The 57170-nt window shown below is 71.4% G+C and carries 53 protein-coding genes and 2 tRNA genes (1 of these 55 cut by a window edge); 24 read left to right on the top strand and 31 right to left on the bottom strand.

The genetic code is table 11. The annotated features are described in order from the left end of the window. From ACN26Z_RS07695 to ACN26Z_RS07685, 3 genes are all read left to right on the top strand, one after another. Positions 1 to 484 carry the 3' portion of an Ig-like domain-containing protein gene (locus ACN26Z_RS07695; RefSeq protein WP_421460456.1) on the top strand. Its footprint begins 785 nt before the window's first position, so the window shows 484 of its 1269 coding nt (coding positions 786–1269); the start codon falls outside the window, past its left edge; it ends in the stop codon at positions 482 to 484. Positions 485 to 803: 319 nt separating this feature from the next. Continuing rightward, entirely contained in the window at positions 804 to 1037 is a 234-nt protein-coding gene (locus ACN26Z_RS07690; protein WP_421460454.1) for a hypothetical protein, read from the top strand. A gap of 144 nt (positions 1038 to 1181) precedes the next feature. Next, positions 1182 to 2525 (top strand): hypothetical protein, encoded by a 1344-nt coding sequence (locus ACN26Z_RS07685; RefSeq protein WP_282239805.1) that lies wholly within the window; start codon positions 1182 to 1184, stop codon positions 2523 to 2525. Between the two features lie 251 nt (positions 2526 to 2776). On the opposite strand, the gene ACN26Z_RS07680 is transcribed toward ACN26Z_RS07685, so the two are convergent. Both ACN26Z_RS07680 and orn read right to left on the bottom strand, forming a co-directional pair. Continuing rightward, positions 2777 to 2852 (bottom strand) — tRNA-His (locus ACN26Z_RS07680). 125 nt (positions 2853 to 2977) lie between these two features. Next, complete coding sequence (orn, locus tag ACN26Z_RS07675) at positions 2978 to 3568, bottom strand: oligoribonuclease (RefSeq protein WP_282239806.1); 591 nt, start codon at positions 3566 to 3568, stop codon at positions 2978 to 2980. Between the two features lie 73 nt (positions 3569 to 3641). Between orn and ACN26Z_RS07670 the strand changes: the two genes are divergently transcribed. After that, positions 3642 to 4937 (top strand): glycosyltransferase 87 family protein, encoded by a 1296-nt coding sequence (locus tag ACN26Z_RS07670; protein WP_421460452.1) that lies wholly within the window; start codon positions 3642 to 3644, stop codon positions 4935 to 4937. A 257-nt stretch (positions 4938 to 5194) separates the two neighbouring features. Here the strand turns inward: ACN26Z_RS07670 and ACN26Z_RS07665 are convergent, their stop codons facing one another. From ACN26Z_RS07665 to ACN26Z_RS07655, 3 genes are all read right to left on the bottom strand, one after another. Next, positions 5195 to 6121, bottom strand: a complete 927-nt coding sequence (locus ACN26Z_RS07665; protein ID WP_421460450.1) for a hypothetical protein — start codon at positions 6119 to 6121, stop codon at positions 5195 to 5197. 141 nt (positions 6122 to 6262) lie between these two features. Then, positions 6263 to 7030, bottom strand: coding sequence for a YcnI family protein (locus ACN26Z_RS07660; RefSeq protein ID WP_421460447.1), 768 nt, complete (start codon positions 7028 to 7030; stop codon positions 6263 to 6265). Positions 7031 to 7043: 13 nt separating this feature from the next. Beyond that, a complete protein-coding gene (locus ACN26Z_RS07655) occupies positions 7044 to 8699 on the bottom strand; it encodes a copper resistance CopC/CopD family protein (RefSeq protein WP_421460445.1) in 1656 nt (551 codons plus the stop codon). 362 nt (positions 8700 to 9061) lie between these two features. Between ACN26Z_RS07655 and ACN26Z_RS07650 the strand changes: the two genes are divergently transcribed. From ACN26Z_RS07650 to ACN26Z_RS07635, 4 genes are read left to right on the top strand one after another with little or no spacing between them, the layout of a single operon-like run. Then, entirely contained in the window at positions 9062 to 9565 is a 504-nt protein-coding gene (locus ACN26Z_RS07650; protein WP_232511059.1) for a sigma-70 family RNA polymerase sigma factor, read from the top strand. Further along, entirely contained in the window at positions 9562 to 10059 is a 498-nt protein-coding gene (locus ACN26Z_RS07645; protein WP_093401881.1) for a MauE/DoxX family redox-associated membrane protein, read from the top strand. Before ACN26Z_RS07650 ends, ACN26Z_RS07645 begins: the two co-directional genes overlap by 4 nt. After that, entirely contained in the window at positions 10052 to 10768 is a 717-nt protein-coding gene (locus ACN26Z_RS07640) for a DsbA family protein (protein WP_093401882.1), read from the top strand. The genes ACN26Z_RS07645 and ACN26Z_RS07640 overlap by 8 nt, the downstream gene beginning before the upstream one ends. After that, positions 10765 to 11880 carry a hypothetical protein gene (locus tag ACN26Z_RS07635; RefSeq protein WP_421460442.1) on the top strand — a complete coding sequence of 372 codons (1116 nt, stop codon included), beginning with the start codon at positions 10765 to 10767 and terminating at the stop codon, positions 11878 to 11880. Before ACN26Z_RS07640 ends, ACN26Z_RS07635 begins: the two co-directional genes overlap by 4 nt. Here the strand turns inward: ACN26Z_RS07635 and ACN26Z_RS07630 are convergent. The 4 genes from ACN26Z_RS07630 to ACN26Z_RS07615 are packed head-to-tail and all read right to left on the bottom strand — an operon-like array spanning position 11870 to position 14523. After that, positions 11870 to 12640: an energy-coupling factor ABC transporter ATP-binding protein gene (locus ACN26Z_RS07630; protein WP_421460440.1), complete on the bottom strand. Its 771-nt coding sequence runs from the start codon at positions 12638 to 12640 to the stop codon at positions 11870 to 11872. The two genes, ACN26Z_RS07635 and ACN26Z_RS07630, sit on opposite strands and share 11 nt — an antisense overlap. 7 nt (positions 12641 to 12647) lie before the next feature. Next, entirely contained in the window at positions 12648 to 13418 is a 771-nt protein-coding gene (gene cbiQ, locus ACN26Z_RS07625; protein ID WP_282239812.1) for a cobalt ECF transporter T component CbiQ, read from the bottom strand. A gap of 5 nt (positions 13419 to 13423) precedes the next feature. Further along, entirely contained in the window at positions 13424 to 13810 is a 387-nt protein-coding gene (locus ACN26Z_RS07620; RefSeq protein WP_093401885.1) for a PDGLE domain-containing protein, read from the bottom strand. Further along, positions 13807 to 14523 carry an energy-coupling factor ABC transporter permease gene (locus tag ACN26Z_RS07615; RefSeq protein WP_421460437.1) on the bottom strand — a complete coding sequence of 239 codons (717 nt, stop codon included), beginning with the start codon at positions 14521 to 14523 and terminating at the stop codon, positions 13807 to 13809. The genes ACN26Z_RS07620 and ACN26Z_RS07615 overlap by 4 nt, the downstream gene beginning before the upstream one ends. Before the next feature lie 153 nt (positions 14524 to 14676). Here ACN26Z_RS07615 and bcp point away from each other — a divergent pair, with 153 nt between their 5' ends. From bcp to ACN26Z_RS07600, 3 genes are all read left to right on the top strand, one after another. Continuing rightward, the gene (gene bcp / locus ACN26Z_RS07610; RefSeq protein ID WP_093401887.1) at positions 14677 to 15153 is read left to right on the top strand and encodes a thioredoxin-dependent thiol peroxidase; all 477 of its coding nucleotides are present in this window, start codon (positions 14677 to 14679) and stop codon (positions 15151 to 15153) included. 109 nt (positions 15154 to 15262) lie between these two features. Continuing rightward, positions 15263 to 15349, top strand: a tRNA-Leu gene (locus ACN26Z_RS07605). 94 nt (positions 15350 to 15443) lie between these two features. Continuing rightward, positions 15444 to 15992 (top strand): GNAT family N-acetyltransferase, encoded by a 549-nt coding sequence (locus tag ACN26Z_RS07600; protein WP_421460434.1) that lies wholly within the window; start codon positions 15444 to 15446, stop codon positions 15990 to 15992. 42 nt (positions 15993 to 16034) lie between these two features. Here ACN26Z_RS07600 and ACN26Z_RS07595 read toward each other — a convergent pair whose 3' ends face one another. Continuing rightward, a complete protein-coding gene (locus ACN26Z_RS07595) occupies positions 16035 to 17030 on the bottom strand; it encodes an expansin EXLX1 family cellulose-binding protein (protein ID WP_421460432.1) in 996 nt (331 codons plus the stop codon). 444 nt (positions 17031 to 17474) lie between these two features. Here ACN26Z_RS07595 and ACN26Z_RS07590 point away from each other — a divergent pair, with 444 nt between their 5' ends. Further along, positions 17475 to 19199 carry a CocE/NonD family hydrolase gene (locus ACN26Z_RS07590; RefSeq protein WP_421460430.1) on the top strand — a complete coding sequence of 575 codons (1725 nt, stop codon included), beginning with the start codon at positions 17475 to 17477 and terminating at the stop codon, positions 19197 to 19199. Between the two features lie 256 nt (positions 19200 to 19455). Here ACN26Z_RS07590 and ACN26Z_RS07585 read toward each other — a convergent pair whose 3' ends face one another. From ACN26Z_RS07585 to ACN26Z_RS07575, 3 genes are all read right to left on the bottom strand, one after another. Next, positions 19456 to 19761 (bottom strand): hypothetical protein, encoded by a 306-nt coding sequence (locus ACN26Z_RS07585; RefSeq protein WP_421460428.1) that lies wholly within the window; start codon positions 19759 to 19761, stop codon positions 19456 to 19458. Positions 19762 to 19862: 101 nt separating this feature from the next. Further along, the gene (locus ACN26Z_RS07580; protein WP_421460426.1) at positions 19863 to 20681 is read right to left on the bottom strand and encodes an MOSC domain-containing protein; all 819 of its coding nucleotides are present in this window, start codon (positions 20679 to 20681) and stop codon (positions 19863 to 19865) included. Positions 20682 to 20685: 4 nt separating this feature from the next. Next, complete coding sequence (locus tag ACN26Z_RS07575) at positions 20686 to 21519, bottom strand: O-methyltransferase (RefSeq protein WP_282239818.1); 834 nt, start codon at positions 21517 to 21519, stop codon at positions 20686 to 20688. A 105-nt stretch (positions 21520 to 21624) separates the two neighbouring features. Between ACN26Z_RS07575 and ACN26Z_RS07570 the strand changes: the two genes are divergently transcribed. Continuing rightward, on the top strand, positions 21625 to 22698 hold the full coding sequence (locus tag ACN26Z_RS07570) for an LCP family protein (protein WP_421460423.1): 1074 nt from the start codon (positions 21625 to 21627) through the stop codon (positions 22696 to 22698). Positions 22699 to 22779: 81 nt separating this feature from the next. Here ACN26Z_RS07570 and ACN26Z_RS07565 read toward each other — a convergent pair whose 3' ends face one another. The 6 genes from ACN26Z_RS07565 to ACN26Z_RS07540 form a co-directional block, all read right to left on the bottom strand. Beyond that, the gene (locus ACN26Z_RS07565; protein WP_093402050.1) at positions 22780 to 24261 is read right to left on the bottom strand and encodes a sugar transferase; all 1482 of its coding nucleotides are present in this window, start codon (positions 24259 to 24261) and stop codon (positions 22780 to 22782) included. 151 nt (positions 24262 to 24412) lie between these two features. Then, positions 24413 to 25513, bottom strand: coding sequence for an endo-1,4-beta-xylanase (locus ACN26Z_RS07560; RefSeq protein ID WP_421464564.1), 1101 nt, complete (start codon positions 25511 to 25513; stop codon positions 24413 to 24415). A gap of 113 nt (positions 25514 to 25626) precedes the next feature. After that, positions 25627 to 26793: a polysaccharide pyruvyl transferase family protein gene (locus tag ACN26Z_RS07555; RefSeq protein WP_421460421.1), complete on the bottom strand. Its 1167-nt coding sequence runs from the start codon at positions 26791 to 26793 to the stop codon at positions 25627 to 25629. Further along, complete coding sequence (locus ACN26Z_RS07550; RefSeq protein ID WP_421460418.1) at positions 26783 to 28075, bottom strand: lipopolysaccharide biosynthesis protein; 1293 nt, start codon at positions 28073 to 28075, stop codon at positions 26783 to 26785. Before ACN26Z_RS07550 ends, ACN26Z_RS07555 begins: the two co-directional genes overlap by 11 nt. A 73-nt stretch (positions 28076 to 28148) precedes the next feature. Further along, positions 28149 to 29045, bottom strand: a complete 897-nt coding sequence (locus tag ACN26Z_RS07545; RefSeq protein ID WP_421460416.1) for a glycosyltransferase family 2 protein — start codon at positions 29043 to 29045, stop codon at positions 28149 to 28151. Further along, entirely contained in the window at positions 29042 to 30406 is a 1365-nt protein-coding gene (locus ACN26Z_RS07540; RefSeq protein WP_421460413.1) for a hypothetical protein, read from the bottom strand. Before ACN26Z_RS07540 ends, ACN26Z_RS07545 begins: the two co-directional genes overlap by 4 nt. Before the next feature lie 455 nt (positions 30407 to 30861). On the opposite strand from ACN26Z_RS07540, the gene ACN26Z_RS07535 reads away from it, so the two are divergent. Next, entirely contained in the window at positions 30862 to 31704 is an 843-nt protein-coding gene (locus tag ACN26Z_RS07535; protein ID WP_307871128.1) for a glycosyltransferase family 2 protein, read from the top strand. A gap of 23 nt (positions 31705 to 31727) precedes the next feature. Here ACN26Z_RS07535 and ACN26Z_RS07530 read toward each other — a convergent pair whose 3' ends face one another. Continuing rightward, entirely contained in the window at positions 31728 to 33728 is a 2001-nt protein-coding gene (locus ACN26Z_RS07530) for a trypsin-like peptidase domain-containing protein (protein ID WP_421460411.1), read from the bottom strand. 192 nt (positions 33729 to 33920) lie between these two features. On the opposite strand from ACN26Z_RS07530, the gene ACN26Z_RS07525 reads away from it, so the two are divergent. The 6 genes from ACN26Z_RS07525 to hutH are packed head-to-tail and all read left to right on the top strand — an operon-like array spanning position 33921 to position 41729. Continuing rightward, entirely contained in the window at positions 33921 to 34751 is an 831-nt protein-coding gene (locus tag ACN26Z_RS07525) for a MurR/RpiR family transcriptional regulator (RefSeq protein WP_210941389.1), read from the top strand. A gap of 12 nt (positions 34752 to 34763) precedes the next feature. Continuing rightward, positions 34764 to 36431 (top strand): urocanate hydratase, encoded by a 1668-nt coding sequence (gene hutU, locus ACN26Z_RS07520; protein ID WP_421460409.1) that lies wholly within the window; start codon positions 34764 to 34766, stop codon positions 36429 to 36431. A gap of 9 nt (positions 36432 to 36440) precedes the next feature. After that, a complete protein-coding gene (locus tag ACN26Z_RS07515) occupies positions 36441 to 37658 on the top strand; it encodes an allantoate amidohydrolase (protein WP_421460407.1) in 1218 nt (405 codons plus the stop codon). After that, positions 37655 to 39016, top strand: a complete 1362-nt coding sequence (locus ACN26Z_RS07510) for a formimidoylglutamate deiminase (RefSeq protein ID WP_421460405.1) — start codon at positions 37655 to 37657, stop codon at positions 39014 to 39016. The genes ACN26Z_RS07515 and ACN26Z_RS07510 overlap by 4 nt, the downstream gene beginning before the upstream one ends. Next, on the top strand, positions 39013 to 40197 hold the full coding sequence (hutI, locus tag ACN26Z_RS07505; protein WP_282239830.1) for an imidazolonepropionase: 1185 nt from the start codon (positions 39013 to 39015) through the stop codon (positions 40195 to 40197). Before ACN26Z_RS07510 ends, hutI begins: the two co-directional genes overlap by 4 nt. After that, positions 40194 to 41729 carry a histidine ammonia-lyase gene (gene hutH / locus ACN26Z_RS07500; RefSeq protein WP_421460402.1) on the top strand — a complete coding sequence of 512 codons (1536 nt, stop codon included), beginning with the start codon at positions 40194 to 40196 and terminating at the stop codon, positions 41727 to 41729. The genes hutI and hutH overlap by 4 nt, the downstream gene beginning before the upstream one ends. A 28-nt stretch (positions 41730 to 41757) precedes the next feature. On the opposite strand, the gene rdgB is transcribed toward hutH, so the two are convergent. The 11 genes from rdgB to ACN26Z_RS07445 form a co-directional block, all read right to left on the bottom strand. Next, positions 41758 to 42375 (bottom strand): RdgB/HAM1 family non-canonical purine NTP pyrophosphatase, encoded by a 618-nt coding sequence (gene rdgB, locus ACN26Z_RS07495; protein ID WP_093401912.1) that lies wholly within the window; start codon positions 42373 to 42375, stop codon positions 41758 to 41760. After that, complete coding sequence (gene rph, locus ACN26Z_RS07490) at positions 42372 to 43100, bottom strand: ribonuclease PH (protein WP_093401913.1); 729 nt, start codon at positions 43098 to 43100, stop codon at positions 42372 to 42374. The genes rdgB and rph overlap by 4 nt, the downstream gene beginning before the upstream one ends. A gap of 72 nt (positions 43101 to 43172) precedes the next feature. Next, positions 43173 to 44288 carry a glycosyltransferase gene (locus ACN26Z_RS07485; protein WP_421464561.1) on the bottom strand — a complete coding sequence of 372 codons (1116 nt, stop codon included), beginning with the start codon at positions 44286 to 44288 and terminating at the stop codon, positions 43173 to 43175. A gap of 77 nt (positions 44289 to 44365) precedes the next feature. Further along, positions 44366 to 45511 carry a glycosyltransferase family 4 protein gene (locus ACN26Z_RS07480; protein ID WP_421460399.1) on the bottom strand — a complete coding sequence of 382 codons (1146 nt, stop codon included), beginning with the start codon at positions 45509 to 45511 and terminating at the stop codon, positions 44366 to 44368. Between the two features lie 89 nt (positions 45512 to 45600). Continuing rightward, positions 45601 to 46347, bottom strand: a complete 747-nt coding sequence (locus ACN26Z_RS07475) for an MBL fold metallo-hydrolase (protein ID WP_093401915.1) — start codon at positions 46345 to 46347, stop codon at positions 45601 to 45603. 269 nt (positions 46348 to 46616) lie between these two features. Further along, positions 46617 to 47582 (bottom strand): PLP-dependent cysteine synthase family protein, encoded by a 966-nt coding sequence (locus tag ACN26Z_RS07470; protein ID WP_093401916.1) that lies wholly within the window; start codon positions 47580 to 47582, stop codon positions 46617 to 46619. Between the two features lie 10 nt (positions 47583 to 47592). Beyond that, positions 47593 to 47952 (bottom strand): MoaD/ThiS family protein, encoded by a 360-nt coding sequence (locus ACN26Z_RS07465; RefSeq protein ID WP_421460395.1) that lies wholly within the window; start codon positions 47950 to 47952, stop codon positions 47593 to 47595. 70 nt (positions 47953 to 48022) lie between these two features. Next, complete coding sequence (locus tag ACN26Z_RS07460; RefSeq protein WP_093401918.1) at positions 48023 to 48511, bottom strand: Mov34/MPN/PAD-1 family protein; 489 nt, start codon at positions 48509 to 48511, stop codon at positions 48023 to 48025. A 54-nt stretch (positions 48512 to 48565) separates the two neighbouring features. After that, positions 48566 to 49060, bottom strand: a complete 495-nt coding sequence (locus ACN26Z_RS07455; protein ID WP_210940216.1) for a DUF2017 domain-containing protein — start codon at positions 49058 to 49060, stop codon at positions 48566 to 48568. 2 nt (positions 49061 to 49062) lie between these two features. Then, positions 49063 to 49353, bottom strand: a complete 291-nt coding sequence (clpS, locus tag ACN26Z_RS07450) for an ATP-dependent Clp protease adapter ClpS (protein ID WP_093401920.1) — start codon at positions 49351 to 49353, stop codon at positions 49063 to 49065. Between the two features lie 157 nt (positions 49354 to 49510). Then, positions 49511 to 50941 carry a hypothetical protein gene (locus tag ACN26Z_RS07445; protein WP_282239835.1) on the bottom strand — a complete coding sequence of 477 codons (1431 nt, stop codon included), beginning with the start codon at positions 50939 to 50941 and terminating at the stop codon, positions 49511 to 49513. A gap of 286 nt (positions 50942 to 51227) precedes the next feature. On the opposite strand from ACN26Z_RS07445, the gene ACN26Z_RS07440 reads away from it, so the two are divergent. The 4 genes from ACN26Z_RS07440 to ACN26Z_RS07425 all read left to right on the top strand — a co-directional run bounded on the left by ACN26Z_RS07440 (position 51228) and on the right by ACN26Z_RS07425 (position 57106). Continuing rightward, positions 51228 to 53903 (top strand): LuxR C-terminal-related transcriptional regulator, encoded by a 2676-nt coding sequence (locus tag ACN26Z_RS07440; RefSeq protein ID WP_421460390.1) that lies wholly within the window; start codon positions 51228 to 51230, stop codon positions 53901 to 53903. A 16-nt stretch (positions 53904 to 53919) separates the two neighbouring features. Next, entirely contained in the window at positions 53920 to 55206 is a 1287-nt protein-coding gene (locus tag ACN26Z_RS07435; protein WP_421460387.1) for a nicotinate phosphoribosyltransferase, read from the top strand. A 14-nt stretch (positions 55207 to 55220) separates the two neighbouring features. Further along, positions 55221 to 55802: an isochorismatase family protein gene (locus ACN26Z_RS07430; RefSeq protein WP_093402052.1), complete on the top strand. Its 582-nt coding sequence runs from the start codon at positions 55221 to 55223 to the stop codon at positions 55800 to 55802. 71 nt (positions 55803 to 55873) lie between these two features. Beyond that, positions 55874 to 57106 (top strand): MFS transporter, encoded by a 1233-nt coding sequence (locus ACN26Z_RS07425; RefSeq protein ID WP_421464559.1) that lies wholly within the window; start codon positions 55874 to 55876, stop codon positions 57104 to 57106. Positions 57107 to 57170: the final 64 nt, after the last annotated feature.

Genomic DNA, 57170 nt, shown 5'->3' with positions numbered 1-57170 from the left:
CGTCACCAAGAACGGCGAGAAGATCAAGACGATCCCGGTGAGCCTGGGAAAGAAGAGCACCCCGTCCTCCAGCGGCACGATGGTGGTGATGGAGAAGCTGCGCAAGACGGTCTTCGACACGTACGACGAGCTGGGCCCCGAGGACGGGTACCGGACGAAGATCGATTACGCGCAACGGCTCACCTGGGGCGGCGAGTTCATCCACGCGGCACCGTGGTCGGAGGGGCAGCAGGGCACGACGAACGTCTCGCACGGCTGCGTGAACGTCTCGATGGCCAACGGCGCCTGGCTGTTCAACAACACACGGGTCGGTGACCCGATCGTCGTCAAGGGCACCGAACGCAAGCTCCAGATCGGCAACGGCTGGACAGACTGGAACGTCAGCTGGGAGGAGTACGTCAAGGGCAGCGCCCTGCCGTACGAGCCGGCCGCCAACGACGAGACCGACCCGGACGTCTCGTCAAGCGAAGCACCCACCGCCTGACCCCACGCCGGCACCGGCGCCACGACGTGCCGCAACCTGCGGCCTCCGCCGGCAGGCGTACCGCGTCATGCCGCAACCTGCGGGCCTCCGCCGACAGGCGTACCGCGACATGCCGCAACCTGCGGGCCTCCGCCGACAGGCGTACCGCGACATGCCGCAACCTGCGGGCCTCCGCCGGCGGGCACACCGCGACATGCGGCAACCTGCGGCCTCCGCCGGGAGATCGCCTACAGCGGCACGTTCGGCGAGATCAGCCGCCGCCTGGGTGTGCCGCAAATCGTGGATACGCAGCCCGGACAGCCCGGCCGTCTCCACTGACGTGAGCCAGCCCCGGCGGAAGTTCCTGGCACGCACCGGCTCGCCGTTGGGGGTGGCGAAGACGAATTCATCGCGGCTCTTGCCGACGACCAGTGCGCTGAGCGCCTCGGCGACCTTCGGCGTGAACGTGACGGTACGGCACCCCCGGGCCGTCTTCGGCGTACCGAAGATCAGCGACCGGATGCCGGCCTCGTTGGGTTCCAGGTCCTCGTCACGGGCGGCCGGTCCGGGCTGAGGTGCTCCAGCAGCAAGGAGCGGACCGCGAGCAGGTTGGCGGCGAACGCGTCTCGGGGCCATCTCCTTGATCGACTGATGGTGAGCGGCGATACACTCCTGACCCGCACCCGGACAGGGGACGACAACGCAAGGGAGCACTGCATTGAGGCGCTGGCTACCGCTACTCGTGGCGCTCGCCTGGGTGGGGCTCTGGGTGGTGGCGCTTCGCCCCGCCGTCGGACCCGCCAACGACGCCTACCGCTACGCGAGCGCCACCCTTGAGCTGCTCGGCGAGACACCCGCCGACGCGCAACAGGCCGCCCTCGCGGCCTACTGCCGCGACCAGGCCCGGTCGGACGCCCGGCGGGCAGCCGTCAACCCGCTCACCATCGACAAACCGCCCCGCATGGCCCAGCGCGTCCGTGACTGCATCGCCAAGTATCCCGACGGCCTGACACCGAACAAGCCCCGCTACGAAGCGATCTTCGGCGACCGGCCCGGCTATCCGATCCTGGCCGCCCCGCTCGTCGCAGTCCTCGGCGTCAACGCCGGCCTGTCCGTGACCTCCGTGCTGTGCACCGCCATCGGCGGGCTGCTCGTCGCCAGGCTGCTACGCGAGCTCGGCGCGCCGGTGCACCTGGCGGTAGCCGGGCAGGTGGCCTACTACGGGTCACCGATCGGCTGGTGGGGCTCCTACCCGCTCACCGAAGGGCCGGTCATGGCGCTCACCGTTGCCGCGCTACTTGGCGCGTGGTGGCTGACGCGCCGCCGTATCATGGCCGGCACGGTGCTGCTTGTCGGCGCGGTCGCGGTAGGGGCCACGATGCGCCACTCCACGTTCCTTCTGGTCGCGGCGGGGCTGACCGCTGCCGCTTTCCTTGCCGCCGCGACCAGCCGGCAGCACCGGCACGCCGGCACGTTCCTCCTCGCCGGTGTGGGTGCCGCCGCGGCGACGGGTATCGCCGTGACCGCCAAGGTGCTCAACCTGGCGGGTGCCGGGGAGACGTTGCAGGACAAGTTCACCGACCACTTCACCCGGCCCGACGTCGCCGACCCGTGGCGTCGACTGGTCGACCTGAATCTCAACTTTTGGCCGCAGTGGTTGCAGCAGGAGCTGCGGGCACCGTGGCTGCTCGCTGGTCTGGCCTTGGGCGCGTGGGCGCTGATGCGCCGCGACCGTGCTTTGGCGTGGGTGACGTTGGCTGTGGCCGGCACTGGGTTGGCCACGCAGGTCGCCCACCCGGTGACAGGTCAGGGTGATCGGCTCTACATTGCGATGTGGCTGGTGCCGGTCGTGGGTGTTCCGCTGCTGCTGGCGTCGCGGCGTGACGCTCCTACTACCGGTGGATCATCGTCTTGGGCCGCGGATTCGACCCACCCCATCGATCTTGACAAAGATGCTGCGGACCGAGTGGTAGCCGATCGCGAACGAGTGCGGCGGATGCCACGCGTTGTAGACCCGGCAGGCGTTACGCACCCGCACCCTGATCGTCCCGTCCGTCGGTGAACCCACACCTCATCGACCTGTGACAGCCAGCTGTCCGACCAGTAGGCCGGCCGGATCCACCGGCGGCGGTCCGGTCACCGCACCGGGTACTCCATCCCCAGCTGCCGCACCGCCTCGCCCGCCGCCAGGTGGTCGGGGTTGTCGTCGAGCAGACCTACGCCGAGGGGTACGCAGACGGGGCACATGACCTGACTTCCCCTACCAGTCCCCTATGACGCGTCAGGCCCCCTCCGTGGAGGGGGCCTGACCGCTGGGGTGACTGATGGGAATTGAACCCACGACAACCGGGACCACAACCCGGTGCTCTGCCAACTGAGCTACAGCCACCATGCCGCCGCGCCCGGTCGATTGCCCGGGGCGGGTGCGGTGAAATCATACCCCCACCGCGGCCGACCACGTCCAGCGGGTTGCCGCCAGGCCGCGACAGGCAAGCCGCGGCAGCCTGGGGGCGGTCAGAGTTCGCCGGCGATGGCCTTGGCGCTCTCCACGTCGGGCCCGGGCAGGGGCACGAAGATGGTGCGCCGGTAGTACTCCAACTCCCGGATGCTCTCCCGGATGTCGGCCAGGGCCCGGTGCGCGAGACCCTTCTGCGGCTGACCGAAGTACACGCGGGGGTACCAGCGGCGGCACAGTTCCTTGATCGAGGAAACGTCGATCATGCGGTAGTGCAGGTGGGCGTCGAGGCGGGGCATGTCCCGGGCGATGAAGCCACGGTCGGTCGCGATCGAGTTGCCGCAGAGCGGGGCGGTGCGCGGATCCTTGACGTGGCGGGTGACGTAGTCGAGCACCCGCTCCTCCGCCTCGGCCAGGGTGACGGCGGAGCGGCGTACCTCGTCGGTAAGCCCCGACTTGCCGTGCATCGTCCGGACGATCTCGGGCATCGCGTCCAGCGCGGCGTCGTCAGCGTGAATCACCACGTCGACGCCGTCACCGAGCACGTTGAGGTCGGGATCGGTGACCAGCGCGGCGACCTCGATCAGCTTGTCGCCACCGAGGTCCAGCCCGGTCATCTCACAGTCGATCCAAACGAGAAGATCAGCCACCGGGACAGCCTACGCGCAGGCCAAGTCTCGTGGCTCCGCGCCGCCACGGTCACCGACCGCTAAGGTCTTCCCCGTGTCCGCCGAACCCGCCACACCACCCTGCGTCGACCTGGACGACCCGGGCAGCCGTACGGCCCGCCGGGTCGTGGGAGCGCTGGCGTTGGCGGCGGCGCTTCCCGCCCTCTACCTGCCGGGACGCACCCACGACTACTTCGACCTGAAGATCTACATGGCGGCCATGGACTGGTGGGCCGCCGGCAACCCGCTGTACGACTACGTGCAGCCGGACCGGGTGCAGGGCGAGTTGTACTTCACCTATCCGCCGTTCGCCGCTCTGGTCCTGCTGCCGTTCTCCTGGCTGAAGTTGGGCGCCACGGTGGCGATCTTCACCGGGCTGACCCTGCTCGGCGTGGTGGTCACCACGAAGTGGCTGCTCGACCCGGTGATCCGTCGCCACCACCTGCCCCACCTGTTCACCCTCGTGGTCGGCGTGCTGATCGTGCTCGGCGTGGAGAGCACCCGGGAGACGATCACCTTCGGGCAGATCAACATGCTGCTGGTGGTGCTGATCCTGGCCGACCTGCTGTTCGCCGTACCCCGCGACAGCCGCTGGGCCGGGGTGGGCGTCGGGTTGGCGGCGGCGCTCAAGCTGTTCCCGGCCATTTTCGTGATCTACCTGCTGGCCACCCGGCGGTGGCGGGCGGCGGTGGTGGCCGGGGCGACCGCGGCCGGGGCGACCCTGCTCGCCGCGGCGGTCGCGCCGGCTGATTCGTGGCGGTTCTGGACGCACGAGCTGTGGGCCACCGACCGGGTCGGCCGCACCGACTACACCGGCAACCAGTCGCTGTTCGGGCTGCTGAGCCGGCTCATCGCTCCGGAGGAGCCGAGCCGGCTGCTCTGGCTGCTGCTGGTCGCGCTGGTCAGCGGTTACGGGCTGTGGCGGGCGGTGCGGGCGTCGCAGGCCGGGGACGCGCTGACCGGCCTGACGCTCACCGGACTGGTGGCGGCGCTGATCAGCCCGATCACCTGGACACACCACATCTACTGGTTCATCCCGGCGGTGGTGATCCTGGCGGACGCGGCGTTGGGCACCGATCCGCGCTCTGTGGCGGGGGCACGCCGACGCCGCCGGCTGCTGATTCTCGCCGTCGCCGTCACCGCGATCATCGTGTACGGGGTGGTGTCCTTCTACGACTGGGGAATCACGCCGACGCCGACCGGCAGCCCGTTGGAGTTCCTGCTCCGCAACGCGTACGTGTGGCTCTGCCTCGTGCTGCTGGTCGTCCTGCCGGTGCGTCCCGGCACCCGGGTCCAGCGCCGACAGCACGCAAAGTCGGACACTCTTCCCGAGACCCCCATTCGTCGGTAATCTGGTCCCAGGGTTACCAAAACCCCACGGACACCGATATCCCCCGGTGAAGGGCGGCCCTCCGCGTCGGCAGCACGGAGGGCCGCCCACCCCCGCCTCCCCCACCAATCCCCACCCCACCCACCCCGCCCCACCTCGTCGATCTTGCAGTTGTGGTCGCCAATACGCCACCTTTGCACCCTTTGCCGGGACCAGAAGTGCAAGATCGCGGGCGAGGTGAGCGGGCGAGACGCCGGGGCGGGGGGGGGGGGGGTGGGTCAGGTGGGTGGGGCGGGTGGGCGGAGGGGGCGATGAGGGGTGGCGGGCGTGGGAAGCTCGGCGAGGGTGGCGGGACGCGGGACGGGGCCGATCGCGGGGCGGCTCGTGGTGGCCGGCACCGTGGCGGCGACCGGGACGAGTTGACGCTCGGGCAGCCTGCGGGGGCCGGGCGGCACCGGCGCCCCCAGGCCGGTGAGCGAGCTGATCCCGAGTCGTCCGGCGAGGACCGGCACCTGATCCGGCTCGACCACGATGACCACCTCGCGCGGGCGGACCGGCCGCAGCAGCACCAACGCGGCGAGGATCACCAGCAGCGTCCCGCCGGTGAGTGAGCCCCAGGTGGCCGGGGCGATCCAGCCGGCCCGCAGTTCCGCCCTCAGGTCGAGGGTCACCCCCGCCCCACCGTCGGGTCGCATCAGCACCAGACTCAACCGCTGCCCGGCCAGGTCGCCGGGGTCCCATTCGAGTACGCCGTAGCCCGCGCGTACCCAGAAGGTCTGTGCGGCGGGTGCGGCCGGGACGGTGGGCGGCGTCCCCGCCACCGGGGTCACCTGTTCCAGCCGGACCGGCAGCGGCCCCCGGGCCAGCGACATCCGGAGCACCGCGGCGTGCGGCGCGCCGGCCAGCCACCGTTGTGCCTCCTCGGCCGGGGCCAGGCCGACGAAGGCCGGCCCGTCGGGGGTACGCGCGTCCAGCCGCAGCCGGGCCTGCCCGCCACGGGCGAACGGCACCTCCTGCCGGACCAGCGCGTCGAGGTCGGTCACCACCACCGCGTGCCCCGGAGTCTGCACGGTCTCGAACCGGGCGGTGAACGCCCCGTCGGGGCCGGCGTGACCGGTCAGCAGTCCGAGCGCGGCCGCACCGATCAGCGCGGCGGTGCCGACGGTCAGCAGCAGCATTCCGGTAAGCGTCCACACGAAACGCATGCGCCCTGTTCCCCTCTGTAGCCAGACACCCGGCCGACCTTACCTACGCCGACCCGCCAATCAGCGGATATCCACGGCACGGACGCCGAAAGCGGGCAAGCCCGCCGGGATCACCCGGCGGGCCTGCCACTGCGGTGACGCTCAGGAGGTCGGAGTGGTCGCCTCGTCGCCCGGGGCCCCGCCACTGGGACGCCGGGTACGGGCGAAGGCCAGCCCACCGAGCACCAGCCCACCGAGGCCGGCGATCAGCCCGGCGACGCCGAGGCCCACCGCCACACCGTTGCCGTCCTCGTCGTCGCTGTCGTCGGGCGACGCCGCAGCGGGCGCGTCGGTCGGTGCCGTCGTCGGCGTGTCGGCGCCGGCAGCGGTGAGGGTGAGCACCGGGGCCGGGGCGGCCGGCTCCTCGCCACCGGGCTGCGGCTCGTCGATCCAGCGCACCACGGCACCGTCAGAGTAGGTCTGCAACGCCTTGAAGACCATCTGGTCGATCTCAGGCAGCGGACCCATGGAGACCGGGAACTCCTGGAAGGTGCCGGGGGTGATGGCGGCTCCCTCGCCGGCCGTCCAGGTGATCTTCGAGACCACCTCGGTGATCTCGCTGCCGTGCACCTGCACCGGCGGGTCGACCTGCCGCTTCTCCACGGCCACCGTCCAGCCCGGCACCGGCATGGTCGACACCGAGCCGAGCGGCGCGTTCTCCGGCAGGAAGATCTCCAGCTTGGTGGTCGACGCGGTGTCGCTCTCGTTCGGTACCCGGAACGCGAGCCGGCCGTAGCCGCCCTGGGTCGCCTCACGCGGATTGACCGTGACGTGCGCGGAGGCCGGCGCCACGAAACCGAACACGGCTGTGGCGACGGCGCCGAGCGTCAGAGCGGCGGCGGTGGCGGCGAAACGCCGGTGACGGAGCATCGATGGAACCTCTCTATCGGACGGGCACGGTGGCGGTCACCGTGGCCTGGTCGATCTCGGTGGTACGGGCGGTGACCCGCAACTCCCACTCGCCCGCCGCGGGCAGACTGATCTCGCCGGTGGCGTGGTTGTCGGTGAGCGGCAGCAGGGGCACCTGGATCGGCTCGATCCCGGCCGCCGGCAGGGCCACGGTGACCTGCCACTCGACGACCGGCAGCGGCTGGTTGTCCAGCGTGTACGCGTACAGGTGCACCGAGTTGTTGCCCCGGCGGGCCGGGGACACCTCGATCTGCATGGAGTAGAGCGAGCTGGTCGCCGTGGTGCTGAAGTACCCGCTGTCGGCGGCGGACACGTCCGTGGAGACGCTGCGGGCGGGTGTCGTCTGGACCAGGGTGGCCGACACCCCGAGCACGATCGCGGTGATCGTCAGCTCCGCCCAGATCGCCCGGCGTACCGGGGCCGGTCGGCTGGCCGCGACCCGGGTGCGTACCAGGTGACGGGAGTAGGCGGCCACCGCGATGACAAGCACGAAGAGCCCGATCTTCGCCAGCACCAGTCGCCCGTACGTGGTGTTCACAAGTGCCGCCGGGGTGGCCACCTCGATAAGCGCCTGGACGGTGCCGGCGAGCAGCAGCGCGGAGACCGCCAGGGCCGCCCAGCGTGACCAGATCGGCAGGATCGCCCCCAGTTCCCGCTCGTCGGCCCGGGGCAGCAGGAACACGGCGAGCATCACCAACCCGCCCAGCCAGACGGCCATGCCGCCCAGGTGGACCGTGTCCACGAGCACCGACACCGCCGGGGCGGGCGAGGCGGCCGGGTGCCCGGCCATCGGCCAGGTGAGCAGCGCGCCTACGGCGAGCACACCGAGGATCACCAGGTCCGTCCGGCCCACCGGACCGGCCAGCAACGGCCGGAGCAGCAACGCCACCGCGGCCAGCAGTCCGAGCCGGACCAGGTGAGCGGCGCCGAAGGCGCTGCCGAGCACCAGGCTCAGCCCTTCGCCGGTGATGTCGAACAGTCCGCCGCCGTTGGTGTAGGGCACCTGGAGCAGGACCGCCGCCACCGTGGCCAGCGTCACCAGCCCGAGGCCGGTCCAGGCCAGCCGGGCCGGCCCGCGTCGGGACAGCCGGCGCGGCCAGAGCAGGGCGAGCACCAGCGCCGGCCCGATCACCAGCAGCAGTCCGGCGTAGCCGACGAACTTGGCGACCTTGACCGCGGTGCCGACCACCGGGTTCGCCTGGCCGTCGTCGCCGCTGTCCACCGGCGGCTCGGAGGGTGCCCCGACGGAGTAGGTGAACGCGCCGGAGACCGGATGGCTGTCGGCGGAGATCACCCGGTAGGTGACCAGGTAGGTGCCGTTACCGCGACCGGTGTCGACGGGAATGTTGACCACACTGCCGGCGAAGGTGGGCTCGCCCTGATCCGCGCGCGATCCGTCCGGGGCGATCACCCGGATCCGGTCCGGCACCTTGCGTACCGACTCGCTGAAGGTGAGCACCACCTCGGCCGGCGCGGCGGGTACCACGGCCGAGGCAGCCGGGCTGCTGCTGGACAGCACGGCGTGGGCACTGGCCGGGCTGGCGGGGACGAGCAGCAGCGCCACGACGGCGACCAACAGGCCGGCGGTCGCGGCCAGCCGGGCGAACCGGCGGCGATGGGCGGCAGTCATGACGCCCATGGTCGCCGACGACACCCGTTCCAGGCGAGCCACACCCATCGATTGATCCCGATTTCCCAAGATCGGGCGCGGGCGCGCGGAAACCGGACCGGACGTCATACGCGGATAGTCGGTCACCGGGCCGGCAAAGTTCCCGGAGTGGCGCATTCCATGGAAGGGCCGAAGGACCCTGCTGCTCACCGTGCCGCCGCGTAACCTGGATTGTCGTGATCCCCGCCCCGCGCGACATCCCCGCCACCGCCGACAGCGGCATCGTCGGCGCGGAGCGCGCCGACGGCCCACCCCGGTCACCTGCCCGATCGGCGCAGCAGGCAGAGCCGGACCCGACCGTCGACCCGACCACCCGGTGGGCGCTGGCCGCACGGGACGGCGACCCGGTGGCCCAGGCCGCGTTCGTGCGCGCCACCCAGGCCGAGGTGTGGCGATTCGCCGCAGCGCTTGTCGATCCGGACAGCGCCGACGATCTCACCCAGGAGACGTACCTACGGGCCTTCCGCGCGCTGCCCGCCTTCGCCGGCCGGTCCAGCGCGCGCACCTGGTTGCTCGGCATCGCCCGCCGGACCTGCGCCGACCACCTGCGCACCGTGGTACGGCGGCGCCGACTCGATCAACGGCTCACCGCGCACGCGCACACCGACGTGCCGCACCCCGACCCGGCCGGTCAGCTCGGCGCGAGCGACCTGGTCCGCCGGCTGGCCGCCGAACGGCGCGGGGCATTCGTGCTGACCCAGCTGCTCGGCCTGTCGTACGCCGAGGCCGCCGCGGTGGAGGGGGTGCCGGTCGGCACCATCCGCTCCCGGGTGGCGCGAGCCCGGGCCGAACTTGTCGACGCGGTCGGTGAGGCGTTGGCCGGATGAACAGCAATCTGCGCACCTGGCGCCCCTGGCTCGGTCTCGCCGTCCGGCTCGGCCTGGCCGTCGTCTGGCTGTGGGCCGGCTGGTCGAAGGTCGGTGACCTGGCTGGCTCCGGTCGCGCGGTGAACGCCTACCAGGTGCTGCCGTACGACGTGGCGATGGTGGTCGGTGCGGCGCTGCCCTTCGTCGAGCTGGCGTTGGCCCTGCTGCTGCTGCTCGGGCTGGCCACCAGGCTGGCCGCCGGAGTCTCCGCGGCCCTGCTGCTGGTCTTCATCGCGGGCATCGCCTCGGCCTGGTCGCGGGGGCTGGCCATCGACTGCGGCTGCTTCGGGGTGGGCGGCGAACTGCCGGCCGGGGAGACCCCCAGCTATCTCCCGGAGATTCTCCGGGACATCGGCTTCCTGGCACTGGCCGGGTTCCTGCTGATCTGGCCCCGCACCGCCGTCTCTGCCGACGGCGCGCTGGCGGGCGAACCGGTGGAGGACGACAATGAGTAGTCGCAAGGGACGCAAAGACGCGGCCCGGGTGGTCCGGGAGCAGATGGCCCAGGAGCGACGCCGCAAGCGCACTCTGTGGATCTCCCTGAGCGCGGTGCTGGTGCTGGTCATCGCCGGCCTGATCGGCTGGAGCGTCTGGTCGAGCCAGAAGTCCGACGAGTTCACCGCGCCGCCGGGCGCGAACGAGGCAGGCACCGGCGTCGTGGTCGGATCCGGGCCGGTGACCATCGACATCTACGAGGACTACCTCTGCCCGGCCTGTAAGCAGTTCGAGCAGACCAGCGGTGCCACCATCGAGCAGTTGATCGCCGACGGCAGGGTGCGGGTGGTGTATCACCCGGTGGCCTACCTCAACCGTTACTCCAGCACCGAGTACTCGACCCGGTCCTCGGCCGCTTCCGGCTGCGCCGCTGAGGGCGGCAAGTTCACCGAGTTCAGCAAGGCGCTGTTCGAGCGGCAGCCCCCGGAGGGCGGTGCCGGCCTCAGTAACGACGAGCTGATCGACATCGGGGTCGGGGTGGGGCTGGACCGCGACGCGTTCGGCAGCTGCGTCCGGGACGGCAAGTACCAGCCGTGGACGGAGCACGTCACCGCCGAGGCGAGCCGCGCCAACGTCACCGGCACGCCGACCATCCTGGTCGACGGGGAGCCGGTGCGGGAGTGGACTCCGGAGAACATCACCGCAGCGGTGGAGGCGGCCGGCCGGTGACCCTGCTCGCCCGGGCCGGGCTGCTGCTCGCCGCCACCGTCACCGCGATCCTCGCGACCGCCGCCCCGGCCCTCGCCCACGGCGCTGACGCGCCGAACGGGACGGACTACCGGGTGACCGTCACCGACGCCGGTCGCCCCGACCTGCGGGTGCGGATCATCGAGGCGGGTGCCCGGCTGGAACTTACGAACACCGGCGACACGCCGGTCGAGGTGATCGGCTACTCGGGAGAGCCGTACCTGCGGATCGGTCCGGACGGCGTCCACGAGAACTCCCGCTCACCCGCGACGTATCTCAACCGCACCATCGCGGGCGACACCGCCCTGCCGGCGGAGGCCGACCCGGCCGCCGAGCCGCGCTGGCGGCGCGTCGACGGCGGGACGACGGCCCGTTGGCACGACCAGCGGGCCCTGTGGCGCGAGACGACACCGCCCGCGCAGGTCCGCGCCGCACCCGACCGCGAGCACCGGGTACGCGACTGGGTGATACCGCTGCGCGACGCGGACGGGCCGCTGGAGATCCGCGGCGCCCTGGACTGGGTGCCGCCGCCGGACGCGTACACCTGGTGGGTGGTGACCGTCGTCGGTGCGCTGGCGGTCGGTGCGCTCGGGGTGCTGCCGGCGACGTCCGGCCCCGGCCGGCGGGCGCTTGTCGCCCTCGGCGGGCTACTGATCGTCGGCGGGGCCGCGGCGATCGTGCTCGCCCTCGGACGGACGCTTGACGCCGGGGCAGAAGGACCGGGCGGAGTGCTGGCCGGCCTGCTGACCGGTCCGGTATGGACCCTGCTGACCGGCCTGGGGGCGATCGCCGCCGGGGCGCGGGCGATGACCGGCGGCCACACGTCGACCGACGGCGGTGGAGCGGCGTCGGCTTCCCGCTCCCACGCCGACTTCCTGGTCGCGCTCGCCGGGGTCTGCCTGGCGTTGTTCGCCGGGGTGACGAACATCGCCGGGTTCGCCCGGGCGGTGCTTCCGGTGCCATGGCCGCCCACGATCGCCCGGGTGCTTGTGGTTCTCGTGCTGGTCGCCGGTGCCGGCGCGCTGGCCGCCGCATTGCTGCGCCTGCACGCCGCGGCCCGCCACGCGGCTGGGGCGACGGCCGCTACTCGCTGATCGACCTACGCCCCGGGGTGGGACGGAACGGGTAGGGCAGTTCGAGGCGGTGCCGGGCGAGCAGTTCCTCGTCGTCGAGCAGGACGGCTGTCGGCCCGTCGGCCACGATCCGCCCGCCATCGAGGATGACCGAGCGGTCGCAGAGTTCGTACGCGTACGGCAGGTCGTGGGTGACCATCAGCAGGGTCACCGGCAGGGTACGCAGGATGCCGGCCAGTTCCCGCCGCGCCGCCGGGTCGAGGTTGGACGACGGCTCGTCGAGCACCAGGATCTCCGGACGCATCGCCAACACGGTGGCAACCGCCACCCGACGGCGCTGCCCGAAGGAAAGATGGTGCGGGGTGCGGTCGCGGTGCTCGGACATGCCCACCGCGGCCAGCGCCTCGTCCACCCGGGCGGCCAGCTCCGGCCCGCGCAGCCCGAGGTTGGCCGGCCCGAACGCCACATCCTCGGCGACGGTGGGCAGGAAGAGCTGATCGTCCGGATCCTGGAAGACGATGCCCACCCGGCGGCGGATCTCCGCCAGCGTCGCCCGGTCCGGGCCGACGGTCAGACCGCCGACCGCGATCTGCCCCTCGGTGGGCGTCAGGATGCCGTTGAGGTGCAGCACCAGCGTGGTCTTGCCGGCGCCGTTGGGGCCGAGCAGGGCGACCCGCTCGCCGCGCCCCACCGTCAGGTCGACGCCGTCCAGCGCGACATGGTCGTCGGGATAGGCGTAGCGGACGCCGCGGACGTCCAGGCTGGGCGGGGTGGGTTGCACGCTTCGATCATGTCAGGACGGCGGCGGTGGCGGCGACGGTGCCCGCCAGGACCGGCACGGTGGCCGCGATCAGCCACTGCCCGGTCGTCGCCGCCGCGGTGCCCTGCCACACCGTCGGCATCCGACCGGTGTAGCCACGCGACAGCATCGCCAGGTAGACCCGTTCGCCGCGCTCGAAGGCACGCAGGAACAGCGCCCCGATGCCGGCGGCGAAGCCGCGTAGCTGCCACACGAAGCGCGGGTCGTCGCCCCGGGAGATCCGGGCGACCCGCATCCGCCGGGCCTCGCCGACCAGCACGTCGAGGTAGCGCAGCATGAAGGTGGCGATCTGGGTGAGGATCTGCGGACAGCGCAGCCGGTCCAGCCCCACGATCAGGTCACGGGTGCTGGTGGTCGCCGCCAGCAGCAGCGACGCCCACACGCCGAGGGTGCCCTTGGCGATGATGTTCCACGCACCGTAGAGACCGTCGACCGACAGGTGCAGCCCGGCCACGTCCACCCGCTCGCCCGCGCCGAGGAACGGCAGGGCGAAGGCGAAGAGCACGAACGGCAGCTCGATTGTCGAGCGCAGCAGCAGCCAGCGGGCGTTCACCCGGGCCAGCGCCGCGACGGCCGCGACCAGCAGGGCGTACGCGCCGAAGGCCCAGAGCGCCTCGCGGGGGGTGGCGACCACGGCGATGGTGAACGCCACCATCGCCGCGATCTTGACCTCCGGTGGTAGCCGATGCACCGACGAGTCGGACGCCCGGTACAGCACATGGGCGTGCCCGGCCCCCACCTCGGCTACCCGCCGCTCGTGGTGGCCGGGTCGGTGCGCTCCGCTCCGGTCGCGTTCTCCGCCGCCGGCTGCCGGCGGCGGACCAGCCAGAAGGCACCGCCTGCCACGGCGAAGGTGAGCAGTACGCCCAGCACGCCGGAGAGCCCGGTGGAGAGGAAGTCGTTGTCGATGCCCGCGATGCCGTAGTCGGCCAGCGGTCCGCCGATCTCGTGCTCCCGCTCCTGCTGCGCCGGGCAGCTGCCGCCGGTGATCTCGTCGTCGGCGTCGAAGGTGCAGCCCTCCCGCAGCGACGAGTCCAACCCGTCCGGATGCGACGAGGCGAAGTTGCTGACCACGCCGGCCAACAGCAGGGAGACGAGGAGCCCACCGACGAGGAAACCCCACTTTTTCACCGGACACCTCCGACGGTCGGGACGGTCACCGGCGCGGCCGGCTTCAGGGCGCGCAGCGCGTACACCAGATCGGGGCGGACCTTCGCCACGGTGACCACGGTGGTGGCCGTGATCAGCCCTTCGCCGATGCCGATGAACAGGTGGGACACGGCCATGGTGCCGGCCAGGCCGGCCTGGTTGCCGCCGAGGTCGGTGGTCCCGCCGAGCTGGTACTGCAACACGAAGCCCATCGCCGCGACGACCACGCTGACCAGCGCGGAGACGAAGGCGGTGGCCGCCAACCCGGCCGGGGTGCGGGGCAGTACCCGGAGCAGCAGCGCGATCAGCAGGTACGCCACGGCGATGCCGATGACGGCCATGTTGGTGATGTTGAGCCCGAGCATGGCCACGCCGCCGTCACCGAAGACGAGGGCCTGCACCACCAGCACCACCGCGACGCAGAGCGCGCCGACCCAGGGCCCCACCAACATGGCGGCGAGCGCACCGCCGAGCAGGTGGCCACTGACCCCTGCGGAGAAGATCGGAAAGTTGAGCATCTGCACGGCGAAGATGAAGGCGGCGACCAGGCCGGCCATCGGCGCCAGCCGGTCGTCCAGGTCCTGCCGGCCACGCATGACGCAGTACGCCATCGCCGCCAGCGCGATCACCGCGAACACCGCGGCGACCGGACCGTTGATGATGCCGTTGGAGATGTGCATCGCCAGGGCTTCCACGTGACCTCCCACGTGCCGGCGGACCCGTGCCCACCGGCAGAGGTGAGCGTATTTCCCGTACCACGCTGTTGCCAATAGCTGGCAACAGTGCCGTACGCCTCGCTCCCGTGCGGCGCCGGCCGGGCCGACGCAGCCCGACGGTAGGGTCGTGCCATGACCGCACCCGCCCGCCTCTCCCCCGGTGACCCGGCGCCCGGGTTCAGCCTGCCCACCGACAGCGGCAGCCAGCTCGCCCTGACCGACCTGCGCGGGCGCAAGGTCGTCCTGTACGCCTACCCCGCCGCGATGACTCCCGGCTGCACCAAGCAGGCCTGCGACTTCCGCGACTCGTTGGCCTCGTTGCAGGCCGCCGGATACGAGGTGGTGGGCATCTCACCGGACAAGCCGGAGAAGCTGGCGAAGTTCCGCGAGCGCGACGCGATCACCTTTCCGCTGGTCGCCGACACCGACAAGTCGGTGCTGACCGCCTACGGCGCGTACGGCGAGAAGCAGATGTACGGCCGCACCGTCACCGGCGTGATCCGCTCCACCTTCGTCATCGACGAGGAGGGCCGGATCGAGCGGGCACTCTACAACGTCAAGGCCACCGGCCACGTCGCCAAGCTGCGCCGCGACCTCGGCCTGGACTGAATCGTCGCACCGGTCGGCGCGACCGACGGACCCGGATCCCGTTCCGCCCATCCCCGGGGGAGGGCCGGGCTCGACACGGCCAGGTGTCGCTCTAGAATCACTCAGGCCAGCGGGAGTGGCGGAATCGGCAGACGCGATAGGTTTAGGTCCTATTGTCCGAAAGGATGTGGGGGTTCAAGTCCCCCCTCCCGCACCAGTGGACGCTCTCCCAAACAAGAGGGATCAAAGGCGCTGTCGGGCTCGTCACCATCTCGGGCGGTGGGTACGACTCGCGGGTCAGGATGACGGGCGTGAGCCTGCGCTTCGTCCTCGACCCGGAACTGACCGCTGAGCTGCGCGAACGGATCGTCGCACTCTGGGTCGACGTGACAAACGCCGGCGGTGCCGTCGGTTTCGTGGCACCGGTCACCGCCGACGAGGTCCGCACCATCGCCGACCCGACGCTCGCCGGCATCGCGGACGGGCCGGACCGGTTGCTCCTCGGCTACGACGGCGATCGGCTGGTCGCCATGGCGATCTTCACCGATCCCCGGTTCCACCTGAAGCCGCACCTACGGGTACTCACCCGGGTGATGGTGCATCCGGACACGCAGGGGCGTGGTTTCGGCGAGGCGCTGATGCGCGAGGCCGAACGGATGGCCCGCCGCCTCGGGCTGGCGGCGCTGCACGTCACCATCCGCGACGGGCTCGGGCTCGACCGGTTCTACCGGCGGCTCGGGTACCGGGAAGTGGGCCGCTGGCCCGCGGCGATCCGGGTCGCTCCCGGCGACGACCGCGACGAGATCCTGATGTGGCTCGGCCTGACCACAGACCGGCAGGATCACGGCACGAGCGACTGACCGGGCTCCGGCGCGGGCGGTCGAAGCCCGCCGGCCGCAGCGTCAGCCGCAGCTGGGCGAGGGCGTGGCGGGCGGCGCGGCGGCGAATGCCTCAACCGCGGTCGGCTCGACCGACGCGGTCGCGTCGGTCGTCAACGCGACCGACGGCGTCGGCCGGGCCGAGGCACGCGTCGACGCGCTGGCGGACGGTTTCGGGCGCGCCGACGGCGTTCCGGTACCCGTGGCCGACCCGCGTGAACTGCCTCCGTACATCCGGACGGAGCTGCGCTGCACCGTCCCGGGTGCCATCCGGACGCCAGTGGCGGTGACCCGGTGGCCCCGGGTGTCGGTGACCCGGATCTGGTACGGACCAGGCCCGGCACCGGAGTCGATCAGCCAGTAGTTGTAGCTCTCCCGAGTGGCGGTCCGCCACTGGCCCGAACTGCCCTGACGCACCTCGACCGAGCGCAGCGGGTTGCCGTGGTTGGCGATCAGGACGGCGAACCACCACTGCGACGCGCCCTCCTTGATCCGGAAGGTGAGCGGACCGGGCAACGGCGGATCGACGACCAGCCGGTAGTTGACATCGACGATGCCCTGCACCGGGTCGGCGATGCGGGCGAACGCCTCCCGGGACAGGTCGAGATGGCCGGGAGCGCACTCGGGGCACTGGTCCATCACCATGACCCGTACGGTGCCCTTCGGGCCGGTCACCTCCAGGTATCCGCCGCAGGCGGCACCGTCGGCGTACTCGGACGGGCCGAGCGCCACGTAGCGCCGGTCGGCGGGGGCGGCCGGGTACGAGCAGTTCCCGCCCGCGCCCTTCGAGTCGTAGAAGGTGGCCTTTCCCTTGTGGACGGTACCGGCGGCCGGCGGTGCCAGCAGCCCGCCGCCGGCGCGGAGCGCGGCACAGGCGGGGGCGGCGCCCGAGCGCACCGCGAGGGTGACCCCGAGGAGTACGGCGAGCGCGGCGACGCTCCCACCGGCGAGCCAGCGGCCCAGAGCAGGACGGGACGCAGGCATCCCAGGCTCGTCCGCGGCGGTGGTGGCGTCGGTCATGAGGACCGATGCTGCCGGACCAGCGGGCTGGCGGACAAGCGAGCTAACTGAAAACTAAGCCTGGGCAACACCCACCCGCGGCTCCCGTAGCGAACCATGCCGATGCGCCGGCCGGAAGGGCGGAACTCCGAATTGGACACTGATCACAAACGGGTTCTCGTCGGACTGCATCCCTGACACGGTGTTCGTGGATGCGCATTCCGTAATTGACAGGAATGCCATCCACGCGGGGATGAGGGCGTGGGTGGCACATGACCGAACGGATGATCATTGTCTGCACACGCACGAACAAGGCGGTCGGCAGGCGTTCTCGCCGCGGTACTGGCAGTCTCGACGGGCGCGCTCTTCGCACCCGGTCAGGCGGCGGCGGCCCCACCCGAGATCGCTGTTGAGGACGGCGCCACCCAACCGGTCTTCTCCCTGGCCAACGCTATCAACGAGACCGTGCATGTCGATTCGGACATGGACAGCGACGGTGACGGCCTGCTCGACACCATCACCGTCCAGCTGATCCGGCCGGCGGAGACGGCCGACGGCATGCAGGTCGCATCGATAGTCAAGGCAAGTCCGTACTGGACGGTCCAGAGCACGGCGGCCCGCCGCAGCACGGTGACCGACCCGATCGGTGATCCGGCCGTCCACTGGAGCGGCTGGTTGGACGAGTACTTCGTACCGCGAGGCTACGCGGTGCTCGAGGTGGAAATCGCCGGTACGGGCACGTCCGACGGGTGCCTGTCGGTCGGTGGCGAGTCGGACGGACGGAGCGTGGCCGCCGTCATCGACTGGCTCAACGGCCGCACAACCGCCAACTATGCCGACGGCACCGCTGCGGTCGCGTCGTGGAGCACCGGCAACGTAGGCATGTACGGAGTCTCGTACGACGGCACGCTGGCCACGCAGGTGGCCGAGACGGGCATCGACGGGCTCAAAACGATCGTGCCGGTCAGCAGTATCTCCAGCTGGTACGACTACACCCGGGCCCAGGGCATCGGGTACCGCAGCTGGAGCGTCCGCTACATGGAGGGGTTCACCTCCCGCTGGGGCAACGACCAGTCCCTGGTGAACTGCACGGCGCAGTACCAGGCCATCGGTGACGGTGAGACGCTGGCCGAGTGGGACTACAGCCCCTTCTTCGCGGAACGTAACTACCGCAACGACGTGGATCAGGTCCAGGCATCGGTGTTCCTCGTGCACGGGCAGCGTGACGACAACGTCAAGACCACCCAGTGGGGCCGTTACTGGGACGAGTTGGTTACGCATGACGTCCCGCGCAAGGTGTACCTGCACGACGGAGCGCACGTCGACCCGTTCTACAGCGAGTCCAAGGACCCGGTCGGCCGGTGGATGGACTACTGGCTGTACGACATCGCCAACGGTGTGATGAACGAGCCGCAGGCCACCATCGCGCGACCGGACGGCACCCAGGTGAACGAAACCGGGTGGCCGCCGGCCGGCACCACGGACACGTCGCTGTACCTGGGCCCGGCCGGCAACGGGGGCGCCGGCAGCCTGACCACCACCGCGGGAGCGGGCAGCCAGCAGTTCACCAGCTCCGGCGCGGTGGCGGAGTCGACGATGCTGGCGAGCCCCGGCACCGTGCGGAGCTACCGGCTGGCGTATCTCGGGCCGACCCTCGCCTCGGAGAGCCGGCTCTCCGGCGCCGCCCGCATCGAGGTGACGTTCACCTCGGCCACCACGAGCACCCCGCTCACGGCTCTGCTCGTGCACTACACCGGCGGGTCGGTCACCCGCGTCGTGGCACGCGGCTCGCTCGATGCCAAGAACCGCCTGTCGCTGACCACCGGCACTCCCCTGACTCCGGGGCAACAGGCCACGGGCACCGTCCTGCTGGAGCCCAAGGACTACGTCTTCCCCGCCGGCAGCCAGGTCGGTCTCATTCTCACCGGCAACTTGAACGCGTTCGTCCACTCGGACCCGCTGGCGGGCCAGCTGACGGTGGCGCTCGGGTCCAGCCGGGCGATCCTGCCGCTTACCGTCGCGCCAGCCCCGTCCTGCACCGACCCGGCGTGGAGCCCCGCGGCCATCTACAACACCAACGACGTGGTGTCGCACAACGGCCACCGCTGGCGCGCCCAGTGGTGGACGCAGAACCAGGAGCCGGGCACCACCGGTCAGTACGGCGTCTGGGTTGACCTGGGAGCCTGCTGACCTTCCCACCCTGAGGGCCCGCGCCGAAGACCGGCGCGGGCCCGACGGTCGTATCGGCGGGTACCGCAGCCTGCTGGTGCTGCGAAAGGGCCCTGGATCACGCGTGGCAAGGGGTGGCCACCGCCCCGCCGGCCAGCCAACGACGCAGCGCGGAACGCTGAGTCGGTGCCTGGTCGGCGGGGCCGTCGATTCCGTCGGTCACGTGCAGACATGCTGCCGGAGACTCGACCGCCCGGACAAGCGAGCTAAGCGAAAGCTAAGACAAGATCCATCTCGGCTGGGCGGTGGCCACCAGCCGGCGCAGCGGTTCCACGGCGTCCGGGTGGCTGCGCAGCGCGTCCTCGATCCGGACCCGCCACACGCCGGCCTCCACGAGGTCACGGCCGTCGTCCGGAGCCGAGCGCAGCCGGTCCCGCGTCTCCCGCAGCGACTGCGCAGTCTCCTCGCCCAGCAGTCGTTCCAACTCACCGGCGATGCTGCGGAAACGCTCGTCGTCGGGTACCGCCCCGACCAGCGTCCGGGCTGCGTCCCACGCCACCCGGGGATGATGGATCACCGACATCTCAGACTCCTTGGTCGAGGGCCCCTTCGGCCATCATCGATCCGCTGGTGGCTCAGCGACAAGGGCTGTCCGCCGGTCGTCGCCGAGCCGTGTCCGCCCGGTCAGTCGACAAGTTCCACCGGGTCGTCGAGCTTCACCTCACCCGCCTCCAGCGGCACCAGGTTCAGTCCGAAGAGGAGCTTGCGATCGATGTTGCGGTGCCGGGCCAGGGTACGCAGCGGCTCCCGGCCGCGTACCCCGGTCTCCTGGTCGGTGGCGATGACCAGACAGCGGGCCGACAGGTCGGCGGCGCGGAAGCGGACGGACCCGATCCGCAGCCCACGCCCGACCCACTCGTCCTCCGCCCAGGCAGGGGCGCCGTCGACCACGAGGTTCGGCCGGAAGCGGGTCATCGGCACCGGTTGCGCACCATCCGCGACGAGCCAGTCGCCGAGCGCGGCCAGCGACGCCGTGCTGGTCAGCAGCACCGGGTACGCGTCGGCGAAGCTGACCTGGTCACCGGGGTCGTACTTCCGGTCGCCGCGCGGGACGTGCCGGGCCGGGCGAGTCAGCCGGACCAGCCGGACCGGCCGGTCGAGCACCGCGCCGAACCAGGCGTCGGCGGCGGGGCCGGCGGGCAGCGCGTCGACAGTCAGCACCCGCCTGCGGAAGGTCCGCACCGCAACCGGCGTGATGTCGGCCGGCACCGGCACCACCAGGTCGGGGTGGCCGTCGGCGCGCAGCAGCAGCCCTTCGGGGTGCGGCCGGGCGTGCACCCGGGCCAGCGCGGTGACCTCACGCTGGGTGACGCCAACCCCGGCGGCGTCGACAAGCATCCACCGCCGGTCGTCGTTCAGCCCCCACGGTCGTACGGCGGCCGCGCCGTGGACGAGGCCACGGCAACCCTTTACCGGATAGGTGGTGATCCCGCTCAGCCGCACCTGGTTACCATGCCACGCCGATGCCGTCGCCCGGGTACCAGTGGTTCGCCGGCGTCTCCCGGTAGGCGAGGAATCGCCGCCCGGTGCGTTCGGCATGCTCGGCCAGCACGTTGGTGTGGGTGACGTTGTCGGTGAGCAGAATCGCGCCCGGGGCCAGCTTCGCCTCGACGGCGGCGAACTCACGCCGCTCGTAGGCACGGCTGTGGTCGCTGTCGTGCAGGAACAGGTCGACCGGCCGGTCCAGCGCCGTGATCGACTCGACCGAGTCGCCGATCACCAGGTCGATCACCTCCGACCAGGGTGCGGTGCGGGCGAGGTAGCCGGCCTCGGGGTTGATGTCGATGGAACTGACCCGGCCGGGGTGCCCCTCGGCGGCGTTGCGCAGCAGCGCGGCGGCCAGTACGCAACTGCCCAGCCCCTTGTCGACGCCGGTCTCGACGATGTGCTTCGGCCGCTTGGCCCGGACGATCGCGTACCAGCCGATGCGGCGGGCATAGCGGACCTGCTTGTCGGCCAGGCCACGACGGGCGGCGCCCGCGACGGCCGAGCTGATGTGCTGCCGCAGCACGTCATCGGACTCGATCTCGGCGAGGTACTTACGGACCTGCTTGACCGGCAGCTCGCAGACGACGCTGACGAACCAGGCGAGATGATGGCGACTGAGCTTGGTCAACTCGTACGTGTAGTTGTGATGCTCCCGCGAGGCGACCAGCCAGCGGGCCGAGGTGCGCAGCACCTTGGCGTCGTGCCGCGCGACGGCGACCAGGCGTTTCGGAAAGGCGGCGACGGGGGCGAGGCGGGTACGGGCGATCGCCCGGCGCAGCTTGACGGCATCCACCGCTGCGTTCTACCAGACGTAGGGAAACAGCGAAGTAACAATGCCCGCCTTGATGGGCCCGGACAGGGCCCACGGCCGGAACGTGAAGTCAGTAGCATCTCCGCCATGTCGAGTGGAGAGCAGGCGGGGACGATCTCCCCGGAGCAGACCCTGCCGACGGGGGACACCGACGGTTCGGAGAAGACCGGCAGGTCGGCTGGCAAGCCACGCCGCCGGTGGCTGCGGATCACGCTGATCGTGCTGCTGGTGCTGTCGCTGCTCGGCGTGGGCGCCGTGGTGGCGAGCGGCTTCTATCTCAAGTCCGTCGAGTCCGACATCGAGCGGGTCGACGCGTTCGACGGCGTACCTGAGGAGACCCGCCCTGAGGTCGTGGCGACCGGCGCGGTGAACATCCTGGTGCTCGGCAGCGACTCCCGCGACCCGGAGAACACGGGTGGTTCCCGAGCTGACACGATCATCCTGGCGCATCTACCCAAGGATCGCTCCAGCGCGCAGCTCATCTCCATTCCCCGGGACACTTGGGTCGCCGTGCCCAGGTCGAAGGAGGGCCGCGGTGGTCGCGACGCGAAGATAAACGCGGCCTACGCCTGGGGTGGCGTGCCGTTGATGGTGCAGACCGTAGAGCAGTTCACCAAGGTCCGCGTCGACCACGTGGCGATGGTCGACTTCGCCGGATTCAAGGAGATCATCGATGCTCTCGGCGGTATCGAGATCGATTCGGAGAAGGAGTTCACCTCCATCCACCCGCCGTTCCGCACCTTCCGAAAGGGGACGCAGCGGATGGACGGCGCGACGGCTCTGGACTATGCGCGCCAGCGCAAGCAGTTTCCGGACGGTGACTTCGCTCGTATCAGGCATCAGCAGCAGGTGATCAGAGCCATCATGGAGAAGGCGACCTCAGGTGGCATCCTCACCAACCCGGTGAAGCTCAACTCGTTCCTCCAAGCCACCTCGGACAGCCTGTCTGTCGACCGGAAACTGTCCCTGTTGGACATGGCCACCGAGAACCGCAATCTCCGCAGCGGGAACCTGTTCTTCCTGACCACCCCGACGAAGGGCACCGGCCGGGTCGGCTCGGAAAGCGTTGTCTTCGCCGACGCGGAGCGGTCCCGCGCCCTTTACGAGGCGGTCCGTGACGACTCGGCCCAGGACATCATTGCCCGCGCCGACCGGAAGTGACGGTCCCGCCCCAGCGGGGGACCGCACGGGCGCAGCACCAACCGTTCGATACGGAACGCCCGGCTCGCAAGGTCGCTGGCCTCAATAGGCACCCCGCCGGTCAAGGACCACCCGGACCGTGTGCCACAGAATGCCCAGGTCGTACACCAACGACCAGTTGTCGACGTAGTGCAGGTCAAGCCGGACCGCGTCCTCCCAGGTGAGGTCCGACCGACCGGAGATCTGCCAGAGCCCGGTGATGCCGGGACGCACCAGGAGACGACGGCGGACATCGCCACGGTAGTCGTCGTCCTCGGTAGGCAACGGACGTGGGCCGACCAGGGACATCTGCCCCATCAACACGTTGATCAGCTGTGGCAGCTCGTCGAGCGACAGTGCGCGCAGATGACGGCCGATCGGGGTGACCCGCGGATCGTTCCTCATCTTGAACAGGAGGCCGTCGCTCTCGTTGTGTGCGCGCAGAGCCTCCAGCCGCTGCTCCGCGTCCGTGTACATGGTGCGGAACTTCCACACCTTGAACGCCTTGCCCTGGTGGCCGATCCGGGACTGCCGGAACATCACCGGGCCCGGGTCGGTGAACTTGATGGCCAGTGCGATGCCGACCAGCACGGGGCTCAACACGATCAGCCCGAACAGCGCGGCAATCCGGTCGATGAGGCTCTTAGCCAGCAGCGACAGACCGGAGATCGTCGGTTCCTCGACGTTGAGCAGCGGCAGTCCCTCGATCGGCCGGACGTGGATGCGCGGCCCGGTGACGTCGGTCACCTGGGGCACCACCACCAGATCGATACCGGTTCCTTCCAACTGCCAGGCCAGCTTGCGCAACTCGTACGACTCCAGGCTGGCCGGCCCGCAGACGGCGATGGTGTCCGCCCGCAACTGCTGCACCAACGGCACCAGGTCCCAGCCCACGTACACCGGGACGGGAGCGTTCACCCGTTCTCCCGATCGCGGATACTGCGGCAGGTGGATGGCGACCGGACGTAGCCCGGCGCCCGCGTTGCGGGTGACCACCTCGTGCACGGCCAGCGCGTCGGCCAGCCGCCCGACGAGGAGCACCTTCTGGGAAGCGCGCTGGTTCACGCGGCGAATCCGCCGCAGCGCGACCCGGGCCACGATCCGGACGAACACGGTGTAGACAAGCAGGCCCACGATGATGGCGGCGACCGTGGCCCGGGAAACGTCCTTCTTGAAGCCGAGGGCGAGGAAGGAGACCGCTGCGGCCATGGCGATGTTGGCCCGTACCACCCGGTTGAGTTCTTCGGTGCCGCGGCCGAGTGCCCGCCGGTCGTACGCGCCGGCGCCGGCCAGGATCACCAACCACAGCAGCGGCACGCCGATATTGGCCACCAGCACGAAGGCGCTCACCGTGTCGCCGAGCACCCGTTGATCCCAGAACCCGGCGTCGGCGTCCTGAAACAGGGCCACGACTGTCCGACTGGCGGCCACCGCAGCGACGAAATCGAGCACGACCAGGCAGGCTGCGTACCGGCGGCGCCACTTCGCCAGCGGAGCGACCGGCCGGCCGAACACCGAGCGCGGCATGCCGTTGGACGGCGGCATGATCACGCCCAGGTCCGGGTCAAACCTTGCCGAGGGCGCGACGGTCGCCATGATCTGCGTGTGCGCGGACACGTTCTTCCTTTCACCAGCCTCTTACCGAGGCAGCGAGGGCGGCGGGGACGGTCCGCCCTTGGTTTGCCGGACCAGGGGATCAGTCCGGGTTGGGACCGGCCCTGGTGGTGCCGGCGTGCCGGCTGAGTTCATCGACAAGCGCCAGGTAGGCGGGTTTCGGCGAGAGGTCCGCGTCGAAGAGGCAGGCTGCCCCGTACCCGCGGTGGTAGCCGGGGATCCAGCTACGCGAGTCGGTGAAGCCCCACACGGTGAAGGACACGCAGGCGGGCACCGCAAGGCAGGAGCTGAGCACCTGCCGATAGACGGCCGCCTGGCGCTTGAGTTTCTCCGGTGTCGCCGGAAGCTCGACCCGGACGTCGAGTTCGGTGATCGCTACCGCTACCCCCAATTCCGCAAAACGGCGCAGATTCCGGGTGAGATCGCGAGGCGGTTCGTCCCAGGCGAGATGACTCTGGAAGCCCACCCCGTCCACCGGTACCCCGTCACGGCGCAGGTCTCGGACCAGAGTCAGCAGAGCGTCGGCCTTCCTGGTACGCCTCTCGATGCCGTAATCGTTTATGAACAGCCGGGCTCCGGGATCGGCGGCGTGAGCCCAGCGAAAGGCATCGGCGATGTAGCCGGGCCCCAACTTGCGCAGCCACAGCGTCTCCCGCAGCGAGCCGTCTTCGTCCAGCACCTCGTTGACGACGTCCCAGGCCCAGACTCGTCCTCGATACCGCGAGACGACCTCGGTCACGTGGTCCCGCAGTTCCGTCCGGATCCGTTCCGCCGGCCACTCCGGCGACACCCATTTCGGCATGTCGCTGTGCCACACGAGGGTGTGCCCGTACACCTCCTGACCGTGCCGCTCGGCAAACTCGACAAGCTGGTCCGCGCCGGGCCAGGCGTACACGCCGGGCAACGGCTCCAAGTTGCGCCACTTCATGGCGTTCTCGGTGGTCACCGCGTTGAACTCGGTGCCGAGCAGAGTGCTGTAGGCCGGATCCAGGCTGAGGCCGCGACCATCGACAGCCGAGCCGATACGCATTCCCGGGGGCGTCAGTTCCCTGAGCGTCTTACGTCCGGGCGCTGCGGGCTCCGACGCAACCGGCGATGATCCGGCCACTTCGGCCGGCTCGCCGCCGCGTGCCTTGACCACCAGAACCAGACCCGTCGCGAAGAGCGCGGCGATCACCAGCATCAGCGACACCAGCAGGATCGGCAGGCGGAGGGACCGAGACCGGCCAATCGGTGTCCGGACCGGATTCGCCGGTGGTGGCCGGGACACGTCGCGGCGGGCCGAGAGTTGGTCAATCACGAGAGGACCGATCCGGGGAGCGCCCAGGGCGCCCGAGTGAAGTTCCATCGGGCCCGCTCGGCGAACTCCTCCCGAGCCAGTCGCGGGGCCGCCTGGTCGGTGAGCATGCCGGCCAGCACCTTTGTCACCTCGACGGAGTCCTCCGGCACCCGAGCGAGTCGCCGCGATTCCGGCTGGCCGATCTCATCCAGGAAGTCGTCGCACTTCTGCTGGTAGGGCACGAGGGCGAACGGAACGTCTGCCAGGTAGGCGAAGACAGCCCCATGCATCCGCATGTGCAGACCGAGGTTGCAACGCTTCATCTCGTCCCAGCACGCTCGCACACCGTCACGGGCGGTCACCACACGGACATCACAACGCCCGTCGAGGGCACGACGAAGTCGTTCGCTGACCCGTTCGTCTCCATGGACGGGGTGGGTGTTGAAGACGAACACCGTGACGTCCACCGGTTCCCGGCGCACCAGCTCACTCACCCCGTCGATCAGCGCGTCCTCGCGCCGTCGCGTCTGCGGGGCGGCGGCCTCGTAGTCAACACCGAGCAGTGTCACACCGAGTCGCGCCCTGGTGCCCTGCGCCCGTTCGTACCGCTGCCCGAGGCGCTCCCCGAGCGCCTCGGGCAGCAATCCCGCGAGGTCTCCGGCGGCAACCAGTTTTCCGGGATGTCCCGCACGCCGGAGAAGGTCAGCGGAGGCCTGGTCACGCACCCCGATGAAGTTGATCCGGCGGAGCACCTCCAGCAGACGCCGCTCGGCCGAGGCTGAAAGGAACGGTCCTACGGAGACGCCTACCGCCGCCATCGGATGCCCGGAGAAACGGGAGAAGAGGGAGAACAGTCGCTTCTCGCTGAGCGGCCCCATGTCCCTGAAGACCGAACCACCGCCGAAAACGAGCATCGAGGAGCCACGCAGCAGCATCGCCTTGTTCAGCACCCAGCCCATCCGGGCCGGGACGCTGCGGGACCGGTACCAGCGGGGGCTCATCCCGGTGCTCTCCGGCGGCAGGTCGACCATGGGCGGGGCCGCGAACACGGGTCGCTCGCTGCCCCAGTACGTCCGACTGGCCCAGTCGGTCACCAGGCAGAAGGCGTTGTCGCCGACGTTCTCCATGCCGTAGTAGCCGACGACGAGCGGCCGGCGAGCGGCGGGATCGGCTTCAGGACGCACTCGGACTCTCCCTCGTCAGACGCCGGCGCAAATCGTGCCACGACGGCAGAGCGGCCCCACGCACCACGCGACGCCGGACCGTGACCCAGAACAGCACACAAAGCGCGGCTTCGGCCACCACGGTGGCGAAAGCTGTGCCCCGCACCCCCCACATGGGAGTGGCGACCGCGAGTGCTGCCAGCAACACCAGGGTGCCCACTCCCTGGTGGACCACCTTGCGCCGGAGCAGACCGCCGCTGGTCAGCAGAGCGGCCACGGCGGCTCCGCCGAAGCGAAAGGGTACGGCCAGAGCCAGCACGGCCAGTACCGCCGCCGTCTCGCCGTACCCGGGGCCGAGCAGAACCGGCAGTAGTTGCCCGCCGAGCGCGACCAACCCCGCGGCGAGGATCCCGAGCGCGAACATTCCCGAGGTGCCGAACCGGTACGCCAGTAGCACCGCGTCCCGGTCACCGCGGGCCCACCGGTGCAGTTTGGCCAGAAAATACTGCTGGTAGACGACTCGCGGGACGAGGTACGCCGCAGTGATCACCGCCATCGGCACGGCCAGCAGGGCCGCAGCCTCGGGACCAAGCACCTCGGCGGCGACGATGGTGCCGAGATAGATGCCCATCAGGTAGAACACGTTGCCCAGTACGAACGGGGTGGCGGCCGTGACCACCCGGCTCACCGGCACGTCGGAGGTCACGGCAGTTGCGGTGCCCCGGTGCCCCTCCAGCGGCACCGTGCCAGCGACGAACGGTCGCAGCACCACGATGCAGGCGACCACGGTGAGCAGTGCGACGACGGCGTAACCAGCGGCGACGGCCACCGCGGACAGTCCGATGGCCCAACTCGCGAGCACCACCAGCACTCGTCCGACGTGCGGAGCGACCTGAAGCACCGACAGCCCGCGGTAGTCACCGCGCAGCTGTTGCGCCGAAGCCACCAGGGTCAGCCCGACCTGAGCGACGATCACGCTGATGAGCAGCGCGCGGATCGACGTCACACCGGGTCCCGCACTCCCGGCGAGGCTCCACCCGAGCGCTGCGGCGAGCACCCCGACACAGATGCCCGCAACGAGCCGTAGCGACGGACGTATCCAGCGTCTTGCTGCGTGGCCTTCCAGGCCAAACCGTTGCAACCAAAGTTCGGAAACGCCGAAGACCACGAGCGGTGCGGCCAGCGCCGTAACAGCCAGGGCCGCGCTGAACGTACCGAAATCGCTCTGCGGGAGGGTGCGGGCCAGCAGGATCTGCGCGAAGAAGGCGGCAACGGTGACGCCGACCTGACTCAGACCCAGCATGCCCAGGTGTACGAGGATCCGGACGAGCCGGTTCGGTGCCGCACCCGGCCGCGGTGGGTCGCCGGTCAGTCGATCAACGGCCGAGGGTGACAAGCCACTTGCCCGTCTCGCTCAACGTGCGCAGCGCCTTGATGGCCAGCCCCACACCGGGCCACCGCACCGGCCGGTACATTTCGATCAAACGGAACCAGAAGACCAGACCGGATAGCCTGCCCCTGGTCACGTTGCCGTCATGCCGGTAGAACCGGACGATGGGATGGGCCAGGTGACAGGGCTGCACCCCGGATTTCAACGCTCGCAGCATCAGTTCGATGTCCTCGAAGAGCCGGAAACTCTCGTCGTACCCACCAATCCGGTCGAGCAGGTGACGATCGATTGTGGTGCCGGAGTGCTTGAAGGGCAGCCGAGGCCGCGTGAGAACTCCGACCAGCATCCGCCGCGCCGAGGCATATTCGGGGAGCCGAATCAGCCGGTCTGAACTGCGGCTGACCTCGGTGTAGTCGGCATACACCCAGCTTCCGCCCGTCGCGGCGAGCAGCCGGTGCAGCTGAGCGAGTGCGTCAGGGGTCAACTCGTCGTCGGAGTCGAGGACGGTGAGGTACCGGCCGGTGGCGGTGCGCAGGCCCAGGTTGCGTGCCACGGCGATGCCGGTGGGGGGCTGCGTCACCACCCGCACCCGGTGGTCCCCGGCGAGTTTCGCCTCCGCCAGCACCGTCGTCACCGGCGTCCGCGAGCCGTCATCGACGACCACCAGCTCGAAGTCCTCGAAGGTGTTGGCAAGTACGCTGCGCACCGCGTTGACGAGCAACACGGCGCGGTCGCGCACCACGATGCAGACCGTGAAGGTGGGTTGCACCACGGCCGCACCTCGGATTTCGGGGTTCTCGCGCTCCGCCGGATCGCGGGCCAGGTCGCGGCGCTGCTGGTTCTGCTTGTGCCCGCTTACCTGGGCGGGCGAAGACGGCCTCACGCCGCCGTCGACTCGGTCGCGGGCGAGGCCTCTCCGGCATCGTCCTGCTCAACGGGGGCGAGTGCGAGTATCACCATCTGTCCGAAGAAGAAGAGCCACAGGAAGTACGGGTAAGCCAACGGTTTCTGGGTCAAACCGAAGATGACCAGGGCACCGAAGAGCACCATCAGCGCCACCCGGTGCGAGCGGTCCGAGCGGCTCCGGACGACGCGGTACACCGCCACGAGAATCGCCACGGTCACGATCACACCGACGAGTCCCCAGACCACCATCAGTCGCAGAAAGTCGTTGTGCATGTCCCAGGGCTCGTAGCCGAACCCGAACAGCCACACGTCGACCGAGGCACGCCCGAGAATCTCCGCCACGTCGTTCCAGATCGCTCCGCGACCGTGCATGAAGGTGTCGGATCGGACGTTCATGGAACCGACCTCGGTGACGACGACCTCGGCCCTACGCCAGATCGCGTCTCCCCAGAGCATGCCGGCCAGGGCGGCGACGGCGGCGAGTCCACCGCCGACGAGCAGCACGCCCCGTCGGTTCAGGTCGCCGCGGCGGCGCGCCTTGACCAGTGAGCGAACGCGTTGCAACTCGAACGCGGCGACGATCAGCACCAGACACAGGATGGTGAAGCGGTGCAGCGAAACGACCCCCGTGGCGAGGAAGAGCCCGATCAGCCCGTACCGCACTGCGGTCGGTACACCCATCCGTTCGCCAAGGACATAGACAAGGAAGACCGAGAACATCAACAACCGGCCGAGCGACATCGGGTGGAAGTAGCCACCGGAGGCTCGGCCGATCTTCTGCCATCCCGCCAGTTCGAAGTGGAAGGAGTAGGGGATCACCTCGGCGACCTGCAACCAAGCCAGAATGGAGTGCACGATCGCGCCGACCACCACGACTCCCGCGACGAGCGCGAGGCGGCGTACCGGAAACCAGTCCCGGCGCAGCAGCATCAGGCCGATCAGGGCGAGCGGCGCGAACCCGACCAGTAGTCGAACGGCCTCGGCGGGTATCGCACTCGTCGGCTCCTGGGGCGGTCCGTAGATCGAGTATCGCCGGACGTCGAACGCCGCCAACAGATCAGCCCGAGCGTCGACGGCCAGGTAGCTCACTGCCGAGAGGACCAGCAGCAACCCGATCCCTGCGGCCATGAACAACAACGATCGGGGCGGCAACCGCCGGGAGCCGAGCGCGAAAACACCAAGAGCGGCCACCATCAGCACGGCGCCCAGGACGGTGAGCAGCGCTCCGAGGTCGACACCGCCTCCCCGGCCCTCTCCGATGTCGAAGAAGGGCTTGACCGCGACGAGCGCCAGCGCGGCGGTCGCCAAGTTGCGGGCCAGCCGCAGATGCGGGGGCACCAAACCATTCTGGCCAGGATGCCTGGACCATGGTCTACGGGCCGGAGCGGTCAAGCTTCCCATGCGGGTGCGTCTCCCATCAGTTTCCGCCGCGCTGACGACGGGGACTGTGGAACTCGACATCGACGCCCACTGTGGTCAGCCCCCGCCCGGCCCTGAAAACACGAGGACGATACCAGCGGGCCGCCTGTCCACGGTGTCCCACGGATTCATCCGTACGGCTGTGATAGGCGGCACAGTCAGGACACGCGCTGGGCAAGACGAATGCACATGGGCAAACCGTCGCACGGCAGCGCCTATCCCGAAGACTGCGCCGGCATCTGCTTGCGACCGAACGATCCGCTCCGGCAAGCTTGACGGCCGTGCGTGCCGGCAGGTGAACGGGCGCGTGCCCACAACGGCGACCCACCGGCCAGTGTGGCCGGTGACGCCCTGCATCGACGGGTGAGGCTGGTGTGACGAGCCATGAGCGACCGGTGATCAGCGTGGTCATCGCCGCGCACAACGAGGCTGCGGTGATCGGCGGTTGCCTGGACGCGCTGCTGGCCGATGCCGCGTCCGGCGAGCTGGACATCGTGGTGGTGGCCAATGGCTGCACCGACGACACCGCCGAGGTGGCGGCGGCGCGCCCGGGCGTACGGGTGATCGAAGTCGCCGAACCCGGCAAGGCCAACGCCCTCAACCTGGGTGATGCCGCGGCCCGCGGGTTTCCCCGGGTATACCTCGACGCGGACGTGGTCCTCTCTCCCGGCGCACTCCGAGCAATGGCGGCGGAGCTTTCCACCGGTGAGCGGCCACCGTTGGCCGTGACGCCCCGCCGGGCCATGGTGACCGAGGATCGACCGCTCGCGGTGCGGGCCTACTACGCGATCAACACTCGCCTCCCGATCTTCGCCGACGCGCTGTTCGGCAGGGGCGCGATGGCGATCTCGTCCGCCGGCCGGGAACGCTTCGAAAGCTTTCCGGAGCAGATCGCGGACGACCTGTATCTCGACTCGCAGTTCAGCTCGGCGGAGAAACGGGAGGTGACAGCCGCGACGAGCTTCGTGCAGGCGCCTCGGCGCACGCGCGACCTGGTCCGCACCCTCGCACGGGTCCGCGCCGGCAACACCATGCTGCGCGCCAGCCATGACGGGATCCGATCGTCCGTGCCGTCGTCGTGGCTGCGGGATGTCGTGCTTCCTCGGCCGTGGCTCGCGCCCGCGTCGATGGTGTACGTGACGATCACCCTGCTGGCCGCGCTACGCGCCCGTCGACACCCGCGTGACGCCTGGGGACGGGACAACTCCACCCGCTGACCATCCCTGGCCGCAGTTGCCGCTCAGTACGAGGATCGACGGCGCATCACCAGCACCGCCGCGCCAACCAGTCCGACCACCAAGGCACCGCCGAGGCCAGCCAACAGGATTGGCAACAGGTTGGACGACCCGGACGAATCCCGCTCCAGCCGACTCCGGTCGATCGCGTTCTGCCGGTATGCCTGCGCGACAAGATTCGCCGGTGACGCCTCGGCCACCGCGTCGAACTGCGCGATCGCATCGGCACTGCGGCCGGCGAAGAAGGCGTCGAGCCCGCTCCGGTAGGCCCGGTCGGCATCGGTGATTTCGTTCTCGACACCCGTCTCGTTAAGCAGCCCAGCAACGGCGGACACCGGTACCAGGGCTCGGTTGGCACCACCGTTGACCGCTCGATCGTTGTCGATGACTCCAACCACCCGCCCCCGGGTGTCGATGGCGATGCCGCCGTGTGAATAGATGCCGAGGTCATCGTTGACCCTTGCCACCTCTACGGTGCCTTGCCTGCCGGTAGTCGACACCTGGACCTGCTTTGCCTCTACCGTGTAGGTCGCCGCCCGAAAGTCGCTGTCCCCCGTCTGGTAGCCGATCAGCAGCAGAGCCGTGCCCGCACCGGGCGCCGCCGCCGGGTCAAGCTCCGCCGTGGGCAGGCCGGACTGCGCGAGCTTGACGAGCGCCAAGTTCCCACCGTCCGGCGCGAGGACGTGCTCCAGTTGCGCGGGCACGGCAGGGCTGGCGGTCAAATCGCCTCGCGCGATGTTGAGCTGGGCGAACACCTGCATGGCCGGGTCGGCCTCTGGCTGGTCACCCGTGAAAATGGTGGTTCCCATCTTGCCGCGAACGTAGCCGTCCAGTTCGGTGGCGGAAAGCTTGTCCTGCTCGATGAGGATGCGCCCGAGCGTGTACAGGGCGCGCTCACGGGCGACCTCAGCGCTCGGCTGGACGCACTGACCGTTGGTCACCACATGGCCATCCGCGTTGGCAACGAACCCGCTGCACCTCCGCTTGAAGGTCACGGGCGTCGCGCTCAGGGGCACGTTGGACTTGGCTTCACGCACAAATCCGGTGAACACAGCCTCGACGAAGACGAGCGAGGGCGCGGCGATCGCCAGTGCACGCTCCTCCGGACTGTACGGCGGAACCTGCGCCCACGGCTTGATGCCCGGGTTGACCTCAGCCGGGTCGGGGAAATTGCCAGAACCCTCGACCCCGGTCGGTGCCGCCTGCGGCGGCTCAGGGTCGCCCTCACCGGTGAGCGCCCAGACGGCGGCACCGGTACCGACGGCCGCCACCAGTGCGAGCGCGGCGACGGCGGCCCAGAGGCCGGTGCGTCGCTTGGGTCGCGCCGAGGGCTGGATCCGCCGCACCGGCGCGGCGAACGGGTCGAGCCCGAACTCGTCACCAGCCGTTCCAGGGCCGGGTGACATCGGCGCGCCGGAGACTGGGCCCGGGGGGTGCGGCTGAATCGGGGCCGGGCTCGCGGCCCCGCTCCATGGCGGCTGCGTCTTCGCGGGGTTCGGCGCGTTCAGGCCAGGCGCGGGAGCACCTGAGACCGGCTGGGGCCCACCCGACACCGGCTGGGGCGGACCGGAGACCGGCTGAGGGGCCCCGGAAACGGGCTGCGGCGGACCGGAGATCGGCGCAGGCGGGCCGGACACGGACTGCGGGGCACCCGAAACAGGCTGGGGTGGCCCGGGCACCGGCGTACCAGCAGGGGGTACTGGCTGGTAATCGACGCCGAGGGCCCGGAACAGCTTCTCCGCCGCCGGCCCGGCCTCCGCCGCGTACGCGACCCAGGGCGCGGCGGCCGAGAAGTCCGCGTACGTGAAAGGCGAGCCACCGGGAGCCTGGGCGAGACTGTTGGCGGTGCCGGCGAAGGCCTCCCGCCAGCCCTGAGTTGCGGCGACCGTGGCGTCGAGCACGGCCACGGTGACGAATCGGCCCTGACCGTCAACGGCGGCCCACGCCTTCCCGACCGGTGACCCACCCAGCATGTGGGTGTACCGGTAGGGACCCTCCGGCTGCATGTCCCACTCCTCTGCTCGACCGCCGACCGGGATCCTATCGGCCCGGCGCTTGCTGCCCAGTGGGCCGGGCCCGCAGCCCGGCGACAGCCGCCATACCCGCAGACCAGATGCCGTCCACATTGGAATAGGCAGATCAGCTTGCCGAATGAAAGTTTTCATGCATAGAGTCACGGGGTGAATGAGGGAGTTGCCATGGCGTCGGCGGAGCGGGTCGTCGGCCTGTTCGACGGGGTCCGGCTCACCCCGACGCAGCGACGCATCGCGCACTGTCTGGTGCAGCACGCCCCCGCCATCGGCTACCTCTCCGCCGCCGAGGTCGCCGAGTTGGCCGGGGTCAGCCAGCCGTCGGTCACCCGGTTCGCGGTGGCGCTGGGCCACGACGGCTACCCGGCCCTGCGTCGCCGGCTGCGCGAGCTGACCGCCGCCGCGCCCGGTCCGGCCCCCGCCGGCAACGAACTTCAACAGGCGGTACGCGCCGAGATCGGCAACCTGGACCGGCTGGCCGGTCAGTTGGCCGACCGGGAGCGGATCGCCGAGACCGGACGCCTGCTGGCGGCCAGCCGGCCGCTGCCGGTGCTCGGCCTGCGCTCCGCCGCGCCGCTTGCCGCGTACTTCGCGTACTTCGCCGCCAAGGTGCATCCGGACGTGCGGGTGCTCGACGACGGCGGCAGCCTGCTCACCGACCGCCTCGAACAGGCCGCCGAGGCGGGCGCGCGGGCGCTGCTGGCGTTCGTGCTGCCGCGTTATCCCCGGGAGACCCTGGACGCGCTGCGCGAGGCCCGCGCGGCGGGGCTGACGGTGGTGGCGATCACCGACTCACCGGTGAGTCCGGCGACCGAGCACGCCGACGTGGTGCTCTCCGCCGCGGTCGGCGCGCAACTCGTGTTCGACCTGCACACCGCTCCGATGACCCTGGCCATGGTGCTGCTCCAGGCGATCTGCGACGCCGCCCCGGCCGAGACCCAGCGGCGGCTGGAGGCGTTCGAAGCCTCGGCGGCCCGTCGACAGTTGTTCCTCGGTTAGGAGGAGTCCGCCATGACCCACGCCGACCAGACAGCCCCCGGACCCGTCCGGTCCCCACGCGGCCCGGAGCGCAGCGCCCGAGGGTGGCCGCAGGAGGCCGCCCTGCGGATGTTGATGAACAACCTCGATCCCGAGGTCGCCGAGCGCCCCGACGATCTGGTCGTGTACGGCGGCACCGGCAAGGCCGCCCGGGACTGGCCGTCGTACCACGCCCTGGTACGGACGCTGACCGAGCTGCGTGACGACGAGACGATGCTGGTGCAGTCGGGTCGCCCGGTCGGCGTGCTGCGTACCCACGAGTGGGCGCCCCGGGTGCTGCTGGCCAACTCGAACCTGGTCGGCGACTGGGCGACCTGGCCGGAGTTCCGCCGCCTTGAGCAGCTCGGCCTGACCATGTACGGGCAGATGACCGCCGGCTCGTGGATCTACATCGGCACCCAGGGCATCCTCCAGGGCACCTACGAGACGTTCGCCGCCGTCGCCGCCAAGAAGTTCGACGGCAGCCTCGCCGGCACGTTGACGCTCACCGCCGGCTGCGGCGGCATGGGCGGGGCCCAGCCGCTCGCGGTCACCATGAACGGCGGTGCCTGCCTGATCGTGGACGTGGACCGCAGCCGGCTGGCCCGCCGGGCGCACGACCGCTACCTGGACGAGATCGCCGACGACCTGGACGACGCGGTGCGGCGGGTGCTCGCCGCCAAACGGGAGCGCCGGGCGTTGAGCGTCGGTGTCGTCGGCAACGCGGCCACCGTCTTCCCGGAGCTGCTGCGCCGGGGCGTACCTGTCGACATCGTCACCGACCAGACGAGCGCCCACGATCCGCTGTCGTACCTGCCGGAGGGGGTCGAGTTGGCCGACGCCCGGGAGTACGCGACGGCCAAGCCGGCCGAGTTCACCGACCGGGCGCGGGCGTCGATGGCCCGGCACGTCGAGGCGATGGTGGGGTTCCTCGACGCGGGCGCGGAGGTCTTCGACTACGGCAACTCGATCCGGGGCGAGGCTCAGCTCGGTGGGTACGAGCGCGCCTTCGACTTCCCGGGCTTCGTGCCGGCGTACATCCGGCCGTTGTTCTGTGAGGGCAAGGGGCCGTTCCGGTGGGCGGCGCTCTCCGGTGACCCGGCCGACATCGCCGCCACCGACCGGGCGATCCTGGACCTGTTCCCGGAGAACGAGTCCCTCGCGCGGTGGATCCGCCTGGCCGGCGAACGGGTCGCCTTCCAGGGGCTGCCCGCGCGCATCTGCTGGCTCGGTTACGGCGAGCGGGACCGCGCGGGCGTACGGTTCAACGAGATGGTCGCCTCGGGTGAGCTGAGCGCGCCGGTGGTGATCGGCCGCGACCACCTGGACTGCGGCAGCGTGGCCAGCCCGTACCGGGAGACCGAGGCGATGGCCGACGGCTCCGACGCGATCGCCGACTGGCCGCTGCTCAACGCGCTTGTCAACACCGCAAGCGGGGCGTCCTGGGTCTCCATCCACCACGGCGGCGGGGTCGGCATCGGCCGGTCCATCCACGCCGGTCAGGTCTGCGTGGCCGACGGCAGCGCGCTGGCCGGGCAGAAGATCGAGCGGGTGCTGACCAACGATCCGGCGATGGGTGTCATCCGGCACGTCGACGCCGGCTACGAAGACGCCCGCGAGGTGGCCACCCGAACTGGCGTCCGTGTCCCGATGGCGGAGTGAGGAAGGCCCTTGTTGACACACACGGTGCAGGACGGACCGCTGCTCGACAGGTTCCGCGAGCTGTGGGGACAGATCGCCCCGATCGGGCGGGACGCGCACAGCGGCGGCTACCTGCGGTACGCGCTGACCGAGCCGGAGCTGCGGCTGCGGGAGTGGTTCCGGGCGCAGGCCGACGAGCGGTCCATGCCGGTGACCGAGGACGGCAACGGCAACCTGTTCGCCTGGTGGGGTGATCCGGAGGCCGGGGACGCGATCCTGACCGGCAGCCACTTCGACTCGGTGCCGCACGGCGGGGCGTACGACGGTCCGCTCGGCATCGTGAGCGCTTTCCTCGCGGTCGACGAGCTGCGTGCCGGGGGCGTCCCGCCCGTCCGGCCGCTGGCGGTGGCGGCGTTCGTGGAGGAGGAGGGTGCCCGGTTCGGCGTACCGTGCCTGGGTTCCCGGCTGCTCACCGGCGCGCTGGACGCCGAGCGGGCGGCCGGGCTGCGCGACGCCGGCGGGGTGAGCTTCGCCGAGGCGCTGGGTGACGGGCCGGTGGGTGCCCGGCCGGAGCTGCTCGGCCGTTTCGCGGCCTTCGTGGAGTTGCACGTCGAGCAGGGCCGCGCGCTCGTCGAGCGGGACGCGCCGGTCGCGGTCGCGAGCGCCATCTGGCCGCACGGCCGCTGGCGCTTCGACTTCACCGGCGAGGGCAACCACGCCGGTACGACGCGGATGACCGACCGTCGAGACCCCATGCTCACGTACGCGTTCACGGTGCTCGCCGCCAACAAGGAGGCCCGGCTGCGCGGTGCCCACGCCACAGTCGGTCGGGTGGCGGTGGAGCCGAACGCCACGAACGCGATCCCGTCCCGGGTGACCGGCTGGCTGGACGCCCGCGCGGCCGAGCCGGAGACCCTGGCCGGGATGGTCGAGGCGGTGCACGGCAAGGCCACCGAGCGGGCCCGGCGCGACGGTACGCAGGTGACGCTGACCGAGGAGTCGGCCACCCCGCTGGTGGCCTTCGACGGTGGGCTGGCCGACCGGTTGGCCGGGCTGCTGGCCGCGCCGGTGCTGCCCACCGGGGCGGGGCACGACGCCGGGGTGCTCGCCGCCCATCTACCCACTGCGATGCTGTTCGTCCGCAACCCGACCGGGGTTTCGCACTCCCCTGCCGAATCAGCCACCGACGCCGACTGCGCCACCGGGGTTTCCGCCCTGGCCAGGGGGCTGGCGGAGTTGCTGCGATGACGTCGACGCGTTGGCTCGCGGAGTACGCCTGGCTGCCCGGGGAGGCCGCGCCGACCCCGGACGTGCTGATCGAGACGGTGCACGACCGGATCACCGGCGTCACACCGCTCGCGCCGGACGGCCGGCCAGACGCCGGGGTGGACGTGCTGGCCGACGCGGTGCGGCTGCCGGGGCTGACCCTGCCGGGGCTGGCCAATGCGCACTCCCACGCGTTCCACCGGGCGCTGCGCGGACGCACGCACGCCGGGCGGGGCGACTTCTGGAGCTGGCGCGACCAGATGTACGCGGTCGCCACCCACCTCGACCCCGACTCCTACCTGGCGCTGGCCCGGGCGGTCTACGCCGAACTGGCGGTGACCGGGGTCACCTGCGTGGGGGAGTTCCACTACCTGCATCACGGGCCGGGCGGCAGCCCGTACGCCGACCCGAACGCGATGGGCGCGGCGCTGGTCGAGGCGGCGGCCCAGGCGGGGATCCGGCTGACCCTGCTGGACACCTGCTACCTGACCGCCTCGGTGGACGGTAGGCCGCTGACCGGGCCGCAGCAGCGGTTCGGCGACGGCGACGCGTTGCGCTGGGCGGAGCGGGTCGACGCGTTCAACCCGGACGGTGGGCACGCGCGTCTCGGCGCCGCGATCCACTCGGTACGGGCGGTGCCGGCCGATCAGCTCGCCACCGTCGCCGGTTGGGCGCACCGCCGCGACGCGCCACTGCACGTGCACCTGTCGGAGCAGCCGGCCGAGAACGACGCCTGCCGGGCGGTGCACGGATGCACGCCGACGCGCCTGCTCGCCGATCACGGGGTGCTCGGCCGGGCCACCACGGCGGTCCACGCCACCCATCCGACGAGCGCCGACGTGAGTCTGCTCGGCGACAGTCGTACCGGCGTCTGCCTCTGCCCCACCACCGAACGGGATCTCGCCGACGGTATCGGTCCGGCCCGTCGGATGGCCGACGCCGGCATCCCGCTCAGCCTGGGCAGTGACAGCCACGCCGTCACCGACCTGTTCGAGGAGGCGCGCGCCGTCGAACTGGACGAGCGGCTGCGCACCCGCAAGCGGGGCCACTTCACCGCGGCGGAGCTGTTGACCGCCGCGAGCAGCGCCGGGCACGCCGCGCTGGGCTGGACCGACGCCGGCCGGATCGCCGTCGGCGACCGTGCCGACCTGGTCACGGTGCGGCTGGACAGCGTCCGTACGGCCGGGGTGGCCCCGGCGGGCGTCTGGTTCGCGGCGAGCGCGGCCGACGTCGCGCAGGTGGTGGTGGACGGTCAGGTGCTGGTCCGCGACGGCCGGCACGTGCGCGTGGACGTACCCCAGGAACTGGCCACGGCGATCACGGAGGTGACCACCCCATGAGCAGCCTGCTGGTGGACGACATCGGTGAGCTGGTGACGAATGTGGCCGGCGCGGGCGGGCCGCTGGGAATCCGGCGACGGGCTGCGGTGCTCGTCGAGGACGGCGAGGTGGCCTGGGTCGGCCCGGCGGCCGACGCACCGGCAGCGGACCGGCGGATAGACGCAGCCGGTGCGGCGGTACTGCCCGGTTTCGTGGACAGCCATGCCCACCTCGTCTTCGCCGGGGACCGGGCCGCCGAGTTCGCCGCCAGGATGGCCGGCGAGCCGTACACCGGCGGCGGTATCCGCACCACTGTCGGCGCCACCCGGGCCGCCTCCGACAACGAACTGCGGGCCACCGTGCGCCGGCTGCACGCGGAGGCGCTACGCCAGGGAACCACCACGATCGAGATCAAGAGCGGGTACGGCCTCACTGTCGCCGACGAGGCCCGCTCGCTGCGGATCGCCACCGAGGTCAGCACGGAGACCACGTTCCTCGGCGCGCACGTGGTCCCGGCCGAGTACGCCGCCCGTCCGGACGACTACGTGTCGCTGGTCTGCGGGCCGATGCTGGCCGCCGCCGCGCCGTACGCCCGCTGGATCGACGTGTTCTGCGAGCGGGGGGCCTTCGACGCCGACCATGCCCGGGCGATCCTCGCCTGCGGGCAGGCCATGGGGCTCGGGGTGCGGGTGCACGCCAATCAGCTCGGCCCCGGCCCGGGCGTGCGGCTCGGGGTGGAGCTGGGGGCCGCCAGCGTGGACCACTGCACCCACCTGACCGACGCCGACGTGGACGCGCTGGCCTCGACCACCACGGACGACGGGCAGTCCGCCACCGTCGCCACCCTGCTGCCGGGTGCCGAGTTCTCCACCCGGTCGCCGTACCCGGACGCCCGTCGCCTGCTCGACGCCGGTGTCACCGTGGCGCTGGCCACCGACTGCAATCCCGGCTCGTCGTACACCTCGTCGATGCCGTTCTGCATCGCCCTGGCCGTACGCGAGATGGGGATGACCCCGGCGGAGGCGGTGTGGGCCGCGACCGTCGGTGGCGCGCGGGCGTTGCGCCGCGACGACATCGGGGTGCTGCGTCCCGGCGCCCGGGCCGATCTGATCATCCTCGACGCACCGTCCCACCTGCACCTGGCCTACCGGCCCGGGGTGCCACTCGTCCGCCAGGTTCTGCACAACGGAGTACCGCGATGACCGTCACCGTCCAGCCCACCGGAATCACCCCCGCCGACGTGCTCGCCGTGGCGCGGGGCGGCGCCAAGGTGGTCCTCGACCCGGCCACCGTCGAGGCGATGGCCACCAGCCGGTCCATCGTGGATGGCATCGAGGCCGCCGGCCGTCCCGTGTACGGCGTGTCGACAGGTTTCGGGGCCCTGGCCAACACGTTCGTCGCCCCCGAGCGCCGAGCCGAGTTGCAGCACGCGCTGATCCGGTCGCACGCCGCCGGGGTCGGCGCGCCGATGCCCCGGGAGGTGGTACGGGCGATGATGCTGCTGCGGGTCCGCTCGCTGGCGCTCGGCCACTCCGGGGTACGGCCGCTGGTCGCCGAGGCCCTGGTGGACCTGCTCAACCACGAGGTCACCCCCTGGGTGCCCGAACACGGCTCGTTGGGTGCCTCCGGTGACCTGGCCCCGCTGGCGCACTGCGCGCTGGTGCTGCTCGGCGAGGGTTGGGTGCTCGGCCCGGACGGCGGGCGGATGCCTGCCGTCGACGCGTTGCGCCGGGCCGGCCTCGCCCCGGTGGAGCTGGCCGCCAAGGAGGGGCTGGCGTTGATCAACGGCACCGACGGCATGCTCGGCATGCTGCTGCTCGCCATCGACGACGCCGCCCACCTCTTCACCATGGCCGACGTCACCGCCGCGCTGGCGATCGAGGCGATGCTCGGCTCGGAACGGCCGTTCCTACCGGAACTGCACGCCATCCGTCCGCATCCCGGGCAGAGTGTCTCGGCGGCCAACATCCACCGGTTGTTGCAGGACTCGGCGGTGATGGACTCGCACCGCGATGACCTGGCACACGCGGTGCAGGACGCCTACTCGATGCGCTGTGCGCCGCAGGTGACCGGCGCGGCCCGGGACACCCTGGACTTCGTCCGGACGACCGCCGCCCGGGAACTGGTCTCGGTGGTGGACAACCCGGTGGTGCTGCCCGACGGTCGGGTCGAGTCGACCGGGAACTTCCACGGCGCGCCCCTGGGCTTCGCAGCGGACTTCCTGGCAATCGCCGCCGCCGAGGTGGGCGCGATCGCCGAGCGTCGGGTGGACCGGCTGCTCGACGTCACCCGGTCCCGGGACCTGCCGGCCTTCCTCTCCCCCGACGCCGGGGTCAACTCCGGGCTGATGATCGCGCAGTACACGGCCGCCGGGATCGTCGCCGAGAACCGCCGGCTGGCCGCGCCGGCCTCGGTGGACTCGCTGCCCACAAGTGGCATGCAGGAGGACCACGTCTCGATGGGCTGGGCGGCGACCAAGAAGTTGCGTACGGTGCTGGACAACCTGACCAGCCTGCTCGCGGTGGAACTGCTCGCCGCCGTACGCGGATTGCAGTTGCGGGCGCCGCTGGCTCCGTCGCCGGCCGGGCGGGCGGCGATCGCCGCGCTCGGTGAGGCCGCCGGCGAGCCCGGCCCCGACGTCTTCCTCGCTCCGCTGATGGAGGCCGCCCGCGCCGTGCTGGCCGGCCGCTACCTCCGCACCGCGATCGAGCAGGAGGTCGGCACCCTCGGCTGACGCGAAGGCCGACGCCGAGGCGGGCGACTCAGGCGGCCGGCGGGAGCACCTTGGCGACCAGGGCGGCCAGCTCGCGCAGCGCCTTGCCACGGTGGCTGATCGCGTCCTTCTCCTGTGGGGTCAGCTCGGCGTTGGTGCGGTCCTGGCCTTCGCCGAGGAAGATCGGGTCGTAGCCGAACCCGCCGTCGCCACGCGGGGCGCGCAGCAGCCGACCCGCCTGCCGGCCGTCGACCAGGTGTTCCTTACCTCCGGGCAGCACCAGCGCGACCGTGCAGACGAAGGAGGCGCCCCGGTGCTCGTCCGGCACATCACCGATCTGGTCGAGCACGAGTTGGAGGTTGGCCTGGTCGTCACCGTGCCGCCCGGCCCAGCGGGCGCTGAACACGCCGGGCATCCCGTTGAGCGCGTCGACCGCCAGCCCGGAGTCGTCGGCGATCGTCGGCAGCCCGGTACGCCGGCAGCCCTCCCGGGCCTTGATCAGCGCGTTCTCGCCGAAGGTCAGCCCGGTCTCCGGCAGCTCCGGGTACGCCTCGACGTCGTCGAGCCCGATCAGCGCCACCCGGTGCGCGCCCAGCGCCCCGTCCAGGATGCGCTGCAACTCGATCAGCTTCTTCTGGTTCCGCGTGGCGAGCAGCACCTTGTTCATGGGAGTAGCGCCTTCCGCTGGGCTTCGGCCAGGTCCAGACAGCCGACCACGGCCAGGTCGAGCAGGGCGTCGAGCTGTTCGCGGGCGAAGACGCCGGCCTCGCCGGTGCCCTGCACCTCGACGAAGTCGCCGGTGCCGGTGCAGACCACGTTCATGTCGACCTCGGCGGCCACGTCCTCGTCGTAGCACAGGTCCAGGCGCGGCTCGCCGGCAACGACGCCGACACTCACCGCCGACACCGATCGGTGCATCACCTTCTCCGGCTTCCCGGTCAGTGCCTTGCGGGCGGCGAGCCAGTTCACCGCGTCGTGCAGTGCCACGTAGGCGCCGGTGATCGCGGCGGTCCGGGTGCCGCCGTCGGCCTGCAGGACGTCGCAGTCGAGCACGATCGAGTTCTCGCCGAGCGCCTTGAGGTCGATCGCGGCGCGCAGGCTCCGGCCGATCAGCCGGGAGATCTCGTGGGTACGCCCACCGACCCGGCCCTTGACGCTCTCCCGGTCCGACCGGGTGTTGGTGGCCCGGGGCAGCATCGCGTACTCAGCGGTGACCCAGCCCAGCCCGGAACCACGACGCCAGCGCGGCACCCCCTCGGTGACGCTCGCGGTGCAGAGCACCCGGGTGCCGCCGAATTCCACAAGCACCGAGCCTTCGGGATGGGTGCTCCAACCGCGGGTCAGGGTCACCGGTCGAAGTTGGTCGGGTCGCCGCCCGTCAGGTCGCGCCATGCCTGCACCCTATGTGGTGCGCTGATCGAACCCTCCCCGGGTGTCCGTCGTACCCCGGCCGGGCGGCCGGGATCAGCGATCGACGTCGACGCCGTGCGCGCGGAGCAACCCGGCGACCGCCGCCGGCCAGCCGAACTGCGCCGCCCGGTCCCGGGCGGCGGCCCGCCGCCCGGCCTCGGGACGCGACAACAGCCGGCGGACCGCCCCCGCGATCGCCGCCGGGGTGCCGTCGGCGGCGAGCCCGCCCGAGCCGATCACCTCGGGCAGCGCGCTGGCCGCGTTGACCACCACCGGCGTACCGCAGGCCAGCGCCTCCAGCCCGGCCAGACCGAAGGTCTCCACCGGGCCGGGAGCCAGCACCACGTCGGCGCTGGCCAGCACCGCCGCGAGGGCGCGACGGTCAGGCAGGAACCCGGTGAAGGTGACCGGCAGGCCGGCCGCGCGCTGCCGCAGCGCGGGGCGGCGCGGGCCGTCGCCGACCATCACCAGCACCGCTGGCACACCGGCCCGCCGCAGCTGCGCCAACGCATCGACGGCCAGCTCGGGTCGCTTCTCCACGGACAGCCGCGCGCAGTGCACCAGCAGCACCTCGCCCGGGTCCGCGTACCGGGCCCGGACCGCCGGGTCGGCGCGGCCAGGATGGAAGGTGTCCAGATCGACGCCGAGCGGTACCAGGTCGACGTGCGGCACGCCGATGCGGGCGAACTCCTCGGCCGCCCATCGGGTGGTGCAGACGATCCGGTCGTAGCGGCGGGCCGTGTCCGCGTTCAGCCGGTCGGCGAGCCGCCGCCCCAGCGTGGCGGGCACCCCCCAGGCACCCAGCAGGCCGCTGAGCGACTCGTGCGAGACCATCACCGACGGCACGCCGTTCGCCCGGGCCCAGTCGCCGGTCCAACGCAACGTCGAGCGGTCGGACACCTCAAGCCGGTCGGGTGCGAGCGTGGTCAGCAGCCGGGCGAGCCGGCGTCGGGCGGTGAGCAGCCGGTAGCCGCCACTGTGCGGCAGCGGTGGGCCGGCCAGCGTGATCACCCGGCCCCACGGGTGTCGTTGGTCGTCGTCGCGTCGGCCGGGGACCACGAGCACCGGTTCGTGTCCGGCTGCGCGGTAGCCCTCGCCCAGGTGTTGCAGGGCGGTGCGCAGCCCGCCGGAGGTGCCGGTGACGAAGCTGGCCAGCCGGACGATCCGCAGTGGGCCGCCGGACGTACCCGCGACCTGCGTCGCGGTGGTGGTCCAAGACGTGCTGGTGCGGTCCGGGTGGGTGCCGGTCACGACGCCGCCGGCAGGTCCACGGCGGGCGCGCTGGCGCGGGCGGCCCGGTAGTGCCCGACGAGTTCGTCGCCGACCGCCGCCCAACTGCGCCCCCGCACCGCAGCCCGGGCCGCGACGCCGTACGCCTGCCGGCGTGCCCCGTCGGCGGCCAGCCCGGCCACCGCTTCGGCGATCGCCATGTCGTCCTCGGGTGGCACCAGTACGCCGGTCTCCCCGGGGGTGACCAGATCGACCGGCCCGCCGCTGGCCGGCGCGACCACCGGCACCCCGCTGGCCAACGCCTCCTGGACGGTCTGGCCGAACGTCTCGTGCGGACCGGTGTGCACGAACAGGTCAAGACTGGCGTAGAGGCGGGCCAGGGCCTCGCCGTGCTGGACGCCGAGGAACCGCACGTTGGGCAGCTCCCGTTCGAGCTGGCGGCGGGCCGGGCCGTCACCGGCGACCACGACCCGGACACCAGGCAGGCGGGCGGTGGCGGCGAGCAGGTCGACCCGCTTCTCCGGGGCGAGTCGCCCGACGTAGCCGACCAGGATCTCGCCGCCGGGCACGAAGGCCCGACGCAGGCTCGGGCAGCGCTTGTCCGGGTGGAACCGCTCGGCGTCGACGCCCCGGCCCCACAGCCAGATCCGCTGCACGCCGTGCGCGGCGAGGTCCTCGGCCGCCCTGGTGGACGGGGCGAGGGTACGGCGGGCCGAATTGTGGATCTCCCGCAGCCGCCGCCAGGCCGCGGCCTCTCCCCAACCGACCCGGTATGCCCGGGCGTAGGCGGCGACGTCGGTCTGGTAGACGGCGACGGTGGGCAGCCCGTGCCGGGCCGCCAGCACCGCCGCCCGGGCCCCGAGAATGAACGGACTGGCCAGGTGGACCACGTCGGGCGCATGCTCCAGCAGCACCCCGGCCAGGCGGTTGTTGGTCGGCACGCCGAGCCGGAAGCCCTGGTAGCGCGGCAGCGGCACGCTCGGGATGCGAACCACCGGGTACGGATACCGGTCGATGGCGCGGCGCAGCGTCCCCGGCGGGGCGGGTGCGATCACCAACGGCTCGTGGCCGCGGGCGACAAGGTGCTCGGCGGCGCGCACGACCGAGTGTGCGACCCCGTTGACGTCGGGCGGGAACGACTCGGTCACCATGGCGATCCGCATGCCCTCACGGTGGTGGTGGCAGCGAAGGTCCAGGAGACGTCCAATTGACCGCCCGGCGAACAGTGCCGCACGAACCCGCGCCCGGCGGGTCAGACCTCGTAGGTGGCGCCGGGCCGGACCACTTCCAGCGGGCCGGCGTACGCGGCGGAGGCAGCCGCCACGGTGAGCGCCTCGCTGCCCCAGGCGGGGACCAGGTGGGTCAGCAGCAGCCGCCCGACGTTGGCCTTGGCTGCCGCCTCGCCCGCCTCGCCGCCGGTGAGGTGCAGATCCGGCGGGTTGTCGACGCCGTCGAGGTAGCTGGCCTCGCAGAGGAAGACGTCGGCGTTCTGGGCCAGGCGCAGCAGCGCTTCGCAGGGCGCGGTGTCCGAGGAGTAGCAGAGCACCCGGCCGCCGTGCTCAAGGCGTACGCCGTAGGTCTCCACCGGATGCAGCACCCGGTCGACCGTGACGGTGAACGGGCCGATCGGGAAGGTACCGGGTTGCAGCGCGTAGAACTGGTAGACGTCCTCGACGGTGCTGTCCTCCTGCCCGTACGCGGTGGCCAGCCGGTCCGGGGCGCCGGCCGGCGCGTAGACCGGCAACGGCGGGTACGGCCCGTCCGGGGCGTACCGCCGCACCACCACGTAGGTCGCGGCATCGAGGATGTGGTCGCAGTGCAGGTGGGTCAGGAGGATGGCGTCCGGGGCGTGCAGCCCGGCATAGCGTTGCAGGGTGGACAGTGAGCCCGAGCCGAAGTCGACCAGGAGCCGGAAGTCGTCGGCCTCGATCAGATAAGCCGAGCAGGGGGACTCTGGTCCGGGGAAGCTGCCCGCACAGCCCAGGACGGTCAGTCGCATCGAGTTGTCTCGCTGTCACGGTAGGTAGTGATCGTGCCGGCCGCCGCTCCGGCGGTGATCACTACCGACGCGTACGCCACGCTGGGCAGCCTACGCCCGCGCATGCAAGCGCAAGAATGATCTGCTGGAAGTTGTCATCAACGTGACACCGGTTTCGCCCGTCCGATCGACCACCCGTCACCGAAGTGGTCGGCTCGGGCAGACCGACGCGACGAGGGCCACCGGCAGCGCACCGGTGGCCCTCGTCACATACTCGATGATGCCGCAGGTCAGGCCCAGAGCTGACCGTCAAGCGCCTCCTCCGCGTCGGCGAGCGTCCCGCCGTACGCCCCGGTGCTCAGATACTTCCAGCCGCCGTCACTGACCACGAACGCCACGTCGGCCCGGCGGCCGGCCCGCGCCGCCTCGTGCGCCACGGCGAGCGCCGCGTGCAGGACCGCGCCGGTGGAGAAGCCGACGAACAACCCCTCGACCTCCACCAGCTGTCGGGTACGCAGCACCGCGTCCCGGGTGCCGACGGAGAAGCGACGGTTCAGCACGGTCGCGTCGTAGAGCTCCGGGACGTACCCCTCGTCGATGTTGCGCAGCCCGTAGACCAGCTCGCCGTAGCGCGGCTCGGCGGCGACGATCTGGATGCCCTCGACCTTCTCCCGCAGGTAGCGCCCGGTGCCCATCAGGGTGCCCGTGGTGCCGAGCCCGGCCACGAAGTGGGTGATGGTCGGCAGGTCGTGCAGCAGCTCGGGCCCGGTCGTCTCGTAGTGCGCCCGGGCGTTCGCCTCGTTGCCGTACTGGAAGAGCATCACCCAGTCGGGGTGCTCGGTGGCGATCTGCTTGGCCGTGGCCACCGCCTGGTTGGAGCCGCCCGCCGCCGGCGAGAAGATGATCTCCGCGCCGTACATCCGCAGCAGCTGCACCCGCTCGGTGGAGACGTTCTCGGGCATCACGCAGACCAGGCGGTACCCCCGCAGCTTGGCCACCATGGCCAGGGAGATGCCGGTGTTGCCGCTGGTCGGCTCCAGGATGGTGTCGCCGGGCCGGAGCCGGCCGGCGGCCTCGGCGGCCCGGACCATGAATAGGGCGGCCCGGTCCTTGATGCTGCCGGTGGGGTTCCGGTCCTCAAGCTTCGCCCAGAGCCGCACCGGCGGTGCGCCCTCGGGCACCGTCGGCGACAGTCGGGGCAGCCCCACCAGCGGTGTCCCGCCGCAGGCGTCCAGCAGGCTGTCGTACCGCGTCATCGCGGCCGCCTCAGCTCGCGGTGACGCGCGTCCGGCCCGCGGCCGGCGCGGCCGCGACGTGCTGCGCCATCGCCGCCGCCGCGGCGAAGCCGAACGCGCCACCGGCCACCGCGGGCAGGATGGTCACGCTGTCGCCGTCGTTGAGCTTGGCGTCCAGCGCGCCGAGGAAGCGTACGTCCTCGTCGTTGACGTAGACGTTGACGAAGCGGTGCAGCGCGTCAGCCTCGGTGACCAGCCGGCCGCGCAGCCCGGCGTGCCGGGAGTCCAGGTCGGTGAGCAGGTCGTTGAGCGTGTCGCCGCTGCCCTCGACGACCTTCGCGCCGCCGGTGTAGCTGCGCAGGATGGTGGGGATGCGAACCTCGATGGCCATGGTGTCGTACTCCTCGATCGGGTGGACTGCTCGGTGACGGGGGAAAGGGCGTGCGGGGAGCTGAGGGTGATCAGCGGCCCGAACACTCGTAGTCGACCGTCGCCGGGCTCTGCCCGAACATGTATGACTGCACGGCGTGCGGATCCACCCCGGCGTCGAGGATCCGCACCGGCTCTTCGGTCACCACGCCATCCACGATGCGGAAGGAGCGGATCTCCTCCGTGTCGGGCTCGCGCGTGGAGACGAGCAGATAGTGCGCGCCGGGCTCGCCGGCGAAGGAGATGTCCGTCCGTGACGGGTACGCCTCGGTGGCGGTGTGCGAGTGGTAGATGACCACCGGTTCCTCGTCCCGGTCGTCCATCTCGCGCCACACCCGCAGGTGCTCCATCGAGTCGAACTCGTAGAAGGTCATCGAACGGGCGGCGTTCTCCATGGGGATGTGCCGGGTCGGCGTGTCACTGCCGACGGGACCGGCGACCACACCGCAGGCCTCGTCGGGGTGATCCCGACGGGCGTGGGCGACGATCGCGTCGACGATCGACCGGTCGATGCTCAGCACGTCGCCAAGGGTAGCGCCCGACTGCGGTCAACCGCGAGGCGGCGCCGGTCACAGTCAGTCGATCAAGGCGTTGAGCAGGGACTCCTGGAGATAGCCGAGATATGCGTAGACCGAAAGCTGGAACACTCGGCTGGAACTCGGGTCGTCGGCGACCGCGTCGTCGAGTTCCGCGCCCAGGTCCGTCCCGTCCTTGATCTCCAGCCGTACGCCCATCGCCAGCCGGGCGTCGTTGAGCGCGCGCAACCACGCCTCCGCCGCCTCGGCGTCCAGGCGTACCTCCCCTCCGCTGTCGCCGGGCAGCGCGGCCAGGATCGCGCCGGCCTGGTCGATCTTGGCGGTCTTCAGGTCGCCCTCGGTGTACCGGCGGAACTCCGCAGTGCCCGCCGCGTCCTCCGGGTACGCCTCCGGGAAGAGCCGGCAGACAACTGGGTCAGAGTGGTCGAAACCGTCGGTGAGCAGGCCGACCACCTCGGAGGCGACCTTACGGAGCACACGCACCTCGTCCACCGCGAAGGTGGCGACGTACCGGTCACCGCGGCGGCGGAACATGCTCACGACCGGTCCACCGTCGCCCAGAGACCGTACGCATGCAGCTGCGAGGCGTCGTGCTCCATGCGTTCCCGGGCCCCGCTGGAGACCACCGCCTTGCCCTTGTGGTGCACGTCCAGCATGAGCTGCTCGGCCTTCTCCCGGCTGTACCCGAAAAGCTTCTGGAACACCCAGGTCACGTAGGTCATCAGATTGACCGGGTCGTCCCACACGATCGTCACCCACGGTCGGTCAGCTGCCGGCACCTCATCGGTGTCCGGGGTCTCGACCGGTGCAACCTGCGGAGCCGCCATGCCCCCCATCGTGCCACCGGATCCGGGGAATCGAGGAACCGGAACGCCGGACCAACCCGGATCACCAGCCACGGCCCCGCCCACGCCCCGACTGGTCCTGTCCCGGCCATGCGCGGATGCCCCACCGGCACCGCCGGTGGGGTGCGTGGCGGCCCGGTCAGGCGAGCAGGATGCCGTGTTCGGCAGCATCGGACAGCACCGTGCCGAGCGAGAGACGGACCGCCTCGAACCGACGGGCGACCTCCCGCGAAAGCTCCAACTCGATCTCCCGCAACGCCCGCTGCGCCCAGGCCCGCGCCGCGCTCGGGTCGTTGTTGCCGGGCGAACGCCAGTGCTGCCAGCAGCCTCCCGACAACGCCACGGCCACTGGCGGAAGCACCGCGGTGCGGGGCGGTGCGGGATAGGCGGACAGCATGTCGATCGCCGCCGCACCGGTAAGCGAGGTCACGCCCGCCGCACTGGTGACGAGGAACGCCCGCTCCAACTCCTGCCCGGTGGGGTCGTCCAGCACGCTCCAGCGGACCGCCGTGTCGATGCGCCGGCGGATCCCCTGGGGCAACGGCGCGCCGAAGAGCCGACCGGCGGCGTCATCGACGAGTTCGCCGACGTGGTGGTCGCACTGGGCCGTGGCCAGCAGTGACAGCGCCGCCATCTCCCGGTCGAGCAGTTGGGGCAGACCGGCGCAACCGACGCCGAAGACGATCTCCTGCACCAGACGCATGTGCATGTTGGCCAGTTCCAGGGCGAGGTGCTGGCGGATGCTCCGGGCGGCGGTGCGGGCCTGCCGGTCGAGCTGCTCCGACCATTCGCCCGGTTCGGCCAGCACCGGCACCCGGCCGCGTTCACCCGGCAACTCGGGCGGCTCCAGACTGCCCCGCCGGAGTTCCTCGCCGGAGGCCCAGTCCACCAACGCCCGCCGCAGGTCGGCCTCGCCGCCGGTGACCATGGGGAACCAGCCGGCATCGGCCAACCCGGGCACGGCGGCGAGCAGCGCGGCCCGGTGTGCCTCGACGGTGACCGTCACCGGGTCGACCACCGAGTCGCCGGACTCCCCCGACCCCCGCACCGCCGCCGTGCCCTCGCCGGCCGCCCAGCCGTCGGCGCCCGGCGTGACCGCGAAGAAGACCCGGACCGGCGTCCCGGCGAGGTCGGACAGCAGAGTCAGCTCGGCGGCCGTGAACGACTGATCCGCCGCGATCACGAACAGGAGAGCGCCGGCCCGGCCCACCGCGTCACGCAGGACGTCGCAACCGGCCGGACCCAGCGTGGCGATGTCCGGCGTGTCGACAAGCACGAAGCGTTTCACCAACGGCTGGGGCAGGCTCAGCTCGACCCGGCGTGGCGGCCTGGCCAGCGCCGGCCCGGCTGCCGGCAGGTCGGGCCGGTACGAGTGCGGCGTACGGTAGCCGGGCACGTAGGCGGCCCGGGTGGGCTCGGCGCTGTGCCGTGCCACCAGCCAGCTGCCACTCGGGACGGCGAGTAGTCCGGAGTCGAGTTCCAGCAGCGTGGCGAGCACACCGGTGCGGCCGGCGTCGGCGGGACCGGCCGCGACCACGGCGACCGGTTCGCGGGCACTGGTGCTGGACACGCCGAGCCGCTCCGGGAAGGGCCGGCGACCATGCGGCCCGGCCGCGTCATCGGGCGTACCGAGATGGTGGAGCGGGCCCGGCTTCATCAGGGGGCGGCCTCCGAGGCAGGGCGACCGGTGACCCGGCCGCAGTGAGCATCCGGTGTCGACACTCGGATTCCGGAAGGGTAAAGGCGCGAGCGTCGGGATCGGGGCGATTGCGATACTCAGCGGTAACTCTACAACTACTCAAGTTCGCCCTCGCGCGCTGCCGTGCGGGCCACAGTTCCGTCGATATGCTGCGCGAATGAGTCGGTGGAGCTTCGTGGGCCGGGCTGAGCAACTCGACCGTCTCCGGATGGCGGTGGCTGGCGTCCGTGGCCGAGGGATCCTCTTCACCGGCAGCGCCGGCATCGGCAAGAGCCGGCTGTTGCACGAAGGTGTCGACACGCTGCCCGGTGAGAAGTACGCGGTCTGGCGGATCGCGGCCAGCGCCACCACCTCCGCCATGGCCTTCGGCGGACTGGTCCAGGTGCTCCCGGAGCAGCCGCCGGGTCTGTCCCCGGCCGGCATCCTGCGCTGGGCCGTCGACGTGTTGCAGCAGCAGGCCGCCGGCCGGCGGATCGTCCTCGCGGTCGATGACGCGCACCTGCTCGATCCGCCGTCGGCCGCGCTGGTGCACCTGGTGGCCCGCGCCGAGAACGCCTCGGTGGTCGGCACCCTGCGCGACGGGGAGCAGATCCCGCTGCCGATCCGCGCACTGTGGACGGACGGTCTGGTCGAGCGGGCCGAGCTGGGCCCGATGACGCCGGACGAGACGGCCGCCATGCTCACCGCCATCGTCGGTGGTCAGGTGGACAGCGGCTCCACCGACCGCCTGGGTCGGCTCAGTGCCGGCAATCCGCTGCTGCTGCGCGAGCTGGTGCACGCGGCCACCAACAGCGGCGAACTCGTCGAGAAGTACGGCGTCTGGACCTGGACGGGCCGGCTGGAGCTGGCCCCCAGCCTGACCGAGCTGATCGACATCCGGATCGGTCAGCTCACTCCCGGGGTACGGGCGGTGGTCGAGCTGGTCGCGTTCGGCGAGCCGCTCGGCCTGCGGCTGCTGCACCAGGCCGTGGAACAGCACGACGTGGAGTACGCCGAGGAACGCGGACTGATCACCATGGTGGAGTCCGACCGGCGGCTCGACGTCCGCCTGGCGCACCCGCTCTACGGCGAGGTGGTACGCCGGCAGTGCCCGGTGAGCCGGACCCGTCGGTTGCAGGCGCACCTGGCGGACCTGCTGGAGAAGGTCGGCAAACGGCGACGGGAGGATCTGCTGCGGGTGGCGCGGTGGCGACTGGCCTCCGGCACCGCGCAGGACCCGGCGATGCTGATCGCTGCGGCTGGTGAGGCGTTCGCTCGTTACGACGTACCCCTGGCGACCCGGTTGGCCCGCGCGGCGCTCGACGCCGGTGGTGGGTTCGACGCGGCCGAACTGCTCGCGACCATCCTGATGTTCGCCGACCGGCCGGCCGAGGCGCTCGGCGTGCTCGACGCCGTCGCCACCGACGCCGGCCAGGAGGAACGTCTCAGCCGGTGGCTGACCGTACGCGGCATGGTCAGCTACTGGGGAATGAGTCAGGCGTCCACCGTGGAGGAGATCGCCGCCGAGGGCACGAAGCTGACCGACGCCGCCGCTCAGGCCCGGGTCCGCGCCTTCGAGGCGATCATGCGGCTGCACCGGCTGGACGCGCCGGCCGCGCTACGGCTCGCGCAGGGCGTGCTGGACCGGCCGGCGGCCAGTGTCGCCGCCCGCGAGCTGGCCCGCTGCACGATCGCACATCTGCAAGCCGTGCAGGGACAGCTGTGCCGCAGTGCGACCGCGGTGGACCTGGTGCAGGCGAAGGTGGCCAGCTGGCGGGCCGACATGCCGTACCTGCAACTGGCGGTGGAGCTGGCCCGGGGTACCCGACTGGCCCTCTCGGGCGATCTCGCCGGCATCGACGCGCTGGTCGCCGACGAGTTCGCCGACCTCGCCGACGCGGGTGACTTCCGGCTCGGCACCGGCTACCTGGCGATCCTGCGGGCGTACGCGGCGCGGCTGCGCGGGCGCAGTGACGCCGCGTTGCAGGCCGCGCTCAGTGCCTGTGCGGTCCTGGCGACCAGCCGGGTGTACGCGGGACTGGCGCAGTCGGAACGGGCTCAGGCCGCCGCGCTGCGCGGCGACGCCCGGCAGGCCGTCGAGGCGATGGCCGAGGCCGATCGGCTCCACTCGCCGAGTATGGGTGTGCTGTACCCGTGGCTGGAGCAGGCCCGGGCGGCGACGCTGGCGGCCGGCGGTGACCTCTCCGCAGCGGTGGGCCGGCTGCACGGCCTGGTGGACCGGCTGCGTGCCGACGGCTTCGCCGGACACGAGGCACTGGTGCTGCATGACCTGGTGCGGCTGGGCAAGGCCGGGGCGCAGACCGGGCCGAGGTGTTCCGACGGCGGCCGCCGTACCGTCGCGCAGCGCTTGACGGAGCTGTCCGAGCAGGTCGACGGGGAGTTGCCGCCGCTGCTGGCCCGGCATGCCCGGGCGTCTGCCGACGGCCTGCCGGAGGGATTGCTCAACGCAGCCGACGGCTTCGCGGAGCGCGGGCTCGACCTGCTGGCCGCCGAGGCCGCGGCGGGGGCCGTGCACCTGCTGCGTCAGCGCCGCGCGCCCGATGTCGGGCACGCTCGGCAACGGCTCGGCGCGCTGCTCGCCAGGTGTGACATGGTGCACACTCCGGCGCTACAGGCGGCCACGCCGACGCTCACCGACCGGGAGTGGCAGGTGGCTCGGCTCGCGGCGGTCGGCGGCACCAGTCGCGCCATCGCCGAGCAGCTGTTTCTCTCCGCCCGCACGGTGGAGAACCACCTGCAACGCGTGTACACCAAGCTCGGCGTGACCAGCCGGGCGGAGCTGCGGGTGGCCCTCGGCACGATCCCGGGGCACGACGGCACGACAGCGATGTGAACCCTACTCTGAGGGGGTGCACACCTCTCGTCCCGCGCTGCTGACCGATCACTACGAGCTGACCATGGTCAGCGCCGCCCTGCGAGACGGCACGGCTGACCGGCGCTGCGTGTTCGAGGTGTTCAGCCGTCGGCTTCCCGCCGGCCGCCGGTACGGCGTGGTCGCCGGCACCGCACGCCTGGTCGAGCTGATCCGCGAGTTCCGCTTCGACCCGGCCGACATCGAGTTCCTGCGCCGCACCGGCGTGGTGGACGAACCGGGTGCCGAATGGCTGTCCGAGTACCGGTTCACCGGCGAGATCGACGGGTACGCCGAGGGGGAGCTCTTCTTCCCCGGCTCACCGATCCTGACCGTCTCCGGCAGTTTCGCCGAATGCGTGGTGCTGGAGACGCTTGTGCTGTCGGTGCTCAACCACGACTGCGCGGTGGCTGCCGCCGCGGCGCGGATGGTCACCGCCGCCCGCGGCCGGGCCCTGATCGAGATGGGGTCACGGCGGGCGCACGAGGAGGCGGCGGTCGCGGCAGCCCGGGCGGCCTACCTGGCCGGCTTCCGCTTCACCTCCAACCTGGCCGCCGGCCAGCGGTACGGCATACCCACCGCCGGCACCGCCGCGCACGCCTTCACCCTGCTGCACGACGACGAGCGGGCCGCGTTCGCCTCGCAGGTCGCCACGCTGGGCAAGGACACCACGCTTCTTGTCGACACGTACGACATCAGTCAGGGCATCCGTAACGCGATCGAGGTGGCCGGCCCGGAGCTGCGGGCGGTTCGGATCGACTCCGGGGACCTGGCCGTGATCGCCCAGCAGTCGCGGCAACTGCTGGACTCGCTCGGCGCCACCGAAACGAAGATCATCGTCTCGGGTGACCTCGACGAGTACGCCATCGCGGCGTTGGCCGCCGAACCGGTGGACATGTACGGCGCCGGCACCGCCGTGGTGACCGGCTCCGGCGCACCTACCGCCGGGCTGGTCTACAAGCTGGTCGAGGTCGAGGGCCGTCCGGTGGTCAAGCGGTCCGAGCAGAAGGCCACCATCGGCGGACGCAAGGTCGCCGTCCGCCGGCACAAGCCGACCGGCACGGCCACCGAGGAAATCGTCGTACCGCAGGGGGTGCCGGACCATCGCCCCAACGACCGGCTGCTGCAACGCTCGTACGTCGTGGATGGCGAGCCGGTGTCCCTGCCGACGCTCGACGAGTCGCGGGAGCACCTGCGGCAGTGCCTGATCTCGATCCCGTGGGAGGGTCTCAAGCTTTCCGCGGGCGATCCGGCCATCCCGGTCACCGTGGTACCCGCCGAGTGAGAGGAGTGGAGTCGGTGAGCAACGCGCTGATCATCGTGGACGTGCAGAAGGACTTCTGCGAGGGCGGCTCGCTGGCCGTGGCCGGCGGGGCGGGAGTCGCCGCCGGGATCTCCCGGCTGCTGGCCGCCGAGCCGGACCGTTGGGATCACGTCGTGGCGACGAAGGACTACCACATCGACCCGGGCACGCACTTCGCCGACTCACCGGACTACGTGAGCACCTGGCCCCGGCACTGCGTGGTCGGCACCCCCGGCTCCGAGTTCCACCCGGAGCTGGCCACCGACCGGATCGAGGCGATCTTTCACAAGGGCGAGTACGCCGCCGCGTACTCCGGCTTCGAGGGGCGCGCCGACGACGGCGAGGGTCTGGCCGAATGGTTGCGGCAGCGTGGCGTGGAGCGGGTGGACGTGGTCGGTATCGCCACCGACCACTGCGTGCGGGCCACCGCGCTGGACGCCGCCCAGGAGGGTTTCGCCACCACCGTGCTGCTGGACCTGACGGCGGCCGTCGCGCCGGACACCACCGACGTCGCGCTGCGCGCCTTCGAGGGGGCCGGGATCACCACATTCGGTGCCCCTGTGATCAAAGCCGCATGAGCCGTTAATTCGTTGGCAGCCGTAGCTCTGCCGGTCGAGGATGTCCGGCGGAGGTACGGACCGACGTGAACATGAAGCCTTACCGGGAGGCACTCGCCCTGCCCGGTCTGCGGTCGCTGCTGCTCGTCGCGGTGCTGGCGCGGGTTCCGCTGACCGCCACCGGCGTCACGCTGACGTTCTACGTCGTGCAGGACCTCGGGCGCGGCTACGGTGCGGCCGGTCTGGTCGGCGCGGCGATCACCGTCGGCGCGGCGGTCGGTGGCCCGCTGCTCGGCCGGCTGGTGGACCGTCGTGGCCTGCGGCCCGTGCTGGTTCTCACCGCCGTGGCCGAGGCCGTCTTCTGGTCGACCGCACCGATGTTGTCGTACTACCTGCTGCTGCCGGCCGCTTTCCTGGCCGGTCTGCTGGCGCTGCCGATCTTCTCGGTGATCCGGCAGTCCATCGCCGCGCTGGTGCCGCCGGAGAAGCGCCGGCCGGCGTACGCGCTGGACTCCATGTCGGTGGAGCTGTCGTTCATGATCGGTCCGGCCCTGGCCACGGTGGGGGTCACCACCATCTCGGCCCGCCTCACGCTCTACCTCGTCGGCGTCGGCATCGTCGCCGCCGGAGTGGTGCTGTGGCTGCTCAACCCGCCGGTGCGCAGCGCCGCCGAGGCGTCGACCGGGCCGCAGCCGAGGGTCGCCCGACGGCAGTGGCTCACCTCGCGGCTGGTGGCCGTGTTCGCGGTCAGCGCCGCCGCGACCCTGGTGCTCGGCGGCACCGACGTGGCGGTCATCGCCGTGCTGCGGGAGAACGGCGATGCCGGTTTCACCGGTGCGGTGCTCTCCGTCTGGGCGGTGGCCTCGCTGCTGGGCGGGTTCGCCTATGGCGCGGTCCGCCGCTCGTTCTCGCCGGTGGCACTGATGGGCCTGTTGAGCCTCTGCACCATTCCCGTCGGACTGGGCGGTTCCCACTGGTGGCTGCTCTGCCTGGCGTTGATCCCGGCGGGGGCGCTCTGCGCGCCGACCATCGCGGCCACCTCCGACACCGTCAGTCGGCTCGCCCCGGCCGGCGTCCGCGGTGAGGCGATGGGCCTGCACGGCTCGGCTGTCACCGTCGGCATCGCCGTGGGTGCCCCGCTTGCCGGCGCGGTCATCGACGCCTCGGCCCCGCTGTGGGGGTTCGCGGTCCCCGGCGCGATCGGTGCCCTGGTGGCCCTCGCGGTGCTGCCGATCGAGCTGCGCCACCGCCGCACGGACAGCGCGGCCACCACCCTGCCCGGCGACGAGCACACCGCGACCACCCTCACCCCGTCCGCCCCCTGACCCCACCCCGACGCAGCGCGATCCCGTCCTCGCCCCAGCCCCACCGCGCTCCCCGCCCCACCGT

This window comes from Verrucosispora sp. WMMD703, assembly GCF_049178935.1.
Lineage (GTDB): Bacteria > Actinomycetota > Actinomycetes > Mycobacteriales > Micromonosporaceae > Micromonospora > Micromonospora sediminimaris.
The sequence above is the reverse complement of the archived record's forward strand: the minus strand, read 5'-3'. Positions and strand labels throughout refer to the sequence as shown.

Coding starts and splice junctions, on each gene's coding strand:
- ACN26Z_RS07665 (WP_421460450.1), bottom strand. CDS start 6,121: ATGCGTTTCGTGTGGACGCTTACCGGAATGCTGCTGCTGACCGTCGGC.
- ACN26Z_RS07660 (WP_421460447.1), bottom strand. CDS start 7,030: ATGCTCCGTCACCGGCGTTTCGCCGCCACCGCCGCCGCTCTGACGCTC.
- ACN26Z_RS07655 (WP_421460445.1), bottom strand. CDS start 8,699: ATGACTGCCGCCCATCGCCGCCGGTTCGCCCGGCTGGCCGCGACCGCC.
- ACN26Z_RS07645 (WP_093401881.1), top strand. CDS start 9,562: ATGAACAGCAATCTGCGCACCTGGCGCCCCTGGCTCGGTCTCGCCGTC.
- ACN26Z_RS07640 (WP_093401882.1), top strand. CDS start 10,052: ATGAGTAGTCGCAAGGGACGCAAAGACGCGGCCCGGGTGGTCCGGGAG.
- bcp (WP_093401887.1), top strand. CDS start 14,677: ATGACCGCACCCGCCCGCCTCTCCCCCGGTGACCCGGCGCCCGGGTTC.
- ACN26Z_RS07595 (WP_421460432.1), bottom strand. CDS start 17,030: ATGACCGACGCCACCACCGCCGCGGACGAGCCTGGGATGCCTGCGTCC.
- ACN26Z_RS07585 (WP_421460428.1), bottom strand. CDS start 19,761: ATGTCGGTGATCCATCATCCCCGGGTGGCGTGGGACGCAGCCCGGACG.
- ACN26Z_RS07570 (WP_421460423.1), top strand. CDS start 21,625: ATGTCGAGTGGAGAGCAGGCGGGGACGATCTCCCCGGAGCAGACCCTG.
- ACN26Z_RS07565 (WP_093402050.1), bottom strand. CDS start 24,261: ATGCCGCCGTCCAACGGCATGCCGCGCTCGGTGTTCGGCCGGCCGGTC.
- ACN26Z_RS07560 (WP_421464564.1), bottom strand. CDS start 25,513: ATGCTGGTGATCGCCGCGCTCTTCGCGACGGGTCTGGTTCTGGTGGTC.
- ACN26Z_RS07550 (WP_421460418.1), bottom strand. CDS start 28,075: ATGCTGGGTCTGAGTCAGGTCGGCGTCACCGTTGCCGCCTTCTTCGCG.
- ACN26Z_RS07530 (WP_421460411.1), bottom strand. CDS start 33,728: ATGCAGCCGGAGGGTCCCTACCGGTACACCCACATGCTGGGTGGGTCA.
- ACN26Z_RS07525 (WP_210941389.1), top strand. CDS start 33,921: ATGGCGTCGGCGGAGCGGGTCGTCGGCCTGTTCGACGGGGTCCGGCTC.
- hutU (WP_421460409.1), top strand. CDS start 34,764: ATGACCCACGCCGACCAGACAGCCCCCGGACCCGTCCGGTCCCCACGC.
- ACN26Z_RS07510 (WP_421460405.1), top strand. CDS start 37,655: ATGACGTCGACGCGTTGGCTCGCGGAGTACGCCTGGCTGCCCGGGGAG.
- hutI (WP_282239830.1), top strand. CDS start 39,013: ATGAGCAGCCTGCTGGTGGACGACATCGGTGAGCTGGTGACGAATGTG.
- hutH (WP_421460402.1), top strand. CDS start 40,194: ATGACCGTCACCGTCCAGCCCACCGGAATCACCCCCGCCGACGTGCTC.
- rdgB (WP_093401912.1), bottom strand. CDS start 42,375: ATGAACAAGGTGCTGCTCGCCACGCGGAACCAGAAGAAGCTGATCGAG.
- rph (WP_093401913.1), bottom strand. CDS start 43,100: ATGGCGCGACCTGACGGGCGGCGACCCGACCAACTTCGACCGGTGACC.
- ACN26Z_RS07480 (WP_421460399.1), bottom strand. CDS start 45,511: ATGCGGATCGCCATGGTGACCGAGTCGTTCCCGCCCGACGTCAACGGG.
- ACN26Z_RS07475 (WP_093401915.1), bottom strand. CDS start 46,347: ATGCGACTGACCGTCCTGGGCTGTGCGGGCAGCTTCCCCGGACCAGAG.
- ACN26Z_RS07470 (WP_093401916.1), bottom strand. CDS start 47,582: ATGACGCGGTACGACAGCCTGCTGGACGCCTGCGGCGGGACACCGCTG.
- ACN26Z_RS07465 (WP_421460395.1), bottom strand. CDS start 47,952: ATGGCCATCGAGGTTCGCATCCCCACCATCCTGCGCAGCTACACCGGC.
- ACN26Z_RS07455 (WP_210940216.1), bottom strand. CDS start 49,060: ATGTTCCGCCGCCGCGGTGACCGGTACGTCGCCACCTTCGCGGTGGAC.
- clpS (WP_093401920.1), bottom strand. CDS start 49,353: ATGGCGGCTCCGCAGGTTGCACCGGTCGAGACCCCGGACACCGATGAG.
- ACN26Z_RS07440 (WP_421460390.1), top strand. CDS start 51,228: ATGAGTCGGTGGAGCTTCGTGGGCCGGGCTGAGCAACTCGACCGTCTC.
- ACN26Z_RS07425 (WP_421464559.1), top strand. CDS start 55,874: ATGAAGCCTTACCGGGAGGCACTCGCCCTGCCCGGTCTGCGGTCGCTG.